Source organism: Mesorhizobium sp. M0276, assembly GCF_040321755.1.
GTDB lineage: Bacteria > Pseudomonadota > Alphaproteobacteria > Rhizobiales > Rhizobiaceae > Mesorhizobium.
In genome coordinates, this window is sequence record NZ_JAMYSC010000022.1 from 1 (window position 1) to 57,671 (window position 57,671).

Below are 57,671 nucleotides of genomic sequence, written 5' to 3' on the forward strand. Positions count from 1 at the left end.
GATGGCTGCAATCGCGCGAAATCCTCTTGGGAGAGGGCTTTCAATACATGGTTGCGAATAAGGGATTGGGGCATGGCTCTCTCCCATACGGGCAAGAGCACGTACCTCTTACTGTCGGCTGCGTCCGAAGCGCTGGCGGCCGATGTGGGAAGCATAGGCTTCAAATGTGCGGATGACAAAATCTTACAGGACTGGCTGCCCTTTCGGGTAGGCCTGAGCCCCGAGTTGATCGAGGCGCAGGTCTTGGAAGTTCACATTCGTTCCTTTTGCTGGTGGTGGTGACGGTTTCTCATACAAGCAATTTGCGGGGCTCTGATGGATGGGGAAGATAGATAAGTAATTTCAGATAGTTGCGGGGGACCGTGTGCAAAAATCGCACAGGGAAGTTCTGCTTCTCTTCTTTTTTCGTTCCCACGATAGGGCCGCCGATAGCCCTTTTCGGGCGCTCTTCTGCCGACGATATAGACCGCTTCGATGCGGATGTTCGTCTGGATATCCGTGAACCTCATTGTTCGCTGCGGCGTGTGGAGAGAATCCTTCATGAAGCCAAGGCAGCTCCGCCATCGGGCGCGTGCTCTCGCCGCCAATCCGGGAAGGCCGGTATCGCCGCGCCGCCTGCTCTGAGCTTACCGGCTCGCTATCGGTTAAGCCTTTCTGACTCGATCAGATCGAGCGCGGCTGTGGTGACGTCTTCGACGCGCAGGCGATGGACGCAATAGACCTTGCCGGGATTGTTTGCCTTGCACAATTTGGGAGCGACGCATTGGCACGGCGGCCGGGGCGCCACGGTTCGATACGGAACTCCGACCGGACCCCATATGTCCGGTGGTGTCAGGCCATAGAGGCCGACGACAGGAGTCCCTACTGATGCCGCTAGATGCATCGGACCACTCTCATTTCCTAAAAACATAAAGGCGTCACCAAGCAATGCCGTCAGTGTCTCAAGTGATGCCTTCCCGACGACGCTCGCCACGGGCGACACAGCCAATGCGAGTATTTTCTCCTCGGCTGTTGTCTCGTCCGGTCCGCCAATCAGCAAAGACCGAACACCCGTGACGGCATAGATTTTATCGATTACCGCAGCAAACCGCTCGGGCTGCCAGCATCGCCCCTCAAATCGTGCCCCTGCATGCACGGCAACATAGGCATTTCTCCTCAGATATCTTTGCGCCAGGAGTTGTGTGCTTTCGCTTCGAGCGCCCAATGTCGGCACAAGCCTCGGTGTGACGTCAGCTACATCAAGGTCGAGAGCCTGCAGAGGAGAAAGGTATCGATACACGTAGTGGGGGCCGCCTTGGCCAAGCGGTGCGGCAAAAACATTTGCCGGCTGCCTCTCCCAGAATTTCATTGGCCGATCGGTAGGATGGAATCCAACCCGGATCGGCGCGCCAATCAAACGGTGCAGAATTCTGGACGTCTTGGAGTCACTCAGATCGATCGTGAGGTCAAACCGTCCCTGGCGGAGATCAGAAACCAGACTCGGATACTCTGCTAGACGCCGGAACAGGCTCTTCCCCTTGCCGCGGCGATCGAACCCGATTGCCTCATCAGCGATATTTTGGCTGGCGACGAAATGCCGAAGACCGGGCGCGCAAAGCATCGCTATTCTGGCACCTGGGTAGGCGAGGCGCAGATTGCGCACCAGCGCCGACGTCAAAACAACGTCACCAATGTACTTTGTCTGGATGATGAGAATCGACCCGACGGCAGGCCGGTCCATCGTGGCAAGCGCCGATCCCGTTTCGCATTTGCCTTCTCCGGAAAAGCGGACAGCGCGACGGTTCTCCGCCTGGGCTGAAGTGATGCAAGCCATCGGCCTCAATTCCGACGAGCTGGTTGTTTGGCAGCAGGAGGGGAGCGCCCGTCCGCTTGCGTGGCAGCCCACGTTGATGCCGCATCCGCCTCACGACGGCCGGGACGTGGTGGAAGTGGTTCCCAGGACCGCTTCTCCCGAAGCGTCGCCTCGAACCTACCTCCGTCTTCAGCCGTGGAAGCCGATGAGGGCTCATGCTCTCTTAGGCCGACAAGCCGCTTGAGAAGCCTGAGAAAGTCATCGACGAAGGTGAAGATGACGGGAATGGCAACGAGGCTGAGAACGGTGGACGTCATCAGGCCGCCGATGACCACAATTGCCATCGGTTGACGGAAACTGGAGTCGCCGCCGCTGAGACTGAGGGCTACCGGAAGCATGCCGCAGCCCATCGCGATCGTCGTCATGATGATCGGGCGAGCGCGCTTGTGGCAGGCGTCGACAAGGGCGTCAAAGCGCGAGAGACCGGAGCGCCGTGAGATGATCGCGTATTCAACCAGCAGGATCGAATTCTTCGTCACCACGCCCATCAGCATGAGCAGGCCGATCACCACTGGCATGGAAAAGCTCGTGCCGGTCAGCACCAATGGCAGCAGGGCGCCGCCAAGCGACAGTGGAAGCGCCATAAGGATCGTGACCGGCTGCAGGAAGTCATGGAAGAGAAGGACCAGCACGGCATAGATGCAGAAGATTCCGATCCCCATGGCGATGGCGAAACTGCCGAAGAGCTCGGAACTGCGATCCAATTCGCCTTGCTCGACGAGCTTGACGCCTTCCGGGAGGCTGTGAAGGGCGGGCAACGCCTGTGCCTCGCCATAGACATCGCCGAGGACGCGTCCGTTGAGTTCGACCGACAGCGTGACATTTCGTGAGCGATCGATGCGGCTGATCTCCGACGGGCTGCCGCCGATACCGATCTCGGCAACCGAGCCCAGATCGACGCTGCCCCTGGCCCCGGCAACGCGAAGATTGGCAATGTCGTCGAACGTCGTCCGATTGTTGGGATCAAACCGGACACGGATCGGAAGTTGGCGCTGCGGCAGGTTGAGCTTTGCGAGCGAGGAGGAATAGTCGCCGTTGGTCGCCACGCGAACCGCCTCGGAAATGGCTTCCGCCGTAACGCCGAGAGCGGCCGCGCGGTCGAGATCCGGGACGATCTGGATTTCGGGGGCCTGCAGGGAGGCACTGGAGGTGACCGCGCCGATCCCCCGCAGCGTGCGTAGTTGCTCTTCGAGCGCGCAGGCTGCCTGGCCAAGGGCATCGGGATCGTCGCTGGCCAGCGTGATTTCCAGTGTCGTGCCGTTGCCGCCCGTACCCACAGCGATCCTGGTGCCGGGAAGGACGGCGAGTGCCTGGCGGATGTCGTTCTCGATCTCGCTCTGCTTGCGGGTGCGGTCGCCGATCTTCTTCAGGTCGACGACGAGCGAGGCGGCCGCCGTATCGACGGTCGTCGAGGATTCGATCAGGTCACCTGAAGAGGCGCTTCCGACGGAGGAGAACACATGCGTCACGTCGGGCAGTTGGGAAACGATCTCTGCGGCTCGCCGCGTGATCGCTTCCGTCTGCTCAATCGCACTACCGGGCTGTAGCGTCAGGGCGACCTGGGTCTGCGCATCATCCGAAGCGGGTAAGAACCCGGAACTGAGGAACGGGATCGTCGAGATGGAAAGGCCGAGGAACAGGCAGACGCCAAGGACCGTCAGTTTGCGGCGCTGCAGGCAGGTCTTAACGAGGGCTATGTAGGCGCGCATGATGCGGCCGTCCTTCGCCTCGACGGGATGCGCCTTCATCATGTAGGCGGCCATCATCGGCGTCAGCAGACGCGCGACGACTAGTGAGGCGAGAACCGCCACGGCTGCCGTCACGCCGAACTGGCGGAAGATCAGGCCGGGAATACCGCTCATGAAGGCAGTCGGTAAGAAGACGGCGACGAGCGTGAAGGTCGTGGCGATGACGGCAAGGCCGATCTCGTCGGCGGCTTCGAGCGCGGCCTCCTTCGGCGGTTTCCCCATTTGCAGGTGGCGTGCGATGTTCTCGATCTCGACGATCGCATCGTCAATCAAGATGCCGACCACGAGCGAGAGCGCGAGCAGGGTCACCGTGTTGAGGCTGAAATCCGCAAAGTACATCACAAGGAAGGTCGGGATGACCGATAGGGGCAGCGCCACCGCCGAAAGGGCAGTCGCCCTCCAGTCGCGCAGGAACAGCCAGACCACGACGATCGCGAGGATAGCGCCCTCGTAGAGCATGTCCATCGAGCCGTGATAGTTTTCGACAATCGGTCCGATCGTACTGTAGGCCTCGACGATCTCGACATCAGGATTGGCGGCGGCGAAGTTCTGCATGGCCGCCTGGATGCCCGTCGCGACGCCCGTATCCGAAAAGCCGTTGGAGCGTTTGACCTGCACTGCGATTATCGGCTTGCCGTCGAGATAGGCGATCGACGACCGGTCGGCGAAGCCGTCCGTAATCGTGCCGATCTCGTCGAGACGCACCAGAGCGCCACCCGGAAGCGGGATCACAAGCGCCCTCAACGCCTCAATCGACGAAACCGCGCCGAGCGTGCGGATCACCTGCTTGCTGCCACCGATTTCCGCCCGGCCGCCTGAGGCGTCCGACTGCATGGATTTGAGCCGCGCGGAAACGGTCGCGGCGCTGAGGCCGAGCGAACTCATGAGTTGGGGATTGAGGTCGATATGCACCTCACGATTGATGCCGCCGATCCGGCTGACCTGGCCGACGCCGGGCACGGCAAGCAGGGCCTTCGTCATGTCGTTGTCGACGAACCAGGAGAGTTCCGTCTCATTGAGGCGCAGGGAGCGTACGGCAAGGGTAAGGATCGGTGATCCCTGCACCGTCGTTTTCGTCACGCTTGGTGTCTGCATCTCGGCGGGCAGGTCACCGCTCATACTGTCGACGGCATTGCGCACCTCGTTCAGCGCTGCCTCGCCGTCCTTCTCCAGTTGGAATGAGACATTGATGCTGACCGCGCCGTCCGTGATCGTGGTCGTGACGTGCTCTAGAAGGCTCAGTGAGGCGAGCTTGTCCTCGATCTTGCGTGCGACTTCGGTTTCAAGTTGCGCCGGTGCGGCACCTTCGAGCGCGGCATTGATCTGAACAGTCGGCAGCACCATGTCGGGAAAGTTCTGTACCGCCAGGCGATCGAAGGCGAGGAGGCCGCCAACGGTGAGCAGGATGAAAAGCAGGATTGCGGGAACCGGGTTTCGGATCGACCAGGCGGAAAAGTTCATCGTGCGTCCTCCTCTACCCGGACAAAGGTCCTATCCGAAAGGAAGGCGCCGCCCGTCGTCACCACGTCGGCCCAGAGATCAAGGCCGGAGAGGATTTCCACTTCGCTGCCATTGCGGCGGCCGGTTTCAACACGGACGCGTAACGCACGCCTGTCCGCATCCACGGTGAAGACGTAGGCGATGCCGTCGCGCATCACGAGCGCCGTCTCGGGCACGGTGACGGCCTGCGTGGTCGCAAGCTCAATCTGGCCGGTGACGTAAAGGCCGATGGGTGGGTGCGCCTCCGCCGGCAGCGCCACATAGGCGAGCACCCGTCCGGTATCGGTGCTGACCGTCGGCCCGACGAGCCGCACGGTCCCTTTGACGCGCCGCCCCTCCGGACCGACGATCGTGGCGGTCAGGCCTTCCTTGATGAAGGGCAAATAGCGTGCGGACACTTCCGCCTGCCACTCGACGCGCTGCTGGCGCACGAGACGGAAGAGCTCCGTGCCCGACGAGACGACAGCGCCGAGTTGGACCGAACGGGCGGTGATCAGCCCGTCGTCCGGGGCAGTAATGGTCGCCTGAGTAAGTTTGATCTTCTGGCTTTCCAGCGACGCTTCGGCGGATTCGACACCCGCGATCGCGGTCTGCTCGGCGATCAGGTACTCGGTGATCTTCTCCTCGGAAAGCGCACCGCTTGCCTGCACCTTGCGTGCTCGGTCCGCACTTGCCCTGGCCTTGGCGAGGTCTGCCTTCGCACTTGCCAGCACAGCCTCTTCCTTGCGCAGTTCCGCGCGTACCGTCTCGTCGGACAGCCGAACGAGGGGCTGATCCTTCGAGACGATCGACCCGACATCTGCAAGGACATCGGTCACACGTAGACCGCCGATTTCCGCGGCAATGACCGCCTCGTGCCAAGGCTTCAGCCAGCCGCTGGCGGGTATCGTTTCAGGCCATTGGCGTTCGGCGGGCTTTGCCACGGCGACGGTAAGCGCTGCGGCCTCGGTCTCTCGTGCGAGCGCGGGCTCTGCGGCGAAAACAAAGGCCCCACTCAGGAACGCGGCGAGGAGGAGAGGTGACGATCGCATCAGAGCGGGTCTTCTTTCGATTTTTGCGGCAGGTCCGTTGGGGATGAGGCGCCCGCACCCCAGCCGCCGCCGAGCGCCTTGTAGAGGGCGATCCAGTAGCGCACGGAGTCGCGACGGATTTCGATGAGCGAGAGCTCTGCGGACTGCGCCGAGCGCCGGGCGTCCTCACGGTCGAGGAGGCTTGCGCCACCGGCCTTCCAGTTCGAATCCACGGCTTTGAAATAGACGCGGTAGTTGCGGGCCGCGACACTGGCGTCGCCGATGCGCCGCCGCGTACTGACGATCCGCACCAGTGCGGTCTCGACTTCGGCGACCGCGTCCAGCACGCCTGATTTATAGGCCGCCACCGCCACGTCATATGCGGCTGTCGCGCTACCCACTGCCGCGCGGCGCGAACCACCGTCGAAGACGGGGATCGAGATGGCCGGGCCAAAGGACCAAGGCAGAGAGGCTCCCGTCAGCGATGAACTGTCGATCGTGACAGCGCCGCCGAGGCTGAGGCTCGGATAGAGATCGGCTTTTGCCGCGCCGATCTCGGCGAGCGATGCAGCGACCTCGAGTTCCAGAGAGTCGATGTCGGGGCGCTGCCGTAAGGCGTCGGCAGGCACGGCGGACAGCTTGAGGTTCTTCGGCGTCGGCAACCCCTGCTTGCCCATAGCCAGAATATCGCGGACGTGAGGCTCGTCACCGCCGGTAAGGCGGGCGAGAGATTTGACGAGAACCTCGCATTCGCCACGCTGGGCGGTCCGTGTCGAGGCCGAGGTAGCAGCACTTGCCCGGCCCAGCGCAAGGTCGGCGCTCGACGTAAGGCCGGAGGTTGCGGCCGTTTCCATTGCCCGGACCGTCTCGCGCTGCGAGGCAAGTTCGGTGGCATATACTTGCTCTAGCTGCCGGCAGGCACGGTACTGCACATAGTAGTCCGCCACCTCCGCCGCGAGTGAGACGCGCGCATCATGCCAATCGGAGGTCCGCTCTTGGACCCGCAGCCGCGCAGCCTCGCTCCTCTGCCGCATCTTGCCGAACAGATCGATTTCCCAGGAGGCGTCGAGACTGCCGCTCGTCGTCGTAGTGGCAGCAACCTGGTTGGCTTTGTTGCCGCCCGTGCCTGCGCGCGCGAGTAACCCCGAGCCGTCAATCGCGGGAAAAAGGCCGGCCTGCGTTGACGCCAGCGTGGCGCGCCCCTTCTCGATCTCTGCCGCAGCGGACTCGAGAGTGGGGCTTTGCGCCTGCGCCGACGCAATGAGGGCCGTCAGGGATCGATCGGAAAACGTCGACCACCAGGACACGAGATCCCCGGTCCGGCCGCCATGCGGAAAGGTCGCGTGCCAGACATTAGCGATCTTAAAGTCAGGTACGTGAACGCTGGCCACGGTCGTGCAGCCCGAGACGATCAGGCACGCCGCAATGCCACTTGTACCGACAATCCTGCGATAGGCAGCCTTTGTCGCGGCCTTCGATCGGCAGGCTTTTCGGCCTCGCGCTAAACAGCCAGCAAGAAAGGCCATCATGGTGATGGCCACCAGTCCATGCATGTCTACCGCCCTGTTCCGGGGTCGCCACCAGCGAAAACGTCAAGGTCTCCACAGGCAGCACCGCGTATGGCGATCGTTCGTCGCAATCGCTCCTGGGCGGCATTAATTCCGATTTGTCATTGCGGTGGGTTATGTATTGTTAAGAGTTGCTAAGGCGCAGCGGCCTGGCGCCGGCCGGAAGCACTGATCCGGCGCCGTGCATGGGATTGCTGCCGCAGAAGCAGCGGCGGTGGCCTGCCGGGGGGACCCGCAGCAACAAAATTAAACACAATTGTTGCTGACAGCCATGATGAGCAGCGTGTTATTCCGAAGGGGAAAGGGCAACAAAATGGCCAAGCCTATGGAAAACGTCGGATACGATGTCATCACTCCAGGTTCAGCCCGAATTCTCGTCGTCGAGGATGACCGGGATATAGCGACTATGCTGATCGATTTGATGAAGGAGGCGGGTTACAACGCCGAGACGGTCGGATCGGCCATGGAGATGGACCGCGTCCTAAAAAAGAGAGAGTTCAGCCTTATTGTACTGGATGGAATGCTGCCGGGAGAGGACGGTTTTAGCATTTGCAGAAGGATAAGGGCATCCGGTACGACACCCATCCTCATGCTCACCGCGCTTACGAAAGAGGTAGACAGGGTCGTTGGACTGGAAATGGGTGCCGACGACTACGTCACAAAACCATTCAGTTCCAGGGAACTCTTGGCGAGAATAAAGGCGCTGTTGCGCCGATCGTCGTACTCAAGCCAGGTCAAACCGAGTCAGGACCCAATGACGTTCGCGGGCTGGCGCATTGACCCTGTCACGCGCGAGTTAACCGACATTGACGGAGTGCACGTGCCGCTCACGACGGCGGAATTTGATGTGCTGCTTGTGTTCTGCGAGAATCCTCGGCAGGTGATGAACCGGCAAGACATACTTGCCCGCACCCACGCTGGCGCTGCCGGACCTGTCGAGCGCAGCATTGATGTGCATGTGAGCCGTATCCGGCAAAAGATAGAGCCGAACTACAAGGAGCCCACGTTCATCAAGACAGTTCGGCTGGGTGGTTACATCTTTACACCGGAGGTCGCGGTGGGCATATGATCGGTCGGTTCAGACGGGCGTCCATTCGCCTCCAGTTCGTCGTGCTGGCCGCGATCCCTATTCCGGCGGTGCTCCTTAGCGTTGTTGCGCTCTTGCCGGAGCCGTACATCTTCCAGGCCAAGCAAGTGGTTGCGGTCAGAAGCACACAGATCGAATTGATCGTAGGGCAACTCAGAAACAGCTCGGCCGATGCCGACGCCGAGAAGCTGCTGCGAGCGAGCGCTCCCATCGGTCTGGAGATGAGGATTCTGCCGTGGCGCGATGTTAACGTCGGGAGCGGCTACCAAGGGGATATGCAATTCATCGCCGATGACCTCCGCGACGTGCTGCCCCCTGATTTCGAGGCCACGGTTCTTCCCCAGGACGCCGAACACAATGCCCTTGCGGTACGTGTCGACGCCAAGCGCGGCCTCCTGGTCCGGTTCTCTGACGCCGATACTTATCCAGCCATCTTCGGCACGATTGTCGAACTCATTGCCAAGATTCTGATGTTGATCCTCCCGATGCTTCTGCTGGTGCTTTATATCGGTGGTGTGATCACGTCGCCCCTCGTCCGCTTTGCCGAAGCTGCAAAGAGCTTGCGGCTCGACGGCAACGACGAGCAGTTGTTCACTGATGCAGGCGCCAAGGAGCTTCGCATCCTCGCAACGGCGCTGAACGACATGCGGCGCGGAATTCGCAAGATGGTTGATGACCGCCTGCGCATGCTGACCGCCGTGAGCCACGACTTGAGAACACCACTGACGCGGCTGAGAATGCGCGTGGAGCGATCAAACGAGCTCCCTTCCAAACAAGCGATGCTTGACGATATCGCCACATTGACCGGAATGATCGAGGAAAGCCTCCAGTATCTCAGCAGCACGGCCCGCGACGAACCGCTTCGAAAAGTCGATATTGCGGCCCTGATGAAAACAATCGTTGCCGGGTTCTCCGATGTTGGACACACGGTGATCTACGTCGGTCCCGAGCGATTCGTATATACATGCAAGCAGAAAGGGCTGACGCGGGCAGTCACCAACATCGTGGAAAATGCCGTCAGGTTCGGCAAGATCGTGCATGTCCAACTATCCAATTATCCGCTAAGCAAGGTGTCCATTGCTGTGCAGGACGATGGCCCGGGCCTTGCTATGGGTCTTCACGAGAAAGCTCTTGAGCCGTTTTTCAAGGCAGATGAGGCCCGTTCCTCAACTACCAACAGCGGTTTTGGACTGGGTCTTTCGATCGCAGACGAGATCGCAAAGAGCCATGGTGGGTCGCTATCACTCGAGAACATATCGCCGCATGGGCTACGCGCGACGATATCATTGCCGCCGGCAAGGGTTGTTCCGCTTAAAAACAGCAAGACTGACGATATGCAAGGGCAGGCTTCAACACGGCAGGCGCTCGCCAAAGGCAGGTAGTCGACTGCATAGCACGACGTAGGGCACATGACGTTTGGGGAGCGGCGTTCAACGCCCTAGCGCGGTGAGGGGAGCCCCCGCAAGGGCTCATCCCTTCCATGAAGTCGGTGCGACCGCGCCACGTGCTTAAGCAGTTTCTTCATGTCTCTCAAGGAGACGCGGTCCGCGCGCATCATCTGTCTGATGAGAGGGTCTTTCAGGATGTCCGCACGGCGCGCGCGCCTATCATCAAGGGCCATAAAGGTTCTCCGTCTCTATCGCGTTAGGACGTAGCCGCGGCCGAGACCTTGGCGATGTCAAAACCGGGCCAAAACCAAGGCGGTTGGTGAAGTTTTGTTGCCGGCCACCGTGGTGCCTTTAGCAGACCATCGGCAACCGAGCTGGCCACGGCGATCGATGAGGTCGCCTCTTGGTGACGGCGGCGCGCTCAGTCGCCGCGCAAGATCCTACCGAACCGTCAAACCGACTCGTTCGCCAGCAAAACTTGCCGCGTGGCTGCCTCGGCACCGAAGGCGAGGGTACGGGAAACAACTCTTAATAATACAAATCCAAGGCAATGACAAATCTGAACTAATGCCGCCATCCGAACCGTGTGAGCGCGCGCTCTCGGACGACAACATCCTGAAGTGGCTGACTTGGGTCGGCGCAACGGGATCATCGATCAACATCGCGGCAACCGGCGCATTCAGGTCAAATCTCATGCAATTTCTTGTCGTTATGGCCACGCTTGTGGCCGCGAGCATCGTATACGTCTACCGTTTCCGCGGCGAAGCTCGTTACGAAAGCGTGTCAGAATACATTCGCAAGGGATGGCCGATTTTTTCGCCGTTGAATTGTGCGTTGTATATGACAACGCTACGGCGCGGATCAAAGGCTGTTCTCGACCCAGCAGATTTTCCCGAACTCGAGGTGCTGCGCCAAAACTGGCACACCATTCGCTATGAAGGCCTCGAACTGCTGCGCCAAAACTACTTCGACGCCACCAAACGGCCCGGCACCGCGGGGACCTATGACGTCGGCTTCCGGACGTTCTTCAAGTACGGCTGGAGCCGGTTTTACATCAAGTGGTACGGATATGAGCACCATTCCGCAAAACGCCTTTGCCCCAAAACGGTGCAAATCCTCCAGGGCGTGCCAAGCGTCCATGGAGCGATGTTTGCCTATCTCCCCAAAGGCGCGCAACTGACACGGCATGCCGATCCGATCGCCGTGTCACTGCGCTACCATCTCGGTCTTGTCACCCCGAACTCCGACGCCTGCTTCATCAATGTGGATGGCCGCAAGCTGAGTTGGCGCGACGGCGAGGTCATCATGTTCGATGAGACCTATCTGCACTTCGTGCGTAACGATACCGACTGCGACCGCCTTATCCTCATGTGCGACGTGAAAAGGCCCTTGAACCCGCTGGGTGCGGTGTTCAATTTCTTCTACCAAGGCCTGACACGAGCCACTGTGGTGCCCAACACCCCGGAAGACCATCGGGGCTTGGCCAACAGAGTCTTTGCGGGAATCGCGCCGCTCCTGGCTGGCACCAAGGCGCTGAAGTCGACGAACCGTCCCTTGTACCTCGCCATCAAATGGTCGGTGAATGCCTCGCTGTTGCTATTGGCGTTGGGGCTGATTGCCGGCGTAGCGCAGTTACTGAGCCAGCTTGTCTAAAGCGCAGTTTTAGCTTCGCATCCTGAGATGCATGATCTGAGCGAAGGCCGCGCGCTCGTGGCCCCGCCATAGCGGCGCAACATTTCTTAACGTCACAAAACCCAAAGCAACCTCGTAGTCCGAGATAGTGCGCCCGCTGGAGGTGCGACTGCGTCGGGCTTCCCTTTTGCCGTCTTTGAATACCTCCACAAATCCAGGAGCCGATTCGCATGTCAGCCACAAAGTGTCTCTCAACCCGCTCGCGGCATGCCCTTGTCGCCACGAGCCTCTCAGCCGTCGCTTTTTTCCCGTTCCAAGCAGGCGCAGCTGAACCCTTCGAGAACGAAGCGGCTGCAACAGCGCCCTCGGCGAACGCAGTCGACGAGAGACGGTACGGCCCCATACGCCAGAAGCTTGCCGACTGGAACGTGCTGCTTGCCGCCGGAGCCATGTACGCGCCAAAATACGAAGGATCCGATGAGTTCGAAGTCGTCCCGCTACCGATGATCTCGGCAACTATTGGTCGTCTTACCGTTGATCCGGGCGGACTGAGCATCGATGTGCTGGAATCCAACGGTTTCAAGGTCTCGGTGAAGGGCGGCTATGACATGGGCGGAGGGCGGAAGGAAAAGGATTCCAAGCACCTGAAAGGCCTCGGTGACATTGACGGCGGCGGTGTCGTCGGAGCGACGCTTTCATACGATGTGGGGCCGATGGAACTTTATGCGTCTGTCGACAAGACGTTCGGGGGCAGCGACGGCCTGACTGGTCAAATCGGTGCAAACGTTTCTCATCACTACAATGCATTTATTCTCTCTGCGGGCGCTTCGGCGACCTTCGCTGACAAAAATCACATGCAAAGCTACTTTGGGGTGACTGCTCTGCAGTCGGCAAGATCGGGGTTGCGGTATTATGGTGCGGGTGCAGGGTTTAAGCGCTTCGATATCGAAGCTTCGGTGACGTACATGGCATCGCAAAACTGGTTTGTGCGTGGCCAGGCAGGGGTCGGCTTCCTCACGGGCGATGCGAAGGACAGCCCCATCGTTCGGAAAACCGTGCAGCCTTCAGGGATGCTCGTGGTGGGCTATAGGTTTTAGAAATTTCGTACCTAATTCACCAGCGCCAACCCTTCGACGCTTTCCGGCCAGCACCAGCCCTAACTCTGCCCCGGCTGGCGTTTTCCGCTTAAGGCGTACGGATAATAAATACTGCCTGTCTGTAATGCGGAGCCACGCAATGTCGGATTCGACTACTCTATTTCGAACCTGGATGTCGGATCCCTTCCGGACGGCCTTGCTAGTGCCTTCCGGGAAAGCTCTAGCAGTGGCAATGACTCGCGAAATCAGTTCTGCGCAGTCTCCGGTGGTTGAGCTGGGTCCCGGAGACGGTGTCTTCACCCGACAGCTTATCCTGCGCGGCGTGCCTCAGGAGCGCATTGCGCTCGTCGAAAACGCTGCTTCCTTTGCCCGCGTGTTACGTCGCCAGTTTCCGGCTGCAGCCTTATTGGACATCGATGCGACGGAGTTGCGGCGATGCAATCCCTTCGACGGCGAAAAAATAGGCGCGGTGATCAGCAGCCTCCCGATTTCTACCATGCCGGCTTGGCGTGTATTCGCCATTCTGTACGGTGCCTTCCACATTCTTCGGCCGGGAGGAGCTGTCTATCAGTTCACCTATGGCTGGCGGTGCCCGGTACCTGACACCGTTCTCGACCGGATCGGGCTTGAGGCGACGTTTGTGGAATGGGTTTTCGCAAACGCGCCGCCTGCGCAGGTTTACCGAATCGCCAGAAGGTCGGACGCGACTGGAACAGTGTGATGAACTTCTCCGCTTGCCGTCTTGCTTCCCGGGCTAGCTAGCTCGTTCGCAATGACGAGAAGTTGCTGTCTCCGGCAAAACGACCGTGCGGGAAATGCACGGGATCGACAATCTAAGGGCAGGGGACGCATCGTTCTTGCCCCAAATCAACCGGGCGCTGGCGTGACCGGCGATGGCTTGTGGGGAGAGAATGTCGCGCATTTTCCCTTAACCAAGCGAACAAGGCTCAAGCGGAAGGGCCGAACCTCCGCCGTCGGAACGCCAAGTCACTTCGGTGCTGAAGCAAAGTCATGGTCCTGAGGGTGGTCAACAGGAGCGACCGTAGAAGCACTAGCATTGCGCCGCCGAATGGCGGGATTCGGTGCCGGCGACCCTCGGCCAGGGGCTTTGTGTAAGTGCTTCGGGTCGGGCTTAGCGGCCAGTCCGTCGTCCTTGGCCGCCGTGTGACTCTAGTGTCGTCGATTGCATTGTAGTTGCGCAGACGGTCGCCGAGCCGTCCGCTCGACTGAGTGACTGGGCACCGCGTCGCCGGAACGAGCCTCCCAATTGGCAGGTGCAACAACTCTTAACAATACATAACCCACGGCAATGACAAATCGGGATTAATGCCGCCAGACGCGATTACCAAGAACAGTCGCGGAGTATGCCAACCGGTAGAGACCTTGATGGTTCCTCCCGGCGATGGCCCGGGACAAGGCGGTAGACATGCATCGACTGGTGGCCATTGTCCTGCTGGCCTTTCTTGCTGGCTGTTTGGCGCCGGACCGGATTGTTTACGGGCCGAAGGCTGCGACGGTAGCCAGTATCCAAGGGTTCAGCGACATTCGTATTTATGCGGATTCCGGCCGGAAACTGCCCGAAGCTCACGCCTGGCTGCCCATCCCGAGATACAAGGAAATAAACTACCTAGTCTTGTCGAGCGGCGGTGGCGCAGGCGCATTCAGCGTCGGGGCGCTAAAAGCGTGGTCGGATAGTGGACAGCGACCGGAATTCGACATGGTCAGCGGCGTCAGCACGGGTGCGCTGATCGCGCCCTACGCCTTCCTCGGCTCGGCTTACGACCAGCCACTCGTGGACCTCTACACAAGCGGTGTCGCCAAGGATTTGGTCGATGCAGATTTCCTGCCGAGGGGCCTGTTCGGAGCAAGCCTCCTGAAACAGGAGCCGCTGCGAAAAATGGTCGAGCGCTATCTGACGCGAGACATACTGGAAAAAATCGCGGCTGAGCACCGCAAGGGGCGACGACTGCTCGTTTTGACCTCGAACCTCGATTCCCAAAGAGCCGTGATCTGGAACATGGGCGCCATCGCGAGCAGTGAGCGGCCCGGTTCGCTGAAACTCTTCCAGGACATCCTCATCGCCTCGGCAAGTATCCCCGGCATTTATCCGGCCGTGCTCATCAAGGCCGAGGCTGGAGGGGAGGCGTTTGAAGAAATGCACTCTGACGGCGGTTCGGCTTCTCAAATCCTGACCATCCCGGAGGGGTGGATAGCCAATTCGGACAAAAGCGTCCGCCCTAAGAACCTCAAGTTCAACATGTACATCATTATCAACAATGCGCTGATGCCGGAATTTACCACGACAACGAACAATACGTTTGCTGTCATGGCCAGGGCGAATTCCACGCTCGTCAAGGCACAGACCCGCAGTGCGCTGCTGGCTACCTACGTCTACGCCCAAAGGAACGGCATTCGGTTCCGCGTGGCCTCGATCGACAAGCAGTTCCCCTACAGCATGACCGATCCGTTCAACACCGACTACATGCGCGCCGTCTACAACCTCGGTTACGCAGAAATGGCGAGCGGCAGCCTATGGCAAGACAGGCCCTTGTTCACCGACAAGGTTGCTGCCGCCCAGCCTGCGAAACAGACGCAATAGTCACCCGCTTGCCCCCCTCCATTCGCAAAGCCCACCAGGAGAACGAAGTGCCAAATCCCCGTATAAATCAGCCAGACGGTCGACCGCAGCATCGATCGATCGGTTTCGCGCTTCTGCCGTCGCTGCTTGTTTCGGCGGTTGCCGGTTGCACGTCGGTGCCGCTCCAGCCGGACAACTCGTTATCCTCCTATGACGGTCTCACCAAAGTCGATGGGCGGATCAGGAAGGCAGAATACAAGGCTGTCCCCGCTGATCTCACCGCAAGCAAGATAGTGTACATTGAACCGACGCTGGTTTCGCCAACCGCTGCGCAATCCTCGATAAAGGTCACTGATCAGGCCCTGGTGGCAACCGTGGTCAGCCGCGCGCTTTGCATAGGCGTCAGCGATCGGTTCACGGTCACGGACGACAGAGAAAACGCCGATCTGATCGTTCACGCGACGGTCACCCGCATTGTGCCCACCAACGCTACAGTCGCCGGCCTGTCGACCGTGGCGTCCATCGGGGCTTCGTTCGCGTCTTCCTCCGTTCCCGTTCCGAGGATTCCACTTGGACTGGGTGGACTTGCCGTCGAGGCCGAGGCGACCACGAAGGAGGGAAAACAGGCGGCTGCGATGGTGTGGTCGAAGGGCGCGAATTTCGTCACCACAGGCGCGCGGATGTCACAGATTGGCGACGCCTACTCTCTGGCGGAGAGTTTCGGAAGTGACTTCTCCAAGATGCTTGTCACGGGCAAAACGCCGTTCAAGTTTGGCCTCCCAAAGCTTCCGTCTTATCAGAAGCTGAAATCCGGGCTCGGCGGCAAACCCAAATATCAGGCTTGCGAAAGGTTCGGTCGTTCGCCAGGCCTGAAGGATTTCGCAGGCGGGCAACTCGGTTTGCCGCCATCCTGGACGGACAAGCCAGCTCGACAATAGGGGCGGCAAATTTGCGCCAAAGATCGGTCAAGGATCGTCCAGAAGGCTTGCTATGCCAATATCCGGTGGCAAGATACCCGGTGGCGAAGCCAGCTCGCAAGCGGACCCTCGTCGCGAGACTGGTCACATTCCGGTATTTTGTCTTCGACCACTTCATCGATGCAACACTTAGCGCGGTGGTCACGCTGATCATGATCGCGCTGGTAATAGGGCATGTATGCCAGAATGGTTTGGCCGTCGCTCACGGCCTGGAGCGGCGTCGCCGTCCCATTCGTCTTGCGCTGGGTGCGATGATGAGGGGGGATGGTAGATCCGCACCATCCTCTTATTGGAATCCGGCTTGCGGAACTGCGTCGTCCGCATGCGGACCCGCGGTGAATCGGTCGGCCTGCACTCCCCAACCCCCCGGCAGGCCGACCGACATCGATGAACGAAACACTCAACCAAGCCAATCCTGCCATGAACCGAGCCCGAGCGTGTCGCAGATTTCACCGCCGAGTGGATTAACTTTAGCCGAACTCGTGGAAGAAGCGGGAGTGTCGCTTCCGGCGTCCGCCGATCCAGGCACGCGTCTGCAGAGTGGGGCGAACCTGGAAACGGCCCAGTCATGGCACATCGCCTACATCGATCATGCCCGCTACGCGAACGCTTTGCGCGCCACCAAGGCCGGTGCTTGCTTTGTCTCGGAGCGCTTTGCCCATCTGGTGCCGCCCGACACCATTCCAATCATCGTCCGAGATCCTCGCCTGGTTTACGCAAGGGTCCTTGCCCGGCTGCATCCCGAGGCGCTGCGGGTCGCACCCCTTTTTTGCCGCGCCAATGCCACCGAGGGATGTTTTGTGCATCCATCGGCGCAGATTGGAGCCAGCGTCGTGCTCGATCCCGGCGTCGTCATCGGAGAGCGGGTGTTCATCGGCGCCGGCACCACGATAGGCGCCCATGCGGTGCTGGGGCCGGACGTGGTGATCGGCTGGGATTGTTCCATCGGCCCCAGCGTCACCATCACCCATTGCAACATGGGCGATCGGTCGATCGTTCATGCGGGGGTTCGTATCGGCCAGGACGGTTTCGGCTTCGCGATGAGCGCGTCAGGACATGTGAAGGTGCCGCAGCTCGGCCGCGTCACGATTGGCAACGATGTGGAGATTGGGGCCAACAGCGCGGTCGATCGTGGCAGCGTGGGCGACACTGTCATTGGAGACGGGACGAAGATCGATAATCTCGTCCAGGTTGCGCACAACGTGCGGATCGGGCGTCATTGCGTGATCACTGCCCAAGTCGGGATCGCGGGCTCGGCGGTGCTGGAGGACTACGTTGCCGTGGGTGGCCATAGCGCCATCGCTGGCCATCTGCGAATCGGCCAAGGCGCTCAACTTGCCGCAGCCTCCCGGCTCATGAGAGACGTTCCGGCAGGCGAACGCTGGGGCGGAATGCCGGCTAAACCCCTGCGAGAATGGTTCCGCGAGCAGACGACCCTCAAGAAACTAGCGAAGCATCGCGCCGGTGTCTGAACTCTGGAGCCACCCCATTTCAGCAGGCCATTCGCATGGGGCAGGCGTCGCAATGAATGTGGCCAAGTGCTAACGGTTCGCATCGTTCGAGGGGTTTCCGTGATTGCAGGAATTGATGGATGGGGCAGATACAGACAATCAATTAGTTACGAGCTACCGTGTGCAAAAATCGGACGCGAAAGTTCTGCTTCTCTTCTTTTTTCGTTCCCACGACGGGGCCGCCGACCGCCCTTTTCGGACGCTCTTCTGCCGACGATTTTGACCGATCCAATGCGGATGCTCGCCGGGATGTCCGTGAACCTCATTGTCCGCTGCGGCTCCAGTTTGCCTGAGGCTTTTCGAACTTTCTCAGCCCGAATTGCGGTTGCTAATGGACAAAGTGGGATACTAGATTCGGTTTGGATAGTTTGGATCGCCTCGACCTCCGGCTTGGTGCCTTCCTGACCGCGCGCATCAGCACGAAGGCCAGTGCTCTACGCTACGGCTGCTATGCGCCAAAACCAGCCGTTGAGGTCCCATTAGTGCGTCATCTGCAAGCGGACATCCTATCGGGTCCAGGATGCCGCGCCCGCAGCTGACATCTGCGTCAAATATTCTCCGGTGTGACAATTTCAAAAGGTATGGATCGCTGAAGGGTGGCAAATGGAGCTTGCGGTCCAATGACATCAGTCATCGTTTGGACAAGAAGGGCCGAGGTCGCTTCGAGCGGATGGCAAAGAGCTGCAGTGATCAGCCCCTCAGACAGTCCCTTTCGAGTTTCGGGTCCAATGTCACGGCATACTACTTTGATACCCGACCGCCGCTCAGGAGACACCTCCCTCAAGGCACGAAGTACACCAGTTATTCCGCCGCCGACGATCAGAATTCCGACAAGATCGTCAGTCGATTTCAGAAGCTCAGTCACCATTCGATAGGCCTCACTGGCTTCCTCGTGGGTCGGACGGCTTTCCTGTACCGCTAGCCGTGGAGCGTGCTCGCGCAAATAGGAACGGAAACTGGCGTCTGACACATCCTGGCATTGATACCGGTGGTTGCCTATGAAAACCGCTATACGACCCGGTCCGTGAGTGGTTTGGGTGATCAGGAAGGCTGCAGTGCGCCCCAGCTTCCAGTTGTCGGTGCCTACATATGCGGCCCTTTCCGGCGCGGACTGATCCGTGATGTAGGAGACAACCGGTTTGCCCATCTCCTTCAGCGAACGGATGGCCTGGCCAATGATGGGGTGATCCGCCGCGACCACCGCAACGGCGTCACATGAATCGCCCAGCGCAATCAGACGGCTCGCGATTGTCTCCGGCGTCAGCAGATCCACGAAGTCGACTATTGGATCGATGACCTCGTCGCGACGCTCGCGACAGGCGGCAATAATCTTTTTCCCGAACAATTGGTAGAGATCACGGGACGACTGCTGAAGCAGGAAGCCCAATCGGTAGTGTGGAGATATCTTACGAGCCCGATCATCAATGGCTCCGATTCCGTAAAACCCAATTTCCTCTGCTGCGCTTTGTACGCGTTGGACGGTCTTCGGGCGTACTGAAACGGTGCCACTTAGAATTCGGTTCACGGTCGCCACCGAAACGCCTGCCGCAGTAGCGAGATCGTGGATTGTCGGTCGCCTCATGAGCTCCATCCCAGCTATATCATCATGACTGATATCAAATGATACAAATGTAGCTTTGATATTATTTTCGCCTTCTAGAAATATCAAGCCTCCGATATGAATCGTGCCCAGTTGAGGGGCCGATCTTGTGAAGAGCCCAATGGGGTATAGCCCTGCGGGGAGGCGCTGTTACGATGGATGACCTTCAGTATGGAACACGCGACAAACGCGGCAATTGGGTGCCGCACCGCCGCGCCGAGCCGGCGCCGCTGTGGCATCGTCCGTTCAATGCAAAAAAGGTGGTGGCCTGGATTCCGGAATTTCTTTGGCCGTGGAATGCCTTCCATCTTGCGACGGCACTCATTTGGGTAAACCTGCTCATCCCGAGCTGGCACAGCCTGGCGAACTTCTCCTTGCTCAATTATTTTTGGCTATACGGCCTCAACGCTGCCGGCATCTTTTTCTTTTACGGATTCTTTGAGCTGCGATACTACGTCCAGCGCAGACAAGAGAACCGCTTCAAGTACAATCAGAAATTCCCTTCAGACGCACCGTCTGACGTGTTTTGGTTTCAAAGCCAGAACATCGACAATTTCACCCGCTCGTTCTTCGTCACCATACCACTGTGGACCGTGGTCGAGATCGTGATGCTGTGGGTCTATGCAAACAGTTGGGCGGTCTGGCTGCCATGGACGACCAATTGGCTTTACCTGTCATTCCTAGTGCTTATCGCGCCGGCCCTGCATGAGGTCTATTTCTTCTTCCTTCACCGGGCAATTCATTGGCCGCCGCTCTACAAATGGGTGCATTCGGTTCATCACAATTCCATCAATCCAAGCCCCTGGTCGTCGCTGTCAATGCATCCAGTCGAAGGCTTCCTCTACCATGCTGAAGCCTGGCTGCATCTGTTGATTCCTTCCAACCCGGTCTGCGCCTACTTCACGCTGCACGGTGCGGGATTTGGAGCCGTGAACGGCCACCTTGGCTTTGAGATATTCGAAATCACGGACAAAGCTAACCTCGATACCCATTCTTACTTGCACTACCTGCACCACAAGTATTTCGAGGTGAACTACGGCGGCGACGGGCTAGTACCCCTCGATAAGCTATTCGGTACTTGGCACGACGGCAGTAAGGAAGCCGACGAGGTCATGAAGGCGCGGTTCCGCAAAAAGAAGGAAAAGGTGCGTAGCCGGCAGGAAGGCCGCAGCGATCCGCCGTCAGGAATGCCGGCGGAATGACGAACCAAACGCAGTTCCGATTATGCCCAGGAGGAGCGGGCGCGGGACAGCCAATCTTTTGTTGAAGCCCTGCAGGGGTAAATCTGGGAGGAAGACTATGAAGCTTTTCAAGACGCTCGTGTCGACAGCGGTGCTGATCGGGTTCAGCACCGGCGCGACGTTCGCCGCCAACATCTTCGTCATCGGCGGCAAGCCGGACGATCCATTCTGGTCGATCGTCAAGCGTGGCGCCGAAGACGCCGGCAAAGTGGTCGAGGCCCAGGGCGGTAAGGTCACTTGGCTCGGACCCCAAAACTACGACAATCTGGGCGTGGACGCCGCCGAGCTGATCCGGCAGGCAATCGACCAGAAGGCCGACGCCATTGTCGGTCCGGACTGGGTGCCAGAAGCAATGGATCCTGCGTTCAAGGCCGTCAAGGATGCCGGCATTCCGCTGGTCATCTACAATGCTGGCGGGTTGAAGGCGGCCGATCGCCTCGGCGCGCTGAACTACGTCGGCTCTGACGACTACAAGGGTGGCGTCGCGGGCGGCGAGTACCTGGCCAAAGCCGGCAGCAAGAAAGGCGTCTGCATCAACACCCTCCCGGGTGCCGCCAATATCGAAGCTTATTGTGGTGGCTTCAAAGAGGGGATGAAGAATGGCGGCGGCGAGGCCGACGTGTTGCCCTTGCCCGCCACGTCGTTCGGTTCAGCTACAGCTGTTGCGCAGGCTGTGAAGGCCTATTTGCTGCAGCACTCGGACGTGACCGCCGTGTTCACCATCGGTAACGTTGACGCCAACTCCGCCATGAACGGCCTCACCCAGGCCGGAAAAAGTGATAAGGTTCGTCTCTGCGGCATCAACTTCGACGAGACCATCCTGAACAACATCAAGGATGGGAAACAGGCCTGCGCGATTGATCAGCAAGGCTACCTGCAGGGCTACCTCGCCGTGGCGATCCTGAACGGCAATGTGAACTACGGCCTCACCGTGCCCACTCGTGAGATCCTGACTGGACCTGGCATCATCGACAAGGCTTCCGTGGATGCTACCATCGCTGGTGTGAAAGCCGGGACGCGATAGCCCCTTTATTCAGTGCCGCCCTCGCATGGAGCGGGGGCGGCCATTCCATCTCCCTGCGGCGGCCTCATCGTGGCTTGCCGCCCGCTCGCGGATTACCCAATGGCACATCCCGTGACTTCCACATCGATCCAGACGGCGTACCCCACGCGGTCCGGACTCGCCCTCGGCCGGCTGGCGCGTCGACCAGAGTCGGGCTCGTTCCTTGGCCTGGTCGCGGTTCTGCTTTTCTTTGGCCTGTTCAGCGGAAGCGGCTTCCTATCGGCAGCCGGCACGGCCAGTTGGTTGAACATCGCGTCCGAGATTGGGATCATCGCCATGCCGATAGGGTTATTGATGATCGCCGGGGAACTCGACATCTCGGTCGGCGCCGTGATCCCCGCAGCGTCGCTTACCGCTGCCATCATCTCGGGTCACTATGGGCTTCCCGACTGGCTTGGCATAACGGCCGCGCTTGGCCTCGGCCTCGCTGTCGGCCTCCTCAACGGGCTCTTCGTGACGAGAACGACCATCCCGTCACTCATAATCACAATCGGCACCATGTTCCTCACGATGGGCCTGACGCTAGGTCTCACCGTCAAGATCGCCGGCAGCACCGGCGTGTCACTGGTGCCAGACCCGCTTACCAAGGCAATCTTCGGCGACTATCTCGGCGGCATGTTCCAAGTCACGATCCTGTGGTGGGTGCTGTTCGTGATTGGCCTATTCTGGCTGTTGCACATCTCCCCCCTGGGCAACTGGATCTATGCACTCGGTGGCGACAAGGAAAGTGCGCGCAACGTTGGCATTCCGACCAAGCGGCTGACCATCGGTCTGTTCATGCTATCCGGCTTCAGTGCCGCTTTCGTCGGGGTCAGCGAGGTGATGGTCTATCAGAGTGCGCAGGTTCTGGCTGGTCAGTCCTTTATCTTCAATTCCATCATGTGTGTGGTCATCGGGGGCGTTCTGCTCACGGGTGGCTTCGGCTCGATCGTTGGCATCGTGTTTGGCACGATTACCTTCTCGATCGTGAACCAGGGCATCTACTTCACCAGCCTGGATCCCAACATCGGAAGCATCATAATCGGCGCGCTTCTTTTGATCGCGGTGCTGACAAACGACACATTCCGGCAATTGGCACTCAGCTATTCTTCGAAGAGAGGAAAGCAGCCATGATGGACGTGATCAAATCCGTGCTGCGTCGTCCCGAAGCCGGCTCGATCCTCAGTCTTATTGGCGTGGTGTTGTTCTTCGTTCTATTCGGCGGCGCCAACCTGGGTACGCTCGTTGGCGCGGCGAGTTGGGTCAATTTCGCGGCCAATCTCGGCATCGTCGCCATTCCCGTCGGGCTGCTGATGATCTCAGGTGAACTGGACATTTCCATCGGCGCTCTGATCCCCGCTGGTTCCATGACAACCGCCATACTCACAGGTTACTACGGATTGCCAATAGGGGTAGGAATAGCTGGAGCGCTGGCAGTCGGCGTGGCGGTAGGCCTGGTCAACGGTCTGCTGACGATCCGCACCTCCGTGCCCTCGCTCATCATTACTCTGGCCACGCTGGTCGCCATGCAGGGGGTGGTGCTCAGTGCTTCGGTGCTTCTGACCAGTAATGCCAGCGTTGCCCTGACCGCACCGGATTGGGCCAAATTCCTCTTCGGCCAGTTGATCGGCGGCAGTCACCAAGTCATCATCATCTGGTGGGTCGCCTTCGCTGCTATCACAGGCTTCGTTCTGCACAAGACCCGTTACGGAAACTGGCTATTTGCAATGGGCGGCGACCGCGTCAGCGCCCGCAACGCCGGCATTCCGACAGACCGCGTGACCATTGCGCTGTTTGTGTTGTCGGCAGTCAGCGCCACTTTTGTCGGGATCTGTCAGGCGATCCTGTTCAATTCCGCCCAGGTCTCCGGTGGCATGAGCTTTATCTTCAACGCCATCGTGTCCGTGGTCGTGGGCGGCGTGCTGCTGACCGGCGGTTTCGGGTCGGTCGTGGGTATCTTCGTCGGCACCATCACCTTCGCCATCGTCAGCCAGGGCATCTACTTCACCCAGATTGACCGGAACTGGTCAAACCTGATCATCGGCGTGATGCTTCTGGTGGCGGTGATGATGAACCAGTCCTTCCGCGACCTGGCTCTGTACTTCAGGCCGCGGCGCGAGCGAAGCGTGCCGCGGGAGCCAGCAAACCCATGAAAAATGATCTGCTACAGCAGCCAAGCAATGGCCTCGCATCGATCGACGAGCATCGACCTTCAATTTCCTCGCCGAACAACAGTGTCAGGCCAGCCGGATCGCAGATGGGAGATGTGCCCGCCATGAACGACAAACCTGCCATTCTCGAACTGAGAAACGTCAACAAGTCCTTCGGACCAATCGACGTCCTGCACGATATTTCGCTGACGGTGCGCGCTGGCGAAGTTCTTTGTCTGCTCGGTGACAACGGCGCCGGCAAGTCGACCCTCATCAAAACGCTCGCCGGTGTCCACAAACCCACCAGCGGCCAGATACTGATGGACGGTCAGCCGGTTACCTTCTCTGGACCTCGGGAGGCCCAGGCACAAGGAATCGCTACAGTGCACCAGTTCGGCGGCACCTTCCCGCTGATGAGCATCGGGCGGTCCTTCTTCGTCGGCGTAGAGCCGACCAAAGGCTGGGGACCGTTCAAGATCTACGACCGCAAGCGCGCCAACGAAATCGCGGTGAAAGCGGTACGCGATTTCGGAATCACCCGCATCGATGACGGTGACCGCCTGGTAGGGGGACTGTCCGGCGGCGAACGCCAGTCGCTCGCCATTGCCCGTGCTGTGTATTTTGGAGCGCGCGTACTGATCCTGGACGAACCGACCGCGGCGCTCGGCGTCAAGCAGGCATCGCACGTGTTGCGTATCGTCAACGAGGCGAAGCGGCGCGGCCTGGCCGTGGTCTTCATCACCCACCAGGTCATGCACGCCATGGCCGTCGGCGATCATTTCGCGGTGCTGATCCGCGGCGCCATCGCCGCCGATTTCCGCAAAGGCCAACGGTCCCGCGAGGAGATCACAGATCTGATGGCAGGCGGCGAGACCATGGCCGACCTCGAAGCCCAGGTCGAGGGTTACATGGAAACGCATGAGGGGCACCCGCCGTCCCTCCAGGTGGTGGAGGGATCAGCCGCCCCGTAGACCCTTCCCTGGAGGCCCAGCAAGTCGGCTGCGCATCATGGCGCGCCGCTGCCCGTAAATTCGAAACGCAAGGAATAGGACTGAGATGACAATCCGCATTGCGGTGATCGGCGCCGGCTTAATGGGCGCAGATCATGCCAAGATAGTCGCCGAGGAGCTGCCCGGCGCAAAGCTCCAATTGGTCTGCGACATGGATGAGCAGCGCGCTCGTCTGGTCGCCGATGCATTTGGTGCCTTCGACATTGCCACTGACCCCCAGGGCGCCATCACGCGGCAAGACGTGGACGCCGTGATCATTGCGAGTCCCGATTTCACGCATGCGCCGCTTTCGATGGCCTGCATCGCCGCCGGCAAGCGGGTTCTATGCGAAAAACCGCTGTCACAAGCATCAGCTGACTGCATCGCCGTGATGGAAGCCGAACAGAAAGCGGGGGCGAAATTCGTCCAGCTCGGCTTCATGCGGCGTTACGACCGCTCCTATCAGGAAATGAAGCAAGCGCTTGATGATGGTCATCTCGGCCGGGCGCTGATCATGCACAATTTTCACCGCAATGTTGAAACGCCTGCGGCCGACTTCTCCGGCGCGATGGCTATCACCAATTCGGCCCCGCACGAATTCGATGTCGTGCGATATGTGCTCGGCACCGAATATGCTGCCATCTCCGCATTCCAGCCAAGCCGCTCTGACGCGCGTGTCGCACCTGTCTTCATGGTGTTGGAAACGGTGGACGGGCAGCTCGTCAATATCGAGATCAACAACAACGCCGCCTATGGCTATGACGTTCGTGCCGAGCTGATTGGCGAGAACGGCGCCGTGGCGACGAACAACGTTGCCTACACCCGCAGGGAGTCGGCGCTTGCCCAAAGCACAACCTACGACGCCGACTGGCGGACGCGCTATTACGACGCCTATCGCCGCCAGAACCGCGACTTCCTTCGCTTTGTCATGACTGGCGCGTTCCCCGCGACCGCCTCGGATTGCTGGGACGGCTATTGCGCCGCCGTCGTTGCCGAGGCCGGCGTGGTGGCGCTGAAAGAAGCCCGTCGTACGCCTGTGCAGATGATTGCAAAGCCGGAGTTCTACGCGTGAAGCTGGGTTTCGTATCAGACAGTCTCGGCGGTCTGCCTTTCGACGCGGTGTTGGACCATGCAAAGCGCATGGGGGTATCTGGCATCGAGGTGAATACCTGCGGTTGGTCGACCGCCCCGCATTTCCGGCTTTCGTCCATGCTGGGCGACAGCGAAGCGCGAGCGGTTTGCTGGAGCGTTCGAAGAACGTGGGCTGGAGATCATCAGCCTCAACGCCAACGGCAATCCGCTGCACCCGACGGATCCGGCCCAGGGCCAAGGGTTGAAAGACACGATCCGCGTCGCCGGCGAGATGGGCATTCGCACTGTCTGCACCATGAGCGGTCTGCCGGCAGGCAGCGCCAGCGATGTCATGCCGAACTGGGTCGTCTCGTCCTGGCCGCCGGAAACGCAGACCATGCTTAGATATCAATGGGAGGATAAGCTGATACCCTTCTGGACCGAGATCGCGGCGCTGGCGAAGGAAAACGGTGTCGATCGCATCGCGCTCGAACTCCACGGCAATCAGTGCGTATACAACGTGCCCTCGCTCCTGAAGCTTCGAGCAGCGGTAGGACCTGTCCTAGGCGCCAACCTGGACCCCTCGCACTTATTCTGGATGGGTGCTGATCCCCTCGCTGCCGCCGAAGCGCTAGGCGCGGCCGTTTATCATGTCCATGCCAAGGACACGATGCTGAACCGGCCCGTTCAGGCAACGACGTCGCTGCTTGAGAATGGCAGCCTGATGGACATTCCGGCCCGCTCGTGGAGCTACATCACGCTCGGCTTCGGCCATGGTGAGGAGTGGTGGCGTCAGTTCTGCTACCGGCTCAAGATGGCTGGCTACGACGGCTGGCTTTCCATCGAGCACGAGGACGTCCTTCTGAACTCGCTGGAGGGGCTCGAAAAGTCCGTCGCGCTGCTCCAGGGCGTGATGCCGTCAGCTCCCGCAGACTTCAAGCCGCAAGATATCTGAGGAGAGACGCATATGCCCTGGGTTGACGCTTGTGCCGCTGATGAAATCGAAGCCGAGGAAGCCAAACGCTTCGACAGTGGCGGCCGCACCTTCGCCATTTTCCGCAACGACGCGGATGAATACTATTGCACAGACGGGCTTTGCACGCATGAGAAGATCCACCTCGCGGACGGTCTCGTCATGGGGAACACGGTGGAATGCCCCAAGCACGCTTCCGTTTTTGACTTCACGACCGGCGAAGTAGAGACGCCCCCGGCCTGCGAGAACCTCAAGACTTACAAGACAAAGGTCGAGAATGGCCGCGTCATGGTCGAGGTTTGAGTCATCATGGGCCAAATCTTTCAACTCGCCGCTTGCGCCGAAATGCTCTGGCGCGACAAGCCCATCGAATGGCGCGCCGCTCGCCTGCACGAGATGGGGTTCGAGGTCGGCCTCTGGAATTGGCCCGACCATGATCTGACGAAGCTGGAGAAATCAGGAGCGACCTTCTCCATCATGAACGGCTACCTGCGCGGGCGCCTGACCGATGAGGAGGGGGCTGCGGAGTTGCTGGAAACGGCGCGACAGACCGCCCAGGTGGGAAAACGCCTCGGCGTCGCGCGGTTGAACCTCCACGGAACGGGCCTCGGCGAGGGTGGCTTGCCGGTCATGCCGGTCGAGATGGTCACCGGTGCCATGTGGCTGAAAGCGCGCGATACGCTGCACCGCGTTGCGGAAATGGCCGAGAAGGAGGACGTGACCTTCACGCTGGAAAACCTCAATCTTCCTGTCGATCACCCCGGCGTGCCCTTCGGACGCGCGGAAGACACGCTGGCGCTGGTTTCGTCGATCGACCATCCGCGCTTGCGCCTCAACTTGGATCTCTACCATGCGCAGATCGGCGAAGGGAACTTGATCGAACTCTGCCGGGCCTGCCTGCCGTGGATCGGCGAGGTCCAGGTCGCGGATGTGCCGGGCCGCATGGAGCCGGGCACAGGCGAAGTGAACTGGCATGCCATCGCCAAGGCGCTGAAGGCGATGGGCTACGCCGGCCCCATCGGGATGGAAGCCTTCGCCTCAGGCGACCCGGAAGCCGCGCTCGAAGCATTCCGCAACGCATTCACGGTGTAAGACAATGGTCCACAGGAACACACGTCCCACAGTCGCTGACATCCGAGCCATGAAGGCGCGCGGGCAGAAAATCTCGATGCTCTACGTGACGACGCTCGAAGAGGCGGCAGCGGCCGACGCGGCTGGCATCGACATGCTCTCCATCGAGGGCCGTTTCTTCTCCCCCGACATGCGCGAGGCGGCTGGGCGTTGCTTCGTCCAGGTGGGACTGCCATACGGCGGCTGGGGGACCTTCAACGGCCGCCCGCTGGCGACGGCCGAGGACTATCTGCGCGCAGCCTTCCATTTTGCCGCGATCGGCGGCGACTGCTTTTATTGCGCGGCCGCCTACGACATTCAGAAGGCACTCTGTGACAACCACGTGCCGATCGTCGCGCATGTCGGGCTTGTCCCTTCATACATCACCTGGACCGGGTTCCGCGCCGTAGGCAAGACCGCTCAGGAAGCTCTTAAGGTCTGGCAGCAGGTAAAGCAGCTTGAAGCTATAGGTTGCTTCGGGGCTGAGCTCGAAGTCGTGCCGGACCGGATCGGCGAGTTCATTTCGAAGAACACGTCGATGATCATGCTCGGTATGGGGGCCGGTCCGGGAGCCGATGCGCAATACCTGTTCGCGGAGGACGTGCTGGGCCACACCGACGGCCACAAGCCACGCCACGCCAAGACCTATCGCAATTTCGCAGCGGAGTATGCGCGGCTCCAGCAAGAGCGGATTGCCGCGTTCAAGGAATTCATCGCCGACGTCGGTTCCGGCGCCTACCCGCAGCCGCAGCACAATGTTTCGATCGCGGAGGCGGAATACGGCCAATTCCTGGAACAGGCGAAAGCCTGAACCAGCTCCAGAGCCATCCCTCAAATGGGGAGGGGACGGCCTCGTCCCCATCAGCGGGCAAGCACCTTCAAAGCTTTCTCGCTGATTTGAAGCTTAACCAGACACAGCAAAGCCAGAGGACAACCATGCTCAAAATCGCCCGTCCCTGGTGGCGTCGGCCCAATGACGATCGCCTGCCTGCTTCCAACGCGCTGACAGCGTTTCGTCGCAGCCTTCAGGCGTAGTCCGCTCAGGAAGAGAGCCAATGTTGAACTTTGCACTTCGCGTCAAATGCCGCTCCACCAGGGGGATCGTCGCTGCGATCTCGACCTTTCTCGCCGACCAGACCTGCAACATTACCGACAGCGCGCAGTTCGACGACGCCGACACCGGCAACTTCTTCATGCGGGTGAGCTTCCGCTCCGAAGGCGGGTGGGGGCTGGAAGAACTCCGTTCGGGCTTCAAAACAATCGCCTCGCACTTCGGCATGGAGTGGGAGTTCTTCGACGAGAGCGTCAAGCGCAGGGTCATCATAATGGTTTCGCGCTTTGGCCATTGCCTCAACGATCTTCTCTATCGCTGGCGTATCGGAGCGCTTCCGATCGACATCGTCGCAGTGATCTCCAATCACATGGATTACCAGAAAGTCGTCGTGAACCACGACATCCCGTTTCACCTCATCAAGGTGACGAATGAGAACAAGGCCGAGGCAGAGGCACAGCAGATGCGCGTCGTCGAGGAGACAGGCGCCGAGTTGGTTGTCCTGGCGCGGTACATGCAGGTTCTCTCGGAAGAGATGTGCCGGAAAATGTCAGGCCGGATCATCAACATCCACCATTCCTTCCTGCCCTCGTTCAAGGGCGCCAATCCCTACAAACAGGCCTACGAGCGAGGTGTAAAGCTGATCGGAGCCACTTCACACTACGTGACGACCGATCTGGACGAGGGCCCGATCATCGAGCAGGACACGATCCGTGTGACGCATGCGCAGTCCAATGAGGACTATGTCAGCCTCGGCCGCGACGTCGAGGCACAGGTGCTCTCCCGGGCAATTCACGCCCATATCCACCGACGGGTTTTCCTCAACGGCAACAAGACCGTCGTTTTCCCTGCCTCGCCCGGATCGTTCGCCTCCGAGCGCTTGGGCTGACGTGGCTCTTGAAAGCCTTGCCGTCATGGGCTGGATCTCAGGACCGTCTGGCTGCCGGTTCTTGGAAGTTCTGGAGGTGTTCGGATGAAATCGCCTGTACTTGCACACAGACCGAAATGTCTTGATGAGATCAAAACTGCGATCGCGAAGCGCGAGCTTCGATTGACCCCCGCTCTCGAGAAGGTAGCTCGGCAAGCACTCGAAAAACCGGAGATCATTGCATTTGAAAGCGCTGAGGCAATCGCCCGCCGTTGTGGCGTCGGCACTACCGCGCTGACAAGGCTTGCCCGCTGTTTTGGATTCACTGCTTTTCGAGAGATGAAGAAGTTTTTTCAGGATAATATGCGCGCTCGAGGCGGGCGCTCTTTGCCGCCAAGCCACGAACGTGGTCGACCAGGGTGAAAATCTTCGACACGCGTGCAGAGCTAGCGCTGATCGTCAGATTGCTAGGCCGAGTAATCAAATCGCATTGAGTAGCGCGGCGGCATGATCGGGTTGCGCTTACCCCGCAGACCGGCTGGAACTCAATGCCAGAAAAGGTCAGGTGGTGACGACGTCCATCCCAACCTACGGTCCGCTCTCTAAGGTCAGTAGCACGAGAGCTGCCATTCCGCTTCCGTGCCCCAAAGCTGCCTGACCGGAATGCGCCTCAGTGCGGTCGAAGAGGAATTTGCCGCTGGCCGAAGCTGCCTCTCAGCCGACCTTGATGGTGATGGCCCCTGGCCGCTCCCGGGCGGCATGCCGGCTTAGCTAGTACCTCAAGTCGCTGTCTCCCTGCTGACTAGAGTCCCCGTTCGACGGATGCATTCGTCCTAGACCTTCGCATCGCATGACAGATGCTTCCGGTCGATAGCCTGGACCGGCAGCCCCGGTGCACTGTCTCGAACGAAGACAAGCGATGCGCCGGCCACTTGGCCGCTCGATCAGAAAATCGAAACTGAATCACGGACCGAGGAAGTACGTCATGAAGATCGTAGTTATTGGTGGAACCGGACTGATCGGCTCGAAGACAGTCGAGAGGCTGCGTAAGAAGGGCCATGATGTGCTCGCAGCGTCACCTAACGGCGGCGTCAACACGATCACCGGCGAGGGTCTCTCCGAAGCGCTTGCGGGAGCGCAGGTCGTCATCGACCTGGCCAATTCGCCCTCTTTCGAGGACAAGGCCGTTCTGGAGTTCTTCGAGACCTCTGGCCGGAACTTGCTCGCAGCAGAAAAAACCGCGGGCGTGAAGCACCACATCGCCCTTTCGATCGTGGGCGCCGAGCGTCTGCCTGATAGCGGCTACATGCGCGCCAAGATGGCCCAGGAAAGGCTGATCCGAGGCTCCGCAATCCCATACACGATTGTCCACTCGACGCAGTTTTTCGAATTTCTGAGCGGCATTGCCCAGTCGGGTACTGTCGGAGACGTCACGACAGTTCCGAATGCCTATTTTCAACCAATCGCGTCTGACGACGTCGCGGACATCATGACGGATGTGGCGCTTTCGCCACCGGTCAATGGCGTGATCGAGATTGCAGGCCCAGAGCCGATCCGCATGAGCGACCTCGTTGCTAGATTTCTGAAGGCAACGAACGATCCGCGTAAAGTAACAGCGGATCCCCAGGCACGCTATTTTGGCACGGAACTTAACGATCGCTCCCTCGTGCCAGGCGATCATCCGCGCATCGGTGCAACGGACTTCGAAGACTGGTTCGGCCACGCCCAGCTCCAGCGGAACTGATCTGTGATTTGCGTGCCGCTCGACGGCGGGACACTGAAGGTTTCTGAGAGTGTTCCGCACGTACGTCATGTCACGGCCCAGCGCGACATAGCCAAACTGATCTGCTCGCCTTCATCAGGTCATAGGCTCACGCCGCTCCCCCCGGCAAGAGCCTGATCGCCGGCCGCCCCTCCCATCGGCCGGCGATCCCTTCTTCACCTCATCGCAAACAAGGAACCCAAACCATGATTAAGACCATCCTCTGTACCGCTGCTCTTGCAGCTGTTTTTGCAACCGCGGCCAAGGCCGACGATTCTTCAGGCGCAAAGGTGACCATGGTCTACGACCACCAACTCCCGAATGTGCCCGGCAAGAGCATGCGTGCCGTGCTGGTCGAGTATGGGCCTGGCGGCAGCTCCCCGTCACATACTCACGCGAAGTCGGCCTTTATCTTCGCAACGGTTCTGGAAGGCGCGATCCGCAGTCAGGTCAATAATGGGCCAGTGACCACCTATCGGACTGGCGACAGTTGGTCCGAGTTCCCCGGTGATCATCACGGCGTCAGCGGAAATGCCAGCACCACCGAGCCTGCTCGATTGCTTGCCGTGTTCGTCGTTGATACGGACGACACAAACCTGACGACATTCGAAAAGTGAGGTCGACAGAAGGTAGGGCGATCTCGGAGGACTTTGATGCACATCGAACAACTCAACGCGCCGACAAAGGCTCGCCTTATGGTGATCGAGGCCAACTCGGCGGCGCAAGCCGCGGCGCTTTCGCTTTCGAAGCCTGGCATTGGCCTTGTCGTTGTATGCGGCGAAAACGGAGCGGCGGCTGGCGTGCTAAGCGAATCCGACCTCATCCGCCCACCTCACCAGCCCGATATCGCGGGCATCCCCAGCATCCGCCCTAATGACCAGCCCAGTCGTGTCGTGCGGTCCGGGAGATGATCTCCGCTGGCGGCGCGCAGGGCGCGCGCGAGCCGCTCGTCCCCCAGACGCAGTGATTCCTGCGCGCGGACCTCGTCGTCGATGTCGAAATTGACGCCGTACAAGCGAAGGATTGTTCTGTCTTCGTCGCGCAACGGTTGAACGCGAATCGATGCAGCGATATTCGCCATCCTTGCTGCACAGCCGACCTTTGTGCTGGAGTGGCTCTCCCCGGGCAAATGACTTCTGAAACACGGCCTTGACGCCCGCCTGGTCATTCTGATGAAACAACTCCACATGCGAGGCGAACTGCCGCGTGCCTCGCGGTTCCTCCTTGGCTGAACTGATGCCCGCCCAGTCTGCGAACCGTTTTGATGAAATAGTACGGCAATCCCGCCGGCGTCATCAGCCAGATCATCGTGGGCACCGTATCGATCAGCAGCCTGAGCTCCCTCTCGCTCCTGCGCAGCGCGGTCTCCGCTTTGCGCCGGTCGTCTATGTCCTCGGTATGGCCATGCCAGCCGACGATTCGTCCCTGGTCATCGCGCGAGGCATCTCTAGGCTGTGGCGCCATTGCGCCATGCTCGCCTCGACATCGTCGGGGTGGACAAATCTCCGCCACCGAGACAAGTCGTCGGCATCCATGATCTCGCGCATTTCCTCGACCGTGACGCCAATGTACCCAAAGGGCTGCGGGAGTGAGAAACCGAAGGCGTCCGTCCGGACAGGCGGACCAGGCGATGCCCGGAATATCGGCGATGCCCGACCCGGCACTCTGGTAAAGTCGGTTATAGAAGCTGATGGTCCCGAAGATTCTTACCACCAGCCAAAGTGCAAACGCCCCGAAACAAACGCCGCGAACCGAGCAAGACCGTTCTCTGTGACGTATTCCGGCGACAGCAGGATCGCCGCTGACACCAAGCTCACGGCTGCTACGGCATCCGATCCCGCCTTCCAGCCCATGCAGACGCAGACAATTGCGACCACGACCAACAGGTCAGATGGCTCATGGGTTAAAAGCGTAACCAAAACGCATCCAACGCCAATCGCGGCAGGCCATGGCGTGGCGCTGCCGCAATGAGGTTAGTTCCATCTGAGACCCTCTGGATCCGCTTCCCCGGCCGACCTGTCATCGTGGCCGCGTCTACTCAGTCGCAAGGCGCCCCGTTTTTTACCGATTCTGCGACTGCTTTCCCGGCAGCCGAAGCCATCTTCAACTGGCACTGAAATAGGTTGGAGGCGGCTGACAATCGTTGAATGGATGTGAGACGGACCGCGAATTTTTTCACAGTCACTTCGCTAAAACCAAGATCGAACGCAATCTCCTTTCGTCGCACCGGACACCACGAATTCTGGGCTGAGGAAAACGACAACTTCTCCTCAATATCTGACATGACAGAAGCATTGAGGCCAGTGCAACACGGCAACGATGTAGGCATGGAGGTTTGTTTAGACAGACTTAGCCTGAGTATAGGGCCCCATCTGGTTTGAGCGCTGCAGCCGCGCAGCAGCGTTGGAGGCGCCGAGGCACAGCAGGCAAGCCGAAACTCCCCGTTGCCGCGCCGCGGCGCCCTCCGGGCAACAGAGTTAGTTGGAGCTCGAATGAGCTTGGGTCCTGCGACTTGCCACAAGTTGCGCCGCAGCTGTTGTCGTTACGCAAACCCCGACCAGGACATGCGTCCACATCGGCCCCTGCGCAGATCCGAAGCCGAGCAGAAACGGAGCGACCACCGCCCAGCACCCCAAGGTGAGGTTGGACCATTCCGTCCAGTCCCCGTACCGGTAGAGGGCCACGGCAGAGCTGCACACAATCAGCGCGCCCACGACCCCAGCGTCCCAAGCCGCAGCAGGTAGCCCGACGAACATGATTGCGGCGCAGGCCAAGGCTGCGCCGAGAATAAGGTTGGTCCATTCCAACCCCTTGCTTGGTACATCATTTCTCATTTTCATCTCCTTCTTCAGCCGTGCCACGGAGGTGGCCGGTACGCGGAGAATGGGGCAGTCCCAGGTACCCGCCAATTCTACGCAGGCACCTGTTCGTCGATGCTAAAGTCTAGGGCGGCCAGGCGATGATTGTAGAAGACAGCGATGCGCTCGATCATAGTTCGTCAGGGATGTGCGATCCCCGGCATACATGCCAAGTGGCATTCCTCCGCTCCGAGGAGCAAAGACGTTGCCCGGCCAATAGCATTTAGCAGATCGTGTAAGTTGACGTCTGTCCTTACTCTCAAAGCAATCCGTGAGGAGAGCCGGGAACAACCTCGTCCAGCGCGAGAACAGGCTGCTTGCCCTTCTATTCGGGACAGCAGGTCTCAAGTTTCTCGTTGGTCAGGCCCATCGGCATTGTCGCCGACTTCAATGGGCTTTTCCATGTCGTGCACCACGTCGGTCTTATTCAGCGCGATGCGAAAATCGGCAACACGCATCAGCGTGGCGCGCCAGTCGGCGATGCTGCCTACGTTGTTGATGAACCAGCGCAGCGAAGAATTCATCTGGTTAAACGCGCCGACTGCCACCATCAGTCCGCCGAAGCCTATCTGGCCCGAGAAATACACAGGTGCCGCGATAAGGATTGGGACCACGATGCCAATCCAGCCGTAAGTGTTGGTCACCCATGACAGGTTGATCTGGGCGGTGTAGATGCGCCGCATCGCTGCCAGCACCGCACTGAGGTCCATTTCGAGCCGTCGCTTCGCGTCGGCCTCGCCATGGTAGAGCGCGATGGCATCGACATTTTCGTTGATGCGCACCATGGAGGAGCGCAGTTCCGCTTCCCGTGTGTAACGATCACCGTCGAGATTGACCAGCGGGCGCCCCACCAGCCAACTCAGCCACGATGCTATGCCGGCATAAAGCAGCGCCGCCCACACCATGTAACCTGGTATCGCCAAGGGATAACCGCCAATGTGGAAGACGAAGCCAGAAGAAACCCGCCAGAGCACCTCAACAAAAGACGCCAGCAGGATGAACGACTGCAGCAGCCCGATCCCAAGGTCCGTCGACAGATCGGAAAGATGCGCGGCGTCCTGCTGCATGCGCTGATCGGGATTGACGCCGATAGCACCGGCATTTGTCAATCGCAACGCCCACGCCGGGTGCATCCATTGCTCGATCAGGTCGAGCGTCAACGCCTCGCGCAGCTTCAGCCGGATCATCTGGTTAAGCCAGGCCTGGCTAATATTGAGCACCAGAAGGCTGCCGGCAATAAGGGCAAAGATCACAAGCTGATATAGGAGAACCGGCAAGTCGCGGCGCGCCAGCGCGTCGTAGAAGGGCTGGTTCCAGCTGTTGAGCACGACCTGGCCGATCGATGTCGCGCCAATGACTGCCACGATCCCAACCGACGTCCAGAGCAGCCACTTGCGGACCGGCGATGCCTTCAAACCCAGATGGATGGTCGCCAATTGGTCGCCGAGGCTGCTGGCCTCGACCGAGACGGCGGCCATATTGACACCGGGGTTGTCGTCCGCTTGGTCAACCATACATGAGATCCATGCTTACGAGGCGGGTCACGTCGGCGCCAGAGCCGTGCCGCTAACTCGGGATTGCGAGCGGGTTCGTCGCGGTTACCGTGCTGGCCAGGGTTGGGAATACCGTTTGCCGGTTGAGACGGCGGAAAGACCGAGGCCTCGCCCGGTCCTGAAATCAATGCCGTCAGGGTCAATGGCCCCAGTTGCCCCGGCCAGATTCTTCCTTGGGACCGATCGGCCTGCGGACGGTCTGCGGTACGCCGGCATTTTTGTCTGCTTTTTTGCTCGATGCCGTATGGACGGCGTCGGTCGCAGGCAACTGCGGGACGGCCGGACCCATAATGGTCATCTCCGGCATGATGATGACTCCTGGCTTTGGAAAAAACTGCTTCATTTCGTCGGCGGTACTTCGCGCAAATCCACGCTTCGGTTTTCGCGCCGCATGTCAGCTTGAAATATGCCAACCAAGGCAGGATGTGAGCCATCGTGCCAAGGGCACGCGCTTCCAATACCTTCGTCTATGGTCTCCCGAGCGAAGGACTGGTCGGACTGTCGAGCACGCCATGTCCACGAGGGCGGGGACTCTGGTTCCACCTGACCCATTCCTGATGTGAGCTGAGACGCTCGGCGTTGAGGGTGCGGCAACCACGAACAATTGTTTCAGCTCGACCATACCTCGGCATAGGCGCGCCTAGCTGTCGGTGTCGTAGCCATCCCCACCGCCAAGTGCGAGTTCTCTGGAGCGTCGTTGGCTGCCGACGGCGTGGATGCCGCCGGCAATGACGACCGGCGCATCGCGATGAGCAGTCTCGCGCCCGACGACGGCCAAATTTTCGAAACGTCATCGAGGGTCCAGAAAAAGGGAAAGACCGTGAAACTCTACTATAGCCCTCTCGCCTGCAGTCTGGCCGACCACATCGCCTTGGAGGAGGCTGGCGCTTCCTTCGAGCGCGAAACCGTCAATCTCAAAACCAAGCGGACAGGCTCCGGGGAGGATTTCACCACGGTGACGCGCAAGGGGTATGTTCCGGCCCTCGTGCTGGATAGCGGGGAAACGCTGACAGAAAACATCGCCGTGCTCGATTGGGTCGCATCACAATACCCGGCACTTGGCGTGGAAGGGCCATTGGGCCGCACGCGCGTTCTCGAAGCGCTGACCTATGTCTCGACTGAGATACACCGAAGCTTCAAACCCATGTGGCACCAAGGCAGCGATGCCGAAAAGACCAAAGCGCGCGCGACGATTACGACGCAACTCGGCCTGTTCGCGGACCAACTCAGGACCGACTATCTGTTCGGTGACAAACCCAGCGTCGCGGATTTCTATCTTTTCGTGATGCTGCTCTGGGCCGCCCGCTTCCAAGTCCCCGTTCCCGCGCCTCTGGATGCGCTCCGCGCCCGAATTGCGGCCCGTCCGGCTGTTCGCGCCGCGATGGTTCGTGAGGGTCTCGTCTAACTGCGAGGCTGGCCGGTCGCGCGTATCGCCCTCGAGCTGGAACATATAACCTGGAGTTTATCCATGCTTGCGTTGCTGCAGAACCTCCACCTGATCGCTGCCAAGCGCGGCGATGGGTTACGCCCCGAATTTCTAAGGTTGGAGGCCGAGGCGCCACTCAGCATCGTCTTCCCACGTACAGACGCAGCCTCCTACGTTGCCCAGCAAGGGCGTCAAACTTCAGGTGGTGGCGTCACTCACGCCCGGCCGTCCTGAACGATTGCCAGGGCATGCAGCCTGGCACTGCCAAGTCGATGAATGAAGGTGATGCCAAAGCTGCGTCAAACAGCACGGTATCCGATTTTGCCCTGAAAAGAGGTTGCAACAATGGAAAATGCAGAACCGCCGAAAGAGATCGATCGATCTCGCAGGGCCTTTGTCGGCGCCGCGGCAATCGGTCTGGCTGCTACGCAGTTCACGACAGTTCGCTCAGCTCAGGCACGACCTGTTTCAGGGCTGGACGGAACAACGACAGAGCGGTCGACGGCTGCCTCCTTCGCAGTGCTCAGCCAAACCGACGCTGGCGTACTGAACGTCGGTTACGCTGAGGCGGGTCCGCCCGACGGTCCAGTTGTTATCCTCCTTCATGGCTGGCCCTACGACATCCACAGCTTTGTCGAAGTCGCTCCGTTGTTGACGACGGCGGGTTATCGCGTGATCGTCCCGTATGCACGCGGCCATGGCACGACGCGCTTTCTTTCCAGTCAGACGGTCCGCAACGGTCAGCAGTCTGCGCTGGCTGTCGATGTCATCGAGTTGATGGATGCGCTGAAGATCAGCCATGCGATCATCGCCGGCTATGATTGGGGCGCGCGCACGGCCTGCATCGTCGCGGCGCTCTGGCCCGAGCGTTGCAAAGCCCTTGTCTCGGTCAGCGGCTATCTGATCGGCAGTCTCGCGGCAAACAGAATGCCGTTGCCGCCGAAAGCAGAGCTCCAATGGTGGTATCAATACTATTTCGCCACGGAACGCGGGCGGGCGGGCTACGAACGATACCGGCGAGACTTCGCAAACCTTATCTGGCGGATCGCCTCGCCGAAATGGGACTTTGATGACGCCACGTTCGATCGCAGTGCAGCGTGCCTCGACAACCCGGATCACGTCAACATCGTCATCCACAATTATCGCTGGAGGCTCGGCCTGGCACAAGGCGAGCCGGAATTTGACGGCCTGGAAAAACGGCTGGCCGAAAGTCCCCTGATCACGGTGCCCACCATCACCCTCGAGGGTGATGCCAATGGCGCACCCCATCCCGACAGCAGCGCCTACGCCAAGAAATTTTCAGGCAGATACGACCACCGGCTCATCACCGGCGGTATCGGCCATAACTTGCCGCAGGAAGCCCCACAGGCCTTCGCCCAGGCTGTCATCGAAGTCGGGGAATACTAACGAGGCAAGCTGATACCTGGCTGATGCGAAACTGATCCTGCGCAGCTCGTATCGAACAAATCGCAACTCCGCCTTGCTGCGCCTTGCCCGTCGACCAGCCTCGTACCGAGTGACATATCGGAAGGATCTATTGTGGACTCAACTGTGCCATCTGCTGTTTCGCAACCGGTCGTCGCGCAACTGACGCGGGCCGCAAATATTTCTCGTCGTGACGGTCAGATCCGGGCCCGAACATGACGCGGCGGTGCGCGCCTTGTGTGGCGATCTTTCCGCGCTTCTACGCGCCGTTGGGTTCCGTGACCTCGAGGGTCGGTTGTCATGCGTCATGGCGTTTGGGTCCGATGCGTGGGACCGTTTCTTTGGAGCGCCCAAGCCGAAGGACTTGCATCCATTTCGCGAGATCCATGGCCAGCATCACGCTGTCTCGACGCCAGGCGACATCCTGTTTCACATCCGTGCGGCGCATATGGATCTTTGCTTCGAGCTGGCGACACAGATCATGTCGCGGCTCGATGGCGCGGTCTCGGTGGCGGATGAGGTGCACGGCTTCAATTACTTCGATGACCGCGACCTGATCGGTTTCGTCGATGGGACCGAAAACCCAGTGGATCAAGACGCCGTCAAGGCCGCGATCATCGGCGATGAGGATCTCTCATTCGCGGGAGGAAGCTATGTGATCGTGCAGAAGTATCTGCATGATCTGAAAGCATGGAACGCGCTTCCGATCGAGGTGCAAGAGAGAATTGTAGGCAGTGAAAAACTCTCCGATATCGAGCTCGACGATGCCGTGAAACCGACCTCGGCGCACAATGCGCTGACCACGATCATCGAGGACGGAGAGCAGTTGCAAATTGTGCGCGACAACATGCCGTTCGGCGACGTCGGCAAGGGTGAGTTCGGCACGTATTTCATCGGCCACGCCCGTTCGCCGTGCAGAATAGAGCAGATGCTGGAGAACATGTTCGTTGGCCGGCCGCCAGGCAACTACGACCGGTTGCTCGACTTCAGCCGCGCCATCACCGGCACGCTGTTTTTCGTGCCGTCGGCGACATTCCTCGACAATATTGTGACTGAGTAAGCGGTCACCTCGCGACCGCTGGCCCGGTCCGTCGGGCGGACCTCATTCTACGTCGTCGTAGATTCGCGGATGGTCTGCGAAAGCATGGGATTCCCCAACAGCTGAATTTCGTCAATGAAATCGTTCTCCGAAGCTGCCATTCCGCTCCCGGCATCGTGAGATAATCCGCGACGATCGCCTCATTCTGCTCTTCGCTCCAGTCACCGGCCATGGATGCCTCAGACAAGGGTAGAGTGGGGAGGGCCCGCTTCATGTCAGCAACCGCGTCGGCACGCCGAGCGCCGGACCGGCCTTGCCGAGGCGCTGGTCGAGCGTGTGCACCGTGGCGCCATGCTCCGATGCAATGGCGAGATGCAGCGCATCGCCGGCCCGAAGCCCAAGCATATGCTGATCGGCAAACTTCGCCGCGGTCCGGAATTGCCCGCCAGTCACGCCGAGCACGGTGAAGCTCTCGGCGACCAGCTTGTTGAACATGGCGAGCGCCCCGGCGCGCTGTTCCAGGCTGATCTGGCTGGTCCGCAGCTTGATCGCCATGGCCGAAGACATCTCGGTGATGGTCCAGTCGCTGATCAGAAGCTGCGCCACATCCTGCTCCGCCAGCCAAGTCTGGACGCGCGGCGTCATCGCTTCATTGGAGAGCGCCGCGACGATCAGCGACGTGTCGAGATAAAGCATCAGTAGCGGTCGCCGTCCCGCATCGCGCGCACCAGATCAGCAGCGCTTTCAGTCTGCGGCGGCATGATCGCCGTCAGAGACCGGAGCAGGGCAGCGTCGATTGGTTTGCGAGGATTGGCCACGGCGGTGAGCCGTGCAACCGGCTTGCCGCGCCGAGTGATGTCGATTGAATGGCCTGCCTCGACCCGGTCGACCAACTCGCTCAGATGGGCCTTGGCTTCTGCCAGATTGATCACATCCATGACATTCTCCTGACCATGTAGGTGGTCATATAGCGTGTTCAACTTAAGAATTCCAGAGCGAACTCCCGACGTCCGTCGTGGCGAGTACTCCTGTAGAACCGGGCGTCGGTGCGCTTGCCATGCGGGCTTCAACCAGATGCGAATTCCGCGAGTTCGTCGGCCGCTTCACTGACACCGCAGGTAGCCGCGCGCTCGAGCCATGGTCGACCCGCCACCAGGTCAGGCTCGCCGCTGGAACCAGGGGCTGTCGTTGCCACGTTCGGGTTTGGCGGCAGCTTTTGCTGCTATATCCCGTGGTCAAACTTTGTTCCCTTCTATCGAAGCAGAATTGACTGCCGCTTCCCTTTCTTTCGGGACCATAAAGCCCTCCGCCGCGCAAGGCGCTTGATTTGGGTCAGACGTTCCGTGGTATGTCTTGTGGGGCTTGACCAGCTCGGGTGCCGGTTTCAGCCGGAACAAGGTCGATCGATCGAATGGCGCATACCTTTGTATGCCAGTGCCAGACTCAGATCCGAAAGGCGTCGCGAAATGTTCCATTCGACCCTGGCTAGGCGTGGGGTGGGAGTTGAGACCCGCTGGCCTTTGCCCGCAGCCAGTCCGAGACGCGATAGTACCGTAACATCGCGGCGGGAGCGAACGACATGAAGAAGGGTGCCCGCCGGAGTGGTTCGAGCTTCAGCGACAGGTCTTTTTCAGGGACGCCCTTCGCCCATTCGCCGAGTATGCCGCCGAGCATGCTTCCGGTCGGCACGCCACGACCGGACAGTCCTGTCAGGGCGACGACGCACGGCGCGAGCTCATAGAATCGCGGGATGGTGCGCTTCTGCATGTCCAGCTCGCCGAACCAGAAATACTCCCATCTCAGGTCGCTGCTGATCTGCGGATGAAGCCAGCGCAGGCGATCGGACATGAGGCGGTGTGTGAACGCCATGTCCCTTCCACGACGGCCCATCGGGAACATCGAAGCGACGATGCGTCCCTCGGCGTTGTACTTGTAGACGAAGATGTCGCCGCGGCCGTCATGCATCGTCGTGTTGCGCGGCAAGATGGTTTGGCGTTCGCTGGCCGTCAGCGGTTGGGTGGCGGCGACGAACACCCTCTGGATCTTGTAGGTCCGGTCGAGGCCTGGCCATCCGTCGACGGTGTAGGCGCCAGTCGCAAAGATGACCTTGTCGGCGACGACGGTTCCTTCGCCGGCATGCACTGCCCAGGCACCGTCCTGCCGCACGACGTCGCGGACCCGCGACCCGGTGTGGATTGTACCACCTTCCTCCATGACAGCACGGGCGAGGCCCCTTGCATATCCCAATGGATTGAGGTGACCAGCCTCGGAATGAAACCAGCCGCCATGATATCGCGGGCTGCCGGTGATTTCCTCGGTCGCCTGTCTGTCGAGCACCCGCGTCTTGGCGCCGACGGCATTGTATTGCTGCGCCTTTAGCTCGAGCTTGGCGACGGCGCCTGGCGTCAGCGCGCCCATGACGTAGCCGTTCTGCTGCCATTCGCAATCGATGCCATAGCGCTCGATCATCCCGGCGACTTGTCCATTGGCTCCTGTCTGCCGGGCGATCAGCCTTTCGGCCCACGGCTCGCCCATCATGGCACGCAGTTCGGGCAGGCTGTAATGGGTGAAGGTTGGCGTACAGTGGCCGGCATTGCGCCCCGAGCCGCCGAACCCGATCTCCTGCGCTTCGAGCAGAACGACGTCTATGCCGTCACGGGCGAGATCGAGTGCGGTGGTCAACCCGGTGTAGCCACCGCCGACGATACAGACGTCCGCCCGCCTGCGTCCTTGCCGAGGGCCGGTCTTTGGCGGAGGCGCCGCGGTCGCATACCAGAGCGAGACTTCAAACGGCGAAAACCTTGCCATTCCAGGCGGCTTCACAGCATGTCGCTTCGTGCGTCGAGCGCATCGCGCAACCCGTCGCCGATGAAGTTGAAACTGGTGACTGCCAGGGTGATGGCGGCACCGGGAACGATTGCCAGCCACGGCGCGCTGTCGAGATACTGCTGGGCGCCGTTCAGCATGTTGCCCCAACTCGGCAGCGGAGGCTGGATGCCGTAGCCGAGGAAGCTGACATAGGCTTCCAGAAGGATGGCGCGGGCTACGGTAAGCGTGGCCGCGACGATGATCGGGCCGATCGCATTGGGCAACAGTTCGCGAAACATAATGTGGCTGTTGCTCAAGCCCAGCATGCGGGCGGCGACGACGAAGTCGCGTTCGCGCAGCGATCGCACTTCCGCCTCGACGATGCGCGCGATTTCCATCCAGCTCGTTGCCGCGATGATCAGAGTGATCATGATCGGGCTCGGCTTGATGAAGGCCGCCATCGCCAGCAGTAGGAAGATGTTGGGAAAGGACAGCATCGCGTCGACGAAACGCATCAGCACCGTGCCGATGCGGCCGCCGAAGAAGCCGGCAGCGATACCGAGCACGGTTCCAAAGACTGTGCTGATGACCATCGCAGCGAAGCCGACCAGGAGCGAAATGCGTCCAGCCATGAAGAGCCGCGCCGCGATGTCACGGCCAAGCGGATCGGTGCCGAAGAAATGATAGCCCGTGAACGGCGGCGAGAACCGGCCACGCAGGTCGATGTAGAGATCGTCAAAGGGCAGCAGCAAGGGGCCGAAGACGCAGGCCAGCACCAGAACGACGATCATCACCAGGCCGAACATCGCCAGTCGGTGACGGGCAAATCGGCGCACGGAGCGGCTTTGCCACCAGCGGTGCCTGGCGTGGATGGGGATGAGGAAATCCGACTGGGTCATCTATTCGTCCTCAGCTCAATCGAATGCGCGGATCGACGAATGCGACGGTGAGGTCCGCGGCTAGATTGCCGACCAGGACCAGAACCGCAGACATCATCAGCAGACCCATCACGACGGGGTAGTCGCTGTAACCGAGGCTATCGAGGAACAGCCGTCCCATGCCGGGCCAGGTAAAGACCGTTTCCGTCACCAGCGCTCCACCCAGTATTGTTGGCAGCTGCAGCCCCAGCAGGGTGATCATCGGCAGCAGGGCGTTTCCGAGGATGTGGCGGATCAATACGCGCCGGGAACTCAGCCCCTTGGCCCGGGCCGTTCGGACAAAATCCTGACTGATGACGTCGAGCGTGGCGGTGCGCATGTAGCGGCTCCACACGGCGACATTAACCAGCGCAAGAACGATGCTCGGCATGATGAGATGGATCGCGTAGTCGCCGAGCGAGCCATTGCCGATCGTGTACATGTTGCCGGCCGGCAGCCATCTGAGCCGCAGCGAGAATATGTAAATCGCGATCAACCCGAACCAGAAGGTCGGGATCGACAGTGCCACCATCGCGCCGACCGTCGCTGCGTAGTCGAAGATCGAGTATCGTCTAAGCGCGCCCAGGACACCTATCCACGTGCCTACAAAGATGGCGATCGCGGTCGATACGCCCATCAGCAGCAATGTCGCGACAAGGTGCTCCCAGATGATATCAAGCACGGGCCTGCCGTCCCGGTAGGAATGACCCCAGTCACCGCGAAGCAGGTGGCTCAGCCAGTCGAGGTACTGGATGGGAAGGGGGCGATTGAGTCCCATTTGCGTGGCGATCCGGTCAAGATCGGCCTGCGTCATTCCTGGCGTGAGGGTGAATTGCGAGAGCGGTCCGCCCGGAGCCAGGTTCAGGACGGCAAAGCCGATCGCCGAGACCAGCAGGAGCAGGACGAGACTTTGCCAGAAGCGTCCCAGCAGATAGCCAAGCATGCCGGTTGTCTCCGTTTTGGTGTCCGTAGATACAGTCGCGCCAGAGGCGCCTTGTCGGCTATGCAGGCCGAGCCGGTGATGGCCGGCTCGGCCTATTCCGGCACTATGCCCAGTGCCAGGTGGCCACGTCCCAGGAGTCGATGCGTACATTGATGTTCGGCTCGACGCCTTCGACACCGGCCTTGTGTCCGCGCACCGTCGCGTATTGGAACATCGGCAGGAATGGCAGGTCGTTGCGTACGGTCTCCTGGATTTTCAGGTAGGCTTGCTTGCGCTTCTCCGGCACGAATTCAACGCCACCGGATTCGAGCAGCTTGTCCACCTCCGGGCTGGCATACTGCCAGGTGTTCTGGCCGGCGCCACCCTTGGCCGGAATCGACTTCGAGCTGAGATAGTCCGAAGTGTCGGGATCGGAGCCCGTCAGAAAGTTGATGCCGACGACGACGGAATCGAATTCCGACTTCATCCAGTAGTCGCCCCACATCACGGCCGGCGGCAGATTGGAGATCACCACCTCGACGCCGATGTCGCGATATGATTGCTGGATGAACTGCTGCGCCTGCTCGCGGATATGATTGCCCGCCGTGGTCGAATTCTTGAACGAGAGGCGGACACCGTCCTTGACGCGGATGCCGTCCGCACCGGGGACCCACCCCGCGTCGTCCAGCAGTTTCTTTGCCTTGTCCACGTCGTATTCCTGCTTCGGCAAATCCGGATTGTAGTAGAAGGACTGCTGCGGCATGTAGGTTTCGGTCGGGGCCGGCAGCCCATAGTAGAGGGCGTCGATGATCGTTTTCTTGTCCAGCGCATGGTACAGCGCCTGGCGAACGGCGAGTTCCTTGAACTGCGGGCGCTCCATGTTGAAGCTGAGCGATTCGACCGTGGCGGCGGGAATGACGGCGACCGACGTTCCGCTCAATGCCTTGGCTTCCTCATAGTGGTCGGCTGTGATCCACTGCAGTCCGATGACGTCGATATCACCGGTCTTGAACTGGGTGTAGAGAACGGTCAGATCCGGAATGTACTTGTAGATCAGGCTCTTCAGGTAGGGGCCGTCGGCGAAGTAGTCGGTGTTGGCGGCCAGTTCGATATGGTCGCCGGCCATGCGTTCCACCCATTTGAACGGGCCAGTGCCAATCGGGGCATTGTTGAACGGCGCGCTGTTCTTGTCCTCCGCCGCACCGAGCACATGTTTGGGAACGATGAAGGTCGCGGCCAAAATCGACGGGTAGGGCGCGTAAGGCTCCTTCATCTTCCATTTGATCTCGGTTGGCGAGACGACAGTCAGGTCCTGGACAAGTTCGTGGCCGGCGCGTCGCCAGCTGCGAAACTTCGGGTCAACCAGCAGTTCGAGCGTGAACTTAACATCCTCGGCGGTGAACGGCTGTCCGTCATGCCACTTCACGTCGTCGCGCAGCTTGACGTGCCACTCGAGCCCGTCGGCCGAGATGCCGCCGTTTTCGACGGTCGGCACCTCCTTGGCGAGCGCGGGGAAGAAATTGCCCTTGGGATCGACACCAAACAGCGGATCGAAGACGCTGAAGTGTATGCCCTCGTCGACCTCGATATGGGGCAAATGCGGGTTGAAGACGGTGGGCTCCTGGGAAAAGCCGACGATCACCTGTCCCTTGGGTTCGCTCGGTGGGGTTGCCGCAAGGGCCCTGCCTGCTCCCGTCAGGTTGGGCATGGTGAGGCCGGCGGCACCGGCGATTGCCATTCCAAGCGCCTGACGACGCGTCGGTCGAAAGATTATGCTGCTGCTGCTCTTGTCTGACATTGGAGGCTCCTTTTCATAGTGTTCCACTTTCGCTGCGTCATGCTCTCTTGTCGGAGCGCTTATAATCCAGTGATCGGCGCGACCTTCGATCCGTCCGAGAACCGCGACCACCGGAAGTCCTTGGGATTGACGATCGGCGGCCGTCCGGTGACGATATCGGCCATCAGCCTGCCTGCCGCGGGGCCGATGCCGAAACCATGGCCCGAGAAACCGGTCGCCACGTGAAAGCCGGGAACGCTGTCGACCGCCGAAATGACGGGAATGGCGTCGGGCGTGACGTCGATATAGCCGGCCCAGCGCTGCGCCACCTGTGCCTTTTCCAGAACCGGAAATGCTTTGCGGGCATTTGCAAGGACGCGCTCCGAGCTTTTCTTGGAAGGCTTTGGATCGAGCACGCGGCAGTATTCGAAGGGGCTCGCCTCATCCATCGCCCAGCGGGTCGGCATCCTTGCCTCGTCTAGGAAGCGACCGCCCAGGCGGAATTGCAGCGATCGCCACTCTGTCTTCCAGGCCGGAAGAAAATCGCGCGCATAGCGAAAGGAGTTCGGCACGAGGTCGACGACATTGCTCATGCTGGAGGCGACGGTGTAGCCACCGTCCTGGCGCTTGCGTATGGCGAAGTTGTTTGCCCACACGGCCTGGTCCGGCCCGTTCTCGACCGGCGTCGTGCGAAGAACCGTGTTCATGACCTTCAACTGCGGCAGGTTGAGACCAAGCGTTCCGCAAAACAGGTTCGACCAGGCCCCTCCGGCAAGGACGACCGCCTTGCAGGCAATGAAGCCGCGTTCGGTCACCACGCCCGAGACGGCACCATTCGTCGTCTCCACGCCGCGCACGGCGCATTCCGTCAGTATGGCGGCGCCGCGGTCGCGTGCGGCTTCGGCAATTGCAGGCGCGGCCTTCTGGGGCTCGGCGCGACCGTCGGCGGGCGTGTAGAGCGCCCCTTTGACGTCGAGATTGGAGCCGGGGAGGAGGTCACGCAGTTCACCCGGGCCGATCATTCGCGACTCGAACTGATAGCCTTCGAGATGGCGTCCCCAGCGCTCGTGCTGTTCGTATTCCTTGTCGTCCGCGCATGTGAACACAATTCCGGCCCGGGCATAGCCAGTGTCTCGTCCGGTCCGTTCGGAGAGCCTCGCCCATATGCGCAAGGCCTCCGCCATCAGCGGAACCTCGCGTGGATCCCGCCGGGAAATGCGAACCCAGCCCCAGTTGCGACTGGACTGCTCCTGTCCGATCCCGCCCTTCTCGCACAGGGCGACCCGCAAGCCTGTCTCGGCCAGTTCAAGTGCCGTCGCGGTGCCGATGATGCCGCCGCCGACGACGACACAGTCGACCTCCTTTGGCAGCTCGGTATCTCCATGGACGGGGACGACGAACGGTCCGGGCATGCTCAGTAGGACTCCTCGAGCTGGCTATTGATAGAAAATTCCGCGACGCTCGCATGATCGGGCAGATCGAGAAGCAACCCGATGATCCGTGCGAGGTCCTCCGGATCGGTCATCAGCGCATCGGAGCGATCGGTGATGCCGCGGGCCATGTCGGTGGCGACGAAACCTGGACAGACGGCAGTGGCCCGAATTCCGAGGTCCCACCCCGCCTGCCGGATGCCGTGGGCCAGCGCGACTGCGGCAAATTTGGAGATCGAGTAGGATCCCGCGGTCACGGACTTGACCCGCTTGCCAGACAACGAGGCCAGTATGATCACCCGGCCCGCGGGGCTCGCCGCAAGCGACGCCCATGACGCGCGCACCAGACGGCGCGGAGCCTTGACGTTGATCTCGAACATCAGATCGAGATCAACGTCGTCGATGTCGATGACCGACTTCGGAATCATGATGCCGGCGCTGGCGACAACCGCGTCGATCCGGTTGAAGGCATCAATGGTGCCGTCGACCCACGTTTGTTCACTGCCGGCTTCCGCGGCATCGTACGGGAACACGCGGACGCGTTCGCTATCGGCCCAGTCGGGCTGCACCGATGCGCGCATGCCAAGCGACAATGTCCAGCCCGTCTCGAACAGGTGCCGGGCGCAAGCCGCACCAATGCCGCGGCTGGCACCGGACACGAGTGCCACACGCTGGCCGGCTCGGATTCCCGCGGGTTTCCTCATTGGTCGAGTCCCGCGGTGCGGCGATAGACACGCCGCAATATGTCCAGCAGACGCTTCTGGTCTTTCTCAGGCACATCGGCGAAGAAATCGCTGGATTGCTTGGTGGCGATCTTGCGCACCTTGCGGGCGAGATCTGCCCCCTTTTGGGTGATGTGGAGCTCCTGTGCGCGTCCATCGTCCGGCGCAGCCTGACGCGTGATCAGTTCGTGATCGATCATCTGGTCGACCAGCCTGCCCATGGCGGAGCGATCGCGCATAATGAGCTGCGCGATGACCGATGGCCGTATTCCTGGATGGCTGTCGACAAGGAGCAGGGTGGTGATCTTGCCCGTTCCCCGGGCAACATTGAGACCTTCCAGGCGGTCATCGAGATCGCGAGAAAGCGCTATGTTGATGCTGCGGATATAAAAGCTCAACGTGTCTTCGAGGACATCCAGCCCGACCGTCTCGACGGGATAAGGCGGACCTTTGTTCTTCTTCACCGGCATCGAACACTCTCCAGAGGCTGTCGTGGACAGCCTTCATCGAGATCGCCGCAGCCCCATCCGGGGTTGTCGAGGGTCTTCCAGGGTATGATTGAGCGAGTAGTGGATAAATGCAACTACTTTTAGTGGACAAACGCAACTATTCCGCTCAGCAGGAGACCGGCGCGGCACGCATCGGCAGCCTGATCAAGGAGCAGACATGCGGCCGCGCCTTTGTCGGCACGGTCATTTATTGTTCAGGGGAGGAGAGCTTCAGGGTGGCCGCGGCTCAAGCCGCCGGGATCCAATCCTTGCCGGGAATGGCGGAGATCAGTTGCCTCGTATAGGGGTGATGTGGCGACCGGAATATCTGCGACGGCGGGCCACACTCCACGACTTCGCCGCGGTTCATCACCAGAATTTCGTCGCAGATCCGGCTTGCCACCCGCAGGTCGTGAGTGATGAAGATCATGGCGATCTTTATTTCTTCCTGGATGCTCGCCAGCAGATCGAGAATCTGCGCCTGGATGGAGACATCGAGAGCCGAGACCGCTTCGTCGGCGACCAGGACCTTGGGGTCCATCATCAGGGCTCGTGCGATGCCGATCCGCTGACGCTGGCCGCCAGAGAATTCGTGCGGAAAGCGGTCGTAGGCACCCTCGTCGAGGCCGACCAGACGCAGCAGCCGCAGCGCCTTCGCGCGCGCTTCCGGGGCGGACAGGCCGTGCGCCATCGGGCCGACGGTGAGGATCTTGGCGATCGTCTGGCGCGGATTGAGCGAGGCGAACGGATCCTGGAAGATCATCTGGATGTGCGGCCGCATCGGTCGGAACTCGGAGTCCGAAAGCGCCGCGATATCCTTGCCGTCGAACAGGATGCTGCCTCCGTCGCTGTCCAGGAGTTTCAGCAGGACGCGGCCCAGCGACGATTTCCCCGAGCCGGACTCGCCGACGATGCCGAGCGTTCTGCCCTGGCGAACCTCAAAGCTGACCTGCTTGACGGCGTGCACGATGCGGGACCGCGAGAAACCGATGCCCGGCCGATATGTCTTGTCGAGTTTCTGCACCTCCAGCACGATCGGAGTATCCTCACGCGCCTTCGTTTCGCTCTCGATCATATGCGGGACGGCGGCGATCAGCCGCCTGGTGTAGGGATGGCTTGGATTGCCCAGAACGGCGGCGGCGGCGCCTTGTTCGACCATCGCGCCTTTCTCCATGACGATGACGCGATCGGCGATTTCCGCGACGACGCCAAAATCGTGGGTGATGAACATGACGCTCATGTTCCTTTCGCGCTGCAGCCGCCGGATCAGGGCAAGTATCTGCGCCTGGGTGGTTACGTCGAGAGCGGTGGTCGGCTCGTCGGCGATCAAAAGATCAGGCTTGAGCGCCAGCGCCATGGCGATCATGACGCGCTGGCGTTGCCCGCCAGAGAGCTGGAACGGATACTGGTGGCGCAAGACCTCCGGTTCCGGCAGGCCGACTTCGCCAAGCAGGTCGACAACCGCCTTGGCGCGGGTCGCCGAGGTGCCGGACCGGTGTGCTTCCATGACCTCCGCCACCTGCTGGCCGACAGTCATCAGCGGATTGAGCGCGGAAAGCGGATCCTGGAAGATGATGGAGACCGAACGGCCACGCAGACTGCGCATCACGTCTTCCGCGGCGCTGGCGAGATCGTGACCCTTGAAGCGGATGCTTCCCTGCGCGATCCGCACCGAAGACGGCAGCAGGCCCATGATCGCGTTTGCGGTGACGGACTTGCCGGAGCCGGATTCGCCGACGATGCAGAGCATCTCACCCTTCCGCATGTCGAAGGATATGTTTTCGACCGCGTTCTGCCGCTCCATGTTCTTTGGCAGGCGGACGGTCAGATTTCGAACAGAGAGAACAGTTTGCTCGCTCTGCTCGTGGGTGGTCATTTCGCTCGGCGGCATTGCTTGGCCCTTCAAAGTCCAATGATCTGACAGCATACTAGCCGCACGCCCTGCCATCAGCGCAAGCCCCGACGTGAAGTCGCGTGGTAAGCGGTCTAATACTACAGTTGCGGCAGGGCAATCGGGTGAGTTAACGCGTGACAAGGGGTTTAGGAGCTGAATCTGTCGAGAGCATCTGATTCTTTGGAGGATGCACTGGATGGACGATGTAGCTTGCGATGCCGGTGCGTTGGCGGAAACGGTTGTTTTTCTGGGTCATTTCAGGATCTGCCTGATGGTCGGCAGAGTGCCGTCGACCTTCATCGGCTTGTGGATCATCAACCGCTTCGGCAGGTGCTCCGGATGGATCTCAAGCAGCGTGATCTTGATTTCTGGCTTGCACTGGCTGCAATCGAATTTCAGTTTTAGAGGATCGACACCGCCCCATAGACCTCATCAGGTCGGCCGAACGGCAATAACGGACATTGCCGCAACTGCACTCCGCCTTGACGAGCATATTGTGCCGGGTCGCCTTTCCCAGCGTGTCGATCGGATCGTGCGCCATGAGAACGAATAGAGAACATTTCTCTTGATCGTCAAGGCGCCTGTGGAATCTTTTCGTCATGAGCCACGAGCCCATGGGAGTGCCGCGTGAGCGAGCAGCATGCAGGCTTCGTCAAATCAAGGCGACCGTTCCCATTGGTTCTGCCAGCGACGTCGAACTCTTTGCCGCCGAGCAAAAAGCCCGCAATTTCAAGGACACCACCGTGAGCCGCGCCAGCACGGTCGATGGCGATCACGGTCGCATCGAGACCCGAGACATCACGGTTATCCACGATATCGACTGGCTTCAAAGGAGCCATCAATGGCCTGGCCTCAAGAGTGTCGTCATGGTCCAGAGCACCCGTGAGGCCGGCGGCAGGATCGTTTGGCACACAGAGCGATTTCTAGGGTAACTATTTCCTATGGCTAAGGGCTGGCTCCAGGGGGATCGGGTGAGTTGATTATCGTGAGATGACGCTTACGAGGAATTCGTCGTCCCAGGCCGCCACTTTTCGTGTCAATCGCAACGAATCCTTCCCATGCGCTCGTCGTATGAGATTGAGAGCCATGTGTTTTATGGTGGTGAAGTTTGCGGGGGCATGGTCTGTTCGCAGGCGGCACTCGTCATCGCGGAAGACCATGTCGAGTTTTCGACGGCCCAATGGTCGCGGATGAGAGGGCCAATCAGATTGGCCACGAGAACTAGCGAGGTGATGTAGAAACGCGTCTCGCGTTCGATCCTGCCACGTCAGCGAGCCGCGAGGGTCCGATCTCTTATCTTGCCCCAGTTGCGGGGTTTCTGACATATTCGCTCGGTCCGCGCGTCATCCTGTTGCGCGCGCGCAGCGGAAAGCGAAAGCAAACCTGCCTCACTGGGTCACAACTCGGCGCAGCGCCGCCCAAGGCACTTTGCATCGACTGCGGCCAATCCCAGGAGCGTCTTCGATACCTAGATAGCTATCCGCATGGCGTTGAGGACGCGACGTAGACTTACCGAAGGCCAAAAAAAGCTCAGTATCAATAATACGACGACCACCGCTCCAACGAGCCAGATGATATTATTCATGATCTGCCTCCTATTGCTTCCGAAAGCTCGTGCTTAGCTAATAGCTGATTGGAATGGGCCAGATGCTTGCGCTGCTTCTTCTTCGAGCTTCACAACCTTTTCCCTGATCTCCTCCGGGTCGGCATGCTCCAGCCCGACAACGTCGTTTCTGGTTTCCTCAAGTGCAACGATGATCTCATCGAGTTTGGCGTGGATGGCGGCGGTGTCGCGATAGCCCTGTATCAGGACAACACCAGTGATCACGATGGCCGCGACCGACAGGGCATACGTAACCGTGTTTGTCAGGCCAAAAGGTACCAGCGCTGTGCAAAGCACCATGGCTATGAGCATCACATAAAACCCGGGGGGCCGGGAAAGAAAGTCGGCCGCGACGAAAAGGAAGCGGTTCATGCGAACCATTGTCCGTCAAAAGGCCAAGGCGAAGATAGCGATCAGCGCCGTGACCGCCACGCAGAACGGCACTGCCAGGAGCATGCCTGCCTCTAGAGACCGGGTTTCTTTGTCGCTTAACATTAGGGTCGCCTCATACGCATCGTTGAAGATAGAGGGTTCGCACGCCTCTCGGCAGAAGCGAGCGAACCCTTATCGGCGCAGGAAGAGACGTAGCTGCGCCGATCTACAAGATTGTCATCCAGCGATCGCGAGAAAAAGGTGACGGTCCCAAATAGCGGCGAGAGCACCCAGCGCGCTTGACTGACACTTCTATCCATCTGATTTCTCCGACTTTTCCGAGAAACAACACCCGCGAAAGTAAGCTGTTCCACGCAACGTCATGGGTAAGACTATTGCGTTTTGCTATCAGACTTTGGCCCCATGTCCCGTGGGACCGAAGCCCTGTCGGGGAACGCCTGCACCTGCTCGAAGTTTGGTTGGCTGGCGCGGAGTTCTGCGTCGATCTCATAGGAGGAAAACATGAGAATGCACCTTACCGGCGCCGTTGCGGCGTTTCTGCTCCTCGCAGGTATCGGCGCGGCCGCAGCCGAGGACGTGGTCATTACGCCTGAGCAGGACACGGTCATCCACGAGTATGTGAAGAAGCAGCCTTTGGCATCGGTGAAGGTTCCCGGCGTGGAACTCAATATCGGCTCATCGCTGCCAGACACCGTCGAGCTTCACGAAGTTCCGAACGTTAAATACCGCTATGTCGTGATCGACAATCGGACGGTTCTTGTCGAGCCTGGCACTCGCAAGATTGTCAAGGTCTACGACTGAACCAGCCCTCCGGCCCGCCGCTGGCGGCGAGCCGACCCAACAAACCGTTCCAACAGGCGCAAAAGCCCGCCACCTCCGGGAGAGGTGACGGGCCTCTTAGATACCAGCGAGGGGACTATGAAATGCTGGCGATCCATAAACGTAAAAAAGCCGACCGAGTTTCCTGAAATATTAGACGGTACGAAAATGGACAAACCGTCGTGATCGTCTCGATCCGCACCTTGTCGCCAATTTCTTTGGCCATCCAAAGCCATGGTCGGTCTTTGCATCTCCTGTGCAATTGAGCCCGCGCCACTTGCGGGAGGCGCGGGCCGATCGGGCCGGTGAAATCCCGATCTTCGGCAGTGATGGGGTGAGCATCGCTTGCCGCAATCACAAATAGTTAGAGGTTGCTAATGTTTGGTCAAGCCGTATCGAACGTCGGCTTCCCGTTTGGGATCATTTTCCCGGCGTCGGGAAAATGGTCAGGCCGGCGACAAAAATGCCCCGACCGACGTTGCAGTGGATGAACGACGCTCGACGGAAGTCTAAGGTCGATCTAGCCCGCGCCGAATTGACGAAGGTTCTTCGTGACCGGCCGCCAGCAAGGAACATCGCGGTCTGCCACAAAGGGACCGACCATGACGCGCCTTACAAGCCTGAAGCGGAGCATTTCGTGATTTGCCCCATATGCGGCCAAGAGATCGACATGGGGAGTTAGGCGAAGTGCTTCACCACGCCGAACCCGACCACAAGCCGTTGCAGTACCGCGACTAGCCGGTGATGCCGTCCGGAGCCGGCGTGATGACGATCAGCTTGACAGCCTCCGCCTCGGCGAAGGTCCTGGCGCGAAGGTTGCTTGCAGACGGCGCGCGAGAATATTAGCGATCGGGAACATACGGTTCCTGCTGGCGTTTATCGGGTGATCGGCCTTCTGGGAGGTTGCTATGAGAAAACTGTTACTTGCTTCGGTGATTGCCATCGCCTCTGCCGCTGCCACGGTCGTGCCTGCGGATGCACAATTCTTCGGTCCTGGCATCGGCTTTTTTGGTCCGTTCGGCGGCCTCGGCCCGTTCGGTGGTGGCCCCTTCTACGGCGGCGGCCCGTTTTACGACTATGGCGGCCGCTATTACGGCCCCCGCTATTATCGCGATTATTATCCCGGCTACGTGGCGCGCTACCCGCATCGCTACTATTACCGGCATCGTCACTATAACCGCTGTCACGTGAAGTGGGTGAGGCACTGGCACCATCACCACCGGGTGCTGGAACGCGTTCGGGTTTGCCGGTACTGACAAGGCCCGATTTGCTGCGGTTGCGCGGTAGGCGTGGAAGGTGCTGCGGCCGTTCATAGGAACACCTTCCAAGCGACAAAGGGGGTGAAGGCGACGCCGACGACGAAGCCGCCGGCCGCCCACAAGAGCCGATCAATCCACGGAGCGACCAAGGCTTTAGCTGCATGATGTGCCTCCTATGCCACGGCCGCTGAAGGGTCATCGACGTAGTCGTTGATGGCGTTCGGGTCGACGTTGTCCGTGGCGCCTTCCTCTGCGCCCATCCCGGTTGCTTCAGACGCGAGCGCATCGGCTTCCTTAACGGCATCGAACGAAGACGAAAGCTCGCCACGGCGCTGCAATTCGCTCCAGAACGTTTCGCGGGTGATCTCGCCAGCGACGCGGACTTTCAAGAGGCTATCGACCGACTGGCTGTCTTTGCCCGTCTCGTCGTCATACTCTGTCGCGACATTGACCGAGGGCGCCCGAACCGTGTCGGCCGCACCGCGATAGCGCTCCGCGAACACGAAAGCCCTCTCCAGCGCATCACTTCCCTGCCGGCCCCCACCCCGTGCGGCAAGCCGAATGGGGACCCCGAGCGCCGCCATTCTTCGCGAGACAAGAAAGTCGTTCTTGCGCCGTCCTCCGCTTTGCTTTGGTCGCAAGCGATGCGTCGTCGGTCGCCTCCGGCCAATTGATCGCTATCGAGGCCGCATGGTGCGGGCTCGGCAACAGAAAACGGAGACTTACAATGGCTACCATCGGCACCTTCAAGAAGACCACCGCGAACGAATTCACCGGCGAAATCGTCAGATGCAGCAGCGCACCACTAGCACTCGATTTTGCATAACTTCGGGGCGACTTAAAACGAACTCTGCTTCGCTAGCCAATCTCTGACAACTGCCACATGCCCGGTAACTTCCTGAGACTTGGACCAGGCGACGTTGAATGATTTTCCGGTACGATGAACATGGTTGGTTACCCGAACCAGGCTCCCATTGCTTACCAGTCGGTCGGTTAGATGTGCCCAGCCGAGGGCAATGCCCTGACCTTCCAGGACCGACTGAATCACCGAGACATAGTCGTTGATGCGAAGGCCCTGGGGGGCGAGGGCGCCGTCAACCCCGGCCGCGGCCAGCCAGTCTGGCCAAGTTACCGCCGGCCGATGCGGCTCATCCAGGTGGATCAGTCGATGCTTGCATAAGTCCTCGATCGTTTGCGGCGTTCCGTGGCGATCGAGATACAAGGGGCTGCACAGAGGATATATTTCCTCTGGCGCCATCGGTAGCAGCCCGTAATCCGGCATGTCATCAGCGTCACCGCCCCTGATGCCGAGGGGTATGCCTTCAGCGGCAAGATCGAGATCGCGATCGCTGGTTTGGATGCGCAACTCTATTCCCGGCAACTCTTCCCGAAAACGCTGCAGTCTAGGAACGATCCATAACGTAGCGAACGCGGTCGATGCCGACAGCGTGACGTGGTTGCCACCGGCAGATGCCTTGAGGCGTTCCGCAGACTTCTGAATATGAGAAAGCCCAAGTGTCACGTCGGCAAAGAAGCGGGCCCCCGGTTCGGTGAGTTCGACTTTTCGATGCCGGCGGACAAAAAGCTTCGTACCGAACTGCTCCTCGAGGCGTATGATCGAGAGTGAAACCGCTGCCTGGGACATGCCAAGTTCCTTGCCGGCTGCTGTGAAATTGAGCAGACGGCCAGCTGCCTCAAAAGCGATTAGCCCATTCGCGGAGGGCAAGAGATGTCGCAAGCTACCCATAATCAGAACTTATCGCATTGATTAGAATTTTCCAGCGTCACAGCCGAATTTCGTCTCGCTAAGATAACTGAATCTGGGAGGATGGAGTTTCCATGAACGCACCGGCCGCTGAAATAACCGAACCTGCCAACCGTCGAGCGGGTGGCCGCGTGGGGCGCAAGACGCTGCGCGGAATTCCCATGGCCTCTTTTCCGACCCTGGTCCGCAAGATCCCTGTGTATGAAATGGTCCCGGATGAGGCGGTGGAGTTGATCCATCAGGAGTCGCTCTCGATCCTCGAAGAGGTTGGTTGCGAATTCCGCGACGACGAGGCGATTGCCCTGTGGAAGGCCGCCGGAGCCGATGTTTCCGAGACGCGCGTCCGTATCGACCGTGCGCTGCTGATGGAACTGGTATCGAAAGTCCCGTCAGAGTTTACGCTCAATGCGAGGAATCCGCAGCGTACGGTGCGGGTAGGCGGCAACAACTCCATCTTCGTGCCGATGTACGGCGCGCCCTACGTGCGCGACCTCGACAACAACAGGCGTTACGGCTCGCTCGCCGACCTCAACAATTTCCACAAGCTCGCCTACATGGCGCCGGCACTGCACTCGTCGAGCTCGGTCATCTGCGAGCCGATGGAAATTGCGGTGCCGAAGCGTCACCTCCACATCATCCATTCGGCGCTGAAGCATTCCGACAAGCCTTTCATGGGCATCGTTACGTCGAAGGAACGCGCTGAAGACACGATGGCGATGGCCGGCATCGTGTTCGGCGAGGATTTCGTCCGCGACAATCCGGTCCTGG

At 60.0% G+C, this 57,671-nt stretch carries 48 protein-coding genes and 6 pseudogenes (1 of these 54 running past the window's edge); 31 read left to right on the forward strand and 23 right to left on the reverse strand.

Features of this window, described 5'->3' with window-relative positions; translation table 11 throughout:
• The coding region (locus NKJ01_RS18325) for a hypothetical protein (protein WP_352729916.1) at positions 1–282 on the forward strand (282 nt) is incomplete at its 5' end.
• 355 nt (positions 283–637) lie between these two features.
• On the opposite strand, the gene NKJ01_RS18330 is transcribed toward NKJ01_RS18325, so the two are convergent.
• The 4 genes and pseudogenes from NKJ01_RS18330 to NKJ01_RS18345 all read right to left on the reverse strand — a co-directional run bounded on the left by NKJ01_RS18330 (position 638) and on the right by NKJ01_RS18345 (position 7,651).
• Positions 638–1,813, reverse strand: coding sequence for a glycosyltransferase family 9 protein (locus tag NKJ01_RS18330; protein ID WP_352729918.1), 1,176 nt, complete (start codon positions 1,811–1,813; stop codon positions 638–640).
• 209 nt (positions 1,814–2,022) lie between these two features.
• Positions 2,023–5,061 (reverse strand): annotated as a pseudogene (locus tag NKJ01_RS18335) (efflux RND transporter permease subunit); the annotation flags it as partial.
• Positions 5,058–6,131 carry an efflux RND transporter periplasmic adaptor subunit gene (locus tag NKJ01_RS18340; RefSeq protein ID WP_352729920.1) on the reverse strand — a complete coding sequence of 358 codons (1,074 nt, stop codon included), beginning with the start codon at positions 6,129–6,131 and terminating at the stop codon, positions 5,058–5,060. The pseudogene NKJ01_RS18335 and the gene NKJ01_RS18340, both read right to left, overlap by 4 nt.
• A complete protein-coding gene (locus NKJ01_RS18345; protein ID WP_352729922.1) occupies positions 6,131–7,651 on the reverse strand; it encodes an efflux transporter outer membrane subunit in 1,521 nt (506 codons plus the stop codon). Before NKJ01_RS18345 ends, NKJ01_RS18340 begins: the two co-directional genes overlap by 1 nt.
• Before the next feature lie 340 nt (positions 7,652–7,991).
• Between NKJ01_RS18345 and NKJ01_RS18350 the strand changes: the two genes are divergently transcribed.
• From NKJ01_RS18350 to lpxD, 8 genes are all read left to right on the forward strand, one after another.
• Entirely contained in the window at positions 7,992–8,747 is a 756-nt protein-coding gene (locus NKJ01_RS18350; RefSeq protein ID WP_352729924.1) for a response regulator, read from the forward strand.
• Positions 8,744–10,147 carry a sensor histidine kinase gene (locus tag NKJ01_RS18355; protein WP_352729926.1) on the forward strand — a complete coding sequence of 468 codons (1,404 nt, stop codon included), beginning with the start codon at positions 8,744–8,746 and terminating at the stop codon, positions 10,145–10,147. The genes NKJ01_RS18350 and NKJ01_RS18355 overlap by 4 nt, the downstream gene beginning before the upstream one ends.
• A 573-nt stretch (positions 10,148–10,720) precedes the next feature.
• Positions 10,721–11,806 carry an aspartyl/asparaginyl beta-hydroxylase domain-containing protein gene (locus NKJ01_RS18360; RefSeq protein ID WP_352729928.1) on the forward strand — a complete coding sequence of 362 codons (1,086 nt, stop codon included), beginning with the start codon at positions 10,721–10,723 and terminating at the stop codon, positions 11,804–11,806.
• A gap of 209 nt (positions 11,807–12,015) precedes the next feature.
• Positions 12,016–12,882 carry a MipA/OmpV family protein gene (locus NKJ01_RS18365; protein ID WP_352729930.1) on the forward strand — a complete coding sequence of 289 codons (867 nt, stop codon included), beginning with the start codon at positions 12,016–12,018 and terminating at the stop codon, positions 12,880–12,882.
• A 232-nt stretch (positions 12,883–13,114) separates the two neighbouring features.
• Positions 13,115–13,603 (forward strand): class I SAM-dependent methyltransferase, encoded by a 489-nt coding sequence (locus NKJ01_RS18370; protein WP_352729932.1) that lies wholly within the window; start codon positions 13,115–13,117, stop codon positions 13,601–13,603.
• A gap of 705 nt (positions 13,604–14,308) precedes the next feature.
• The gene (locus NKJ01_RS18375; RefSeq protein WP_352729934.1) at positions 14,309–15,481 is read left to right on the forward strand and encodes a patatin-like phospholipase family protein; all 1,173 of its coding nucleotides are present in this window, start codon (positions 14,309–14,311) and stop codon (positions 15,479–15,481) included.
• A gap of 155 nt (positions 15,482–15,636) precedes the next feature.
• Positions 15,637–16,398 (forward strand): DUF3313 domain-containing protein, encoded by a 762-nt coding sequence (locus tag NKJ01_RS18380; RefSeq protein WP_352729935.1) that lies wholly within the window; start codon positions 15,637–15,639, stop codon positions 16,396–16,398.
• Positions 16,399–16,874: 476 nt separating this feature from the next.
• Positions 16,875–17,909 carry a UDP-3-O-(3-hydroxymyristoyl)glucosamine N-acyltransferase gene (gene lpxD, locus NKJ01_RS18385; RefSeq protein WP_352729937.1) on the forward strand — a complete coding sequence of 345 codons (1,035 nt, stop codon included), beginning with the start codon at positions 16,875–16,877 and terminating at the stop codon, positions 17,907–17,909.
• Positions 17,910–18,495: 586 nt separating this feature from the next.
• Here the strand turns inward: lpxD and NKJ01_RS18390 are convergent.
• On the reverse strand, positions 18,496–19,530 hold the full coding sequence (locus NKJ01_RS18390; protein WP_352729939.1) for a LacI family DNA-binding transcriptional regulator: 1,035 nt from the start codon (positions 19,528–19,530) through the stop codon (positions 18,496–18,498).
• A 173-nt stretch (positions 19,531–19,703) separates the two neighbouring features.
• On the opposite strand from NKJ01_RS18390, the gene NKJ01_RS18395 reads away from it, so the two are divergent.
• The 14 genes and pseudogenes from NKJ01_RS18395 (at position 19,704) to NKJ01_RS18460 (ending at position 32,422) form a co-directional block, all read left to right on the forward strand.
• Positions 19,704–20,750, forward strand: a complete 1,047-nt coding sequence (locus NKJ01_RS18395; protein ID WP_352601016.1) for a sterol desaturase family protein — start codon at positions 19,704–19,706, stop codon at positions 20,748–20,750.
• 97 nt (positions 20,751–20,847) lie between these two features.
• Positions 20,848–21,813 carry a sugar ABC transporter substrate-binding protein gene (locus tag NKJ01_RS18400; RefSeq protein WP_352729941.1) on the forward strand — a complete coding sequence of 322 codons (966 nt, stop codon included), beginning with the start codon at positions 20,848–20,850 and terminating at the stop codon, positions 21,811–21,813.
• Positions 21,814–21,912: 99 nt separating this feature from the next.
• Positions 21,913–22,965: an ABC transporter permease gene (locus NKJ01_RS18405; protein WP_352729943.1), complete on the forward strand. Its 1,053-nt coding sequence runs from the start codon at positions 21,913–21,915 to the stop codon at positions 22,963–22,965.
• Positions 22,965–23,984, forward strand: coding sequence for an ABC transporter permease (locus NKJ01_RS18410; protein ID WP_352730043.1), 1,020 nt, complete (start codon positions 22,965–22,967; stop codon positions 23,982–23,984). Before NKJ01_RS18405 ends, NKJ01_RS18410 begins: the two co-directional genes overlap by 1 nt.
• A gap of 122 nt (positions 23,985–24,106) precedes the next feature.
• The gene (locus NKJ01_RS18415) at positions 24,107–24,952 is read left to right on the forward strand and encodes an ATP-binding cassette domain-containing protein (protein WP_352601022.1); all 846 of its coding nucleotides are present in this window, start codon (positions 24,107–24,109) and stop codon (positions 24,950–24,952) included.
• An 85-nt stretch (positions 24,953–25,037) separates the two neighbouring features.
• Complete coding sequence (locus NKJ01_RS18420; protein ID WP_352601024.1) at positions 25,038–26,042, forward strand: Gfo/Idh/MocA family oxidoreductase; 1,005 nt, start codon at positions 25,038–25,040, stop codon at positions 26,040–26,042.
• Positions 26,039–26,996: pseudogene (locus NKJ01_RS18425) on the forward strand (sugar phosphate isomerase/epimerase family protein). The gene NKJ01_RS18420 and the pseudogene NKJ01_RS18425 overlap by 4 nt, the downstream one beginning before the upstream one ends.
• A 12-nt stretch (positions 26,997–27,008) precedes the next feature.
• Positions 27,009–27,317, forward strand: coding sequence for a MocE family 2Fe-2S type ferredoxin (locus tag NKJ01_RS18430; protein WP_352601028.1), 309 nt, complete (start codon positions 27,009–27,011; stop codon positions 27,315–27,317).
• Between the two features lie 6 nt (positions 27,318–27,323).
• Positions 27,324–28,106: a TIM barrel protein gene (locus tag NKJ01_RS18435; protein ID WP_352729946.1), complete on the forward strand. Its 783-nt coding sequence runs from the start codon at positions 27,324–27,326 to the stop codon at positions 28,104–28,106.
• 4 nt (positions 28,107–28,110) lie between these two features.
• The gene (locus tag NKJ01_RS18440; protein ID WP_352729948.1) at positions 28,111–28,935 is read left to right on the forward strand and encodes a 3-methyl-2-oxobutanoate hydroxymethyltransferase; all 825 of its coding nucleotides are present in this window, start codon (positions 28,111–28,113) and stop codon (positions 28,933–28,935) included.
• Positions 28,936–29,179: 244 nt separating this feature from the next.
• Positions 29,180–30,064 (forward strand): formyltetrahydrofolate deformylase, encoded by an 885-nt coding sequence (gene purU, locus NKJ01_RS18445; RefSeq protein WP_352729950.1) that lies wholly within the window; start codon positions 29,180–29,182, stop codon positions 30,062–30,064.
• Between the two features lie 84 nt (positions 30,065–30,148).
• Positions 30,149–30,466 (forward strand): MurR/RpiR family transcriptional regulator, encoded by a 318-nt coding sequence (locus tag NKJ01_RS18450; protein ID WP_352729952.1) that lies wholly within the window; start codon positions 30,149–30,151, stop codon positions 30,464–30,466.
• A 562-nt stretch (positions 30,467–31,028) separates the two neighbouring features.
• Positions 31,029–31,787: an SDR family oxidoreductase gene (locus NKJ01_RS18455; protein ID WP_352729954.1), complete on the forward strand. Its 759-nt coding sequence runs from the start codon at positions 31,029–31,031 to the stop codon at positions 31,785–31,787.
• A 224-nt stretch (positions 31,788–32,011) separates the two neighbouring features.
• On the forward strand, positions 32,012–32,422 hold the full coding sequence (locus tag NKJ01_RS18460) for a cupin domain-containing protein (protein WP_352601040.1): 411 nt from the start codon (positions 32,012–32,014) through the stop codon (positions 32,420–32,422).
• A gap of 215 nt (positions 32,423–32,637) precedes the next feature.
• Here the strand turns inward: NKJ01_RS18460 and NKJ01_RS18465 are convergent, their stop codons facing one another.
• From NKJ01_RS18465 to NKJ01_RS18485, 5 genes and pseudogenes are all read right to left on the reverse strand, one after another.
• Positions 32,638–32,886, reverse strand: coding sequence for a hypothetical protein (locus NKJ01_RS18465; RefSeq protein ID WP_352729956.1), 249 nt, complete (start codon positions 32,884–32,886; stop codon positions 32,638–32,640).
• A pseudogene (locus tag NKJ01_RS18470) lies at positions 32,882–33,076 on the reverse strand (PAS domain-containing protein); the annotation flags it as partial. The gene NKJ01_RS18465 and the pseudogene NKJ01_RS18470, both read right to left, overlap by 5 nt.
• Before the next feature lie 1,206 nt (positions 33,077–34,282).
• Positions 34,283–34,645 (reverse strand): SPW repeat protein, encoded by a 363-nt coding sequence (locus NKJ01_RS18475; RefSeq protein WP_352730044.1) that lies wholly within the window; start codon positions 34,643–34,645, stop codon positions 34,283–34,285.
• A gap of 346 nt (positions 34,646–34,991) precedes the next feature.
• Positions 34,992–36,177, reverse strand: a pseudogene (locus NKJ01_RS18480) (ABC transporter ATP-binding protein/permease); the annotation flags it as partial.
• A gap of 178 nt (positions 36,178–36,355) precedes the next feature.
• Positions 36,356–36,523, reverse strand: coding sequence for a hypothetical protein (locus NKJ01_RS18485; RefSeq protein ID WP_352729958.1), 168 nt, complete (start codon positions 36,521–36,523; stop codon positions 36,356–36,358).
• 390 nt (positions 36,524–36,913) lie between these two features.
• Here NKJ01_RS18485 and NKJ01_RS18490 point away from each other — a divergent pair, with 390 nt between their 5' ends.
• The 3 genes and pseudogenes from NKJ01_RS18490 to NKJ01_RS18500 all read left to right on the forward strand — a co-directional run bounded on the left by NKJ01_RS18490 (position 36,914) and on the right by NKJ01_RS18500 (position 40,127).
• Positions 36,914–37,621, forward strand: coding sequence for a glutathione binding-like protein (locus NKJ01_RS18490; RefSeq protein WP_352729960.1), 708 nt, complete (start codon positions 36,914–36,916; stop codon positions 37,619–37,621).
• Positions 37,622–37,987: 366 nt separating this feature from the next.
• Positions 37,988–39,049, forward strand: coding sequence for an alpha/beta fold hydrolase (locus tag NKJ01_RS18495; protein WP_352729962.1), 1,062 nt, complete (start codon positions 37,988–37,990; stop codon positions 39,047–39,049).
• 144 nt (positions 39,050–39,193) lie between these two features.
• Positions 39,194–40,127 (forward strand): annotated as a pseudogene (locus NKJ01_RS18500) (Dyp-type peroxidase).
• 249 nt (positions 40,128–40,376) lie between these two features.
• Here NKJ01_RS18500 and NKJ01_RS18505 read toward each other — a convergent pair.
• The 10 genes from NKJ01_RS18505 to NKJ01_RS18550 form a co-directional block, all read right to left on the reverse strand.
• On the reverse strand, positions 40,377–40,802 hold the full coding sequence (locus tag NKJ01_RS18505; RefSeq protein ID WP_023758788.1) for a type II toxin-antitoxin system VapC family toxin: 426 nt from the start codon (positions 40,800–40,802) through the stop codon (positions 40,377–40,379).
• Positions 40,802–41,044 carry a type II toxin-antitoxin system Phd/YefM family antitoxin gene (locus NKJ01_RS18510; RefSeq protein WP_023758787.1) on the reverse strand — a complete coding sequence of 81 codons (243 nt, stop codon included), beginning with the start codon at positions 41,042–41,044 and terminating at the stop codon, positions 40,802–40,804. The genes NKJ01_RS18505 and NKJ01_RS18510 overlap by 1 nt, the downstream gene beginning before the upstream one ends.
• 547 nt (positions 41,045–41,591) lie before the next feature.
• Positions 41,592–42,914: an NAD(P)/FAD-dependent oxidoreductase gene (locus NKJ01_RS18515; protein WP_352729965.1), complete on the reverse strand. Its 1,323-nt coding sequence runs from the start codon at positions 42,912–42,914 to the stop codon at positions 41,592–41,594.
• 11 nt (positions 42,915–42,925) lie between these two features.
• On the reverse strand, positions 42,926–43,813 hold the full coding sequence (locus tag NKJ01_RS18520) for an ABC transporter permease (protein WP_352485966.1): 888 nt from the start codon (positions 43,811–43,813) through the stop codon (positions 42,926–42,928).
• A gap of 10 nt (positions 43,814–43,823) precedes the next feature.
• Positions 43,824–44,774 (reverse strand): ABC transporter permease, encoded by a 951-nt coding sequence (locus tag NKJ01_RS18525; RefSeq protein WP_352485965.1) that lies wholly within the window; start codon positions 44,772–44,774, stop codon positions 43,824–43,826.
• 103 nt (positions 44,775–44,877) lie between these two features.
• Positions 44,878–46,551, reverse strand: coding sequence for a peptide ABC transporter substrate-binding protein (locus NKJ01_RS18530; RefSeq protein WP_352729968.1), 1,674 nt, complete (start codon positions 46,549–46,551; stop codon positions 44,878–44,880).
• Positions 46,552–46,610: 59 nt separating this feature from the next.
• Positions 46,611–47,942 carry an NAD(P)/FAD-dependent oxidoreductase gene (locus tag NKJ01_RS18535; protein ID WP_352729970.1) on the reverse strand — a complete coding sequence of 444 codons (1,332 nt, stop codon included), beginning with the start codon at positions 47,940–47,942 and terminating at the stop codon, positions 46,611–46,613.
• 2 nt (positions 47,943–47,944) lie between these two features.
• Positions 47,945–48,664, reverse strand: coding sequence for an SDR family NAD(P)-dependent oxidoreductase (locus NKJ01_RS18540; RefSeq protein WP_352729972.1), 720 nt, complete (start codon positions 48,662–48,664; stop codon positions 47,945–47,947).
• Positions 48,661–49,152, reverse strand: coding sequence for a MarR family winged helix-turn-helix transcriptional regulator (locus NKJ01_RS18545; protein ID WP_352729974.1), 492 nt, complete (start codon positions 49,150–49,152; stop codon positions 48,661–48,663). The genes NKJ01_RS18540 and NKJ01_RS18545 overlap by 4 nt, the downstream gene beginning before the upstream one ends.
• Before the next feature lie 265 nt (positions 49,153–49,417).
• Positions 49,418–51,046 carry an ABC transporter ATP-binding protein gene (locus NKJ01_RS18550; RefSeq protein WP_352730046.1) on the reverse strand — a complete coding sequence of 543 codons (1,629 nt, stop codon included), beginning with the start codon at positions 51,044–51,046 and terminating at the stop codon, positions 49,418–49,420.
• A 214-nt stretch (positions 51,047–51,260) separates the two neighbouring features.
• Here NKJ01_RS18550 and NKJ01_RS18555 point away from each other — a divergent pair, with 214 nt between their 5' ends.
• On the forward strand, positions 51,261–51,617 hold the full coding sequence (locus NKJ01_RS18555) for a hypothetical protein (protein WP_352729976.1): 357 nt from the start codon (positions 51,261–51,263) through the stop codon (positions 51,615–51,617).
• 136 nt (positions 51,618–51,753) lie between these two features.
• A pseudogene (locus tag NKJ01_RS18560) lies at positions 51,754–51,939 on the forward strand (ISAs1 family transposase); the annotation flags it as partial.
• Positions 51,940–52,682: 743 nt separating this feature from the next.
• On the opposite strand, the gene NKJ01_RS18565 reads toward NKJ01_RS18560, so the two are convergent.
• Positions 52,683–53,039 (reverse strand): low affinity iron permease family protein, encoded by a 357-nt coding sequence (locus tag NKJ01_RS18565; protein WP_352485960.1) that lies wholly within the window; start codon positions 53,037–53,039, stop codon positions 52,683–52,685.
• Positions 53,040–53,561: 522 nt separating this feature from the next.
• Here NKJ01_RS18565 and NKJ01_RS18570 point away from each other — a divergent pair.
• Both NKJ01_RS18570 and NKJ01_RS18575 read left to right on the forward strand, forming a co-directional pair.
• Complete coding sequence (locus NKJ01_RS18570; RefSeq protein ID WP_352729978.1) at positions 53,562–53,861, forward strand: DUF1236 domain-containing protein; 300 nt, start codon at positions 53,562–53,564, stop codon at positions 53,859–53,861.
• Between the two features lie 926 nt (positions 53,862–54,787).
• On the forward strand, positions 54,788–55,135 hold the full coding sequence (locus NKJ01_RS18575) for a hypothetical protein (RefSeq protein ID WP_023758767.1): 348 nt from the start codon (positions 54,788–54,790) through the stop codon (positions 55,133–55,135).
• Between the two features lie 176 nt (positions 55,136–55,311).
• Here NKJ01_RS18575 and NKJ01_RS18580 read toward each other — a convergent pair whose 3' ends face one another.
• Together NKJ01_RS18580 and NKJ01_RS18585 are read right to left on the reverse strand one after the other, a co-directional pair.
• Complete coding sequence (locus NKJ01_RS18580) at positions 55,312–55,641, reverse strand: hypothetical protein (RefSeq protein WP_352729980.1); 330 nt, start codon at positions 55,639–55,641, stop codon at positions 55,312–55,314.
• Positions 55,642–55,976: 335 nt separating this feature from the next.
• Complete coding sequence (locus NKJ01_RS18585) at positions 55,977–56,885, reverse strand: LysR substrate-binding domain-containing protein (protein WP_023758764.1); 909 nt, start codon at positions 56,883–56,885, stop codon at positions 55,977–55,979.
• A gap of 92 nt (positions 56,886–56,977) precedes the next feature.
• On the opposite strand from NKJ01_RS18585, the gene NKJ01_RS18590 reads away from it, so the two are divergent.
• Positions 56,978–57,671, forward strand: partial view of a trimethylamine methyltransferase family protein gene (locus NKJ01_RS18590; protein ID WP_031260047.1) — the 5' end (the start) only. Its footprint extends 857 nt past the window's final position; the window shows 694 of its 1,551 coding nt (coding positions 1–694); the start codon lies at positions 56,978–56,980; its stop codon lies beyond the right edge, outside the window.

Excerpts from the sequence above, each read along its gene's own strand:
- NKJ01_RS18330 (WP_352729918.1), bottom strand. The coding sequence starts at position 1,813 with ATGGCTTGCATCACTTCAGCCCAGGCGGAGAACCGTCGCGCTGTCCGC.
- NKJ01_RS18340 (WP_352729920.1), bottom strand. The coding sequence starts at position 6,131 with ATGCGATCGTCACCTCTCCTCCTCGCCGCGTTCCTGAGTGGGGCCTTT.
- NKJ01_RS18350 (WP_352729924.1), top strand. The coding sequence starts at position 7,992 with ATGGCCAAGCCTATGGAAAACGTCGGATACGATGTCATCACTCCAGGT.
- NKJ01_RS18355 (WP_352729926.1), top strand. The coding sequence starts at position 8,744 with ATGATCGGTCGGTTCAGACGGGCGTCCATTCGCCTCCAGTTCGTCGTG.
- NKJ01_RS18360 (WP_352729928.1), top strand. The coding sequence starts at position 10,721 with ATGCCGCCATCCGAACCGTGTGAGCGCGCGCTCTCGGACGACAACATC.
- NKJ01_RS18365 (WP_352729930.1), top strand. The coding sequence starts at position 12,016 with ATGTCAGCCACAAAGTGTCTCTCAACCCGCTCGCGGCATGCCCTTGTC.
- NKJ01_RS18370 (WP_352729932.1), top strand. The coding sequence starts at position 13,115 with ATGACTCGCGAAATCAGTTCTGCGCAGTCTCCGGTGGTTGAGCTGGGT.
- NKJ01_RS18375 (WP_352729934.1), top strand. The coding sequence starts at position 14,309 with ATGCATCGACTGGTGGCCATTGTCCTGCTGGCCTTTCTTGCTGGCTGT.
- NKJ01_RS18390 (WP_352729939.1), bottom strand. The coding sequence starts at position 19,530 with ATGAGGCGACCGACAATCCACGATCTCGCTACTGCGGCAGGCGTTTCG.
- NKJ01_RS18395 (WP_352601016.1), top strand. The coding sequence starts at position 19,704 with ATGGATGACCTTCAGTATGGAACACGCGACAAACGCGGCAATTGGGTG.
- NKJ01_RS18400 (WP_352729941.1), top strand. The coding sequence starts at position 20,848 with ATGAAGCTTTTCAAGACGCTCGTGTCGACAGCGGTGCTGATCGGGTTC.
- NKJ01_RS18405 (WP_352729943.1), top strand. The coding sequence starts at position 21,913 with ATGGCACATCCCGTGACTTCCACATCGATCCAGACGGCGTACCCCACG.
- NKJ01_RS18410 (WP_352730043.1), top strand. The coding sequence starts at position 22,965 with ATGGACGTGATCAAATCCGTGCTGCGTCGTCCCGAAGCCGGCTCGATC.
- NKJ01_RS18415 (WP_352601022.1), top strand. The coding sequence starts at position 24,107 with ATGAACGACAAACCTGCCATTCTCGAACTGAGAAACGTCAACAAGTCC.
- NKJ01_RS18420 (WP_352601024.1), top strand. The coding sequence starts at position 25,038 with ATGACAATCCGCATTGCGGTGATCGGCGCCGGCTTAATGGGCGCAGAT.
- NKJ01_RS18430 (WP_352601028.1), top strand. The coding sequence starts at position 27,009 with ATGCCCTGGGTTGACGCTTGTGCCGCTGATGAAATCGAAGCCGAGGAA.
- NKJ01_RS18435 (WP_352729946.1), top strand. The coding sequence starts at position 27,324 with ATGGGCCAAATCTTTCAACTCGCCGCTTGCGCCGAAATGCTCTGGCGC.
- NKJ01_RS18440 (WP_352729948.1), top strand. The coding sequence starts at position 28,111 with ATGGTCCACAGGAACACACGTCCCACAGTCGCTGACATCCGAGCCATG.
- purU (WP_352729950.1), top strand. The coding sequence starts at position 29,180 with ATGTTGAACTTTGCACTTCGCGTCAAATGCCGCTCCACCAGGGGGATC.
- NKJ01_RS18450 (WP_352729952.1), top strand. The coding sequence starts at position 30,149 with ATGAAATCGCCTGTACTTGCACACAGACCGAAATGTCTTGATGAGATC.
- NKJ01_RS18455 (WP_352729954.1), top strand. The coding sequence starts at position 31,029 with ATGAAGATCGTAGTTATTGGTGGAACCGGACTGATCGGCTCGAAGACA.
- NKJ01_RS18460 (WP_352601040.1), top strand. The coding sequence starts at position 32,012 with ATGATTAAGACCATCCTCTGTACCGCTGCTCTTGCAGCTGTTTTTGCA.
- NKJ01_RS18465 (WP_352729956.1), bottom strand. The coding sequence starts at position 32,886 with ATGGCGAATATCGCTGCATCGATTCGCGTTCAACCGTTGCGCGACGAA.
- NKJ01_RS18475 (WP_352730044.1), bottom strand. The coding sequence starts at position 34,645 with ATGAAAATGAGAAATGATGTACCAAGCAAGGGGTTGGAATGGACCAAC.
- NKJ01_RS18485 (WP_352729958.1), bottom strand. The coding sequence starts at position 36,523 with ATGCCGGAGATGACCATTATGGGTCCGGCCGTCCCGCAGTTGCCTGCG.
- NKJ01_RS18495 (WP_352729962.1), top strand. The coding sequence starts at position 37,988 with ATGGAAAATGCAGAACCGCCGAAAGAGATCGATCGATCTCGCAGGGCC.
- NKJ01_RS18505 (WP_023758788.1), bottom strand. The coding sequence starts at position 40,802 with ATGCTTTATCTCGACACGTCGCTGATCGTCGCGGCGCTCTCCAATGAA.
- NKJ01_RS18510 (WP_023758787.1), bottom strand. The coding sequence starts at position 41,044 with ATGGATGTGATCAATCTGGCAGAAGCCAAGGCCCATCTGAGCGAGTTG.
- NKJ01_RS18515 (WP_352729965.1), bottom strand. The coding sequence starts at position 42,914 with ATGGCAAGGTTTTCGCCGTTTGAAGTCTCGCTCTGGTATGCGACCGCG.
- NKJ01_RS18520 (WP_352485966.1), bottom strand. The coding sequence starts at position 43,813 with ATGACCCAGTCGGATTTCCTCATCCCCATCCACGCCAGGCACCGCTGG.
- NKJ01_RS18525 (WP_352485965.1), bottom strand. The coding sequence starts at position 44,774 with ATGCTTGGCTATCTGCTGGGACGCTTCTGGCAAAGTCTCGTCCTGCTC.
- NKJ01_RS18530 (WP_352729968.1), bottom strand. The coding sequence starts at position 46,551 with ATGTCAGACAAGAGCAGCAGCAGCATAATCTTTCGACCGACGCGTCGT.
- NKJ01_RS18535 (WP_352729970.1), bottom strand. The coding sequence starts at position 47,942 with ATGCCCGGACCGTTCGTCGTCCCCGTCCATGGAGATACCGAGCTGCCA.
- NKJ01_RS18540 (WP_352729972.1), bottom strand. The coding sequence starts at position 48,664 with ATGAGGAAACCCGCGGGAATCCGAGCCGGCCAGCGTGTGGCACTCGTG.
- NKJ01_RS18545 (WP_352729974.1), bottom strand. The coding sequence starts at position 49,152 with ATGCCGGTGAAGAAGAACAAAGGTCCGCCTTATCCCGTCGAGACGGTC.
- NKJ01_RS18550 (WP_352730046.1), bottom strand. The coding sequence starts at position 51,046 with ATGACCACCCACGAGCAGAGCGAGCAAACTGTTCTCTCTGTTCGAAAT.
- NKJ01_RS18555 (WP_352729976.1), top strand. The coding sequence starts at position 51,261 with ATGGACGATGTAGCTTGCGATGCCGGTGCGTTGGCGGAAACGGTTGTT.
- NKJ01_RS18565 (WP_352485960.1), bottom strand. The coding sequence starts at position 53,039 with ATGAACCGCTTCCTTTTCGTCGCGGCCGACTTTCTTTCCCGGCCCCCC.
- NKJ01_RS18570 (WP_352729978.1), top strand. The coding sequence starts at position 53,562 with ATGAGAATGCACCTTACCGGCGCCGTTGCGGCGTTTCTGCTCCTCGCA.
- NKJ01_RS18575 (WP_023758767.1), top strand. The coding sequence starts at position 54,788 with ATGAGAAAACTGTTACTTGCTTCGGTGATTGCCATCGCCTCTGCCGCT.
- NKJ01_RS18585 (WP_023758764.1), bottom strand. The coding sequence starts at position 56,885 with ATGGGTAGCTTGCGACATCTCTTGCCCTCCGCGAATGGGCTAATCGCT.